The following is a 53197-nucleotide window of genomic DNA, read 5'->3' as shown; positions in this document are numbered from 1 at the left end:
TGCCATCTTTCATCGGCGCACCATCGATCAAGATCTGCAGATCTTTTAGTTTCTCAACATCTTCCGTGTGGCCTTCTACTCTCGAATCGATTTTTTCGTAGTAAGTATCTGGCGTTGGCATAAAGTCCATACCACGGTCGCGCAGCGTTTGTACGGTTTGATAAATATCATCCGTTGTCATTGCGATATGCTGGATGCCTTCGCCATTGTATTCACGGATAAACTCTTCAATTTGTGATTTGTCGTCTGAAGACTCATTGATTGGGATGCGGATTTTGCCACATGGTGCCGTCATCGCGCGGCTGACTAGGCCAGTCAGCTTACCTTCTATGTCGAAATAGCGGATTTCACGGAAATTACCAATACGCTCATAAAAACCAGCCCATGTATCCATGTTGCCCTGTTTAACGTTATGAGTCAGGTGGTCAATCTCATACATGCCTACGTCCGCTTTCTTCAAGCGAGCTTCAGCGTCTTCGTAAAAATTGAAATCAACATCATAGATGCTCTGTTTTCCGTAACGATCCACGAAATACAGTAAGCTTTCACCGATTCCGTATACCCCAGGAATACTCAATTCCATTGGGCCGACTTCAGTTTTATACTCTTCTGCCCCATTTTCTATCGCATGTGCCATTGCAACACCGGCATCTTTGACACGAAATGCCATGCCACAAACCGATGGTCCATGAATTTTGGCAAACTCTTCAGCCTGACTATGAGGCTGAGCATTGACGATGAAGCTGATATCTCCCTGGCGGTATAACCACGCTTCTTTTGAACGGTGCCTGGCTATCTCCGCGAACCCTAGAGAAACAAACAACGCCTTCAATTGCCCGATCCCTTCATCTGTCGCAGCGGTGTACTCGACAAATTCAAATCCATCAGTTCCAAGTGGGTTATATACTTGAGTCATTGTTCTTCCCTCAGTGATTGGTTACGTCCTTTCTTATTAACTTGAACCAACTTGATGACTAAGGGAATAAAGCTGCTCTAAATCGCTCTGGATGTACTTTCAAGTTATTTTGTAAATAAAACGTAACAGAACCAGGCCAAATCGTTAAGAGACTGAATAATATAAATTTATCGCAAAATTTAGTAACATTTATTTTACATTCAACATATCAATTAGCAACTTCGTTGCCCATGCGCACCATTTACCCAGCCAGCACTACTCCGATTTGATAGGTAAAATTAAACACATTGCCTAGCAATAAGTATCAGATTTATCTGAAGAATGAATAGATAAACCGAACACGTATAAATAGTAAAAATCTCACTTTTAGGCTCCCAAGATTTCAGCCATATAACCCCTCATTTATTGATTTAACTCAGAGATCGGAATCTACGGGCATGGATATGGTAACGACCTCTGTTCCCAAAAAGGTCAAATAACAATGAGTGAGATAAACCGTGAACGTCTGATAGAGCATTTCTTTCAGCTTATAAAGATCGACAGTGAATCACGCAATGAAAAGCAGATAGCTGAAACACTCGCAGAGCAGCTTGGTGCAATGGGACTCGCGGTGCACAAGTTACCCGTACCTCGTCAAGTTTCCAATGGCTTTAACGTATACGCGCGACTTGAAGGTAGCCTTGATGGCAGCATTGTTCTAAGTAGTCACATGGACACTGTCACACCGGGTATTGGCATTGAGCCTGTCATTGAAGACGGTATTATTCGTTCCAAGGGCGACACTATTCTTGGCGGTGACGACAAGTCAGGCATCGCTGCAATCATGGAAGCTATCCGCTGTATTCAGTCTGACGGATTGGCGCATAAAACCATTGAACTTGCCTTTACGGTTCATGAAGAAGGTGGCTTGTTTGGTTCTCAGCACTTTGACATGTCATACATCACGTCAGACAAAGCGATTGTTCTTGATACAGGTGGACCAATCGGCACTATCGTCAACGCAGCACCAGGCCAACAAAAGATAATTGCGAAAATTAAAGGTAAACCAGCCCACGCAGGTCTAGCACCTGAAGAAGGGATTAGTGCCATTCAAGTCGCAGCTGATGCCATAAGTAAAATGAAGTTGCTTCGTATCGACAGCGAAACCACTGCGAACATTGGTATTGTGGAAGGCGGAAACGCAACAAATATCGTTATGCCGGAACTTAAAGTCGTCGCAGAAGCCCGCTCTCTAAATGACGACAAACTGACTCAACAAGTGTCTCATATGATCGAGACATTTGAGCACACATGCCAGCAACATGGAGCTAGCGTAGAGATTGAATCTACCCGCGCATACAATGCATTTGTTATTGCAGATGATCACCCACACATTGAGTCCGTTAAAGCATCATTTGAAGCTATTGGCGCCAAACCTTACACCAAAGGCACAGGTGGTGGCAGCGATGCAAACAACTTTAACGCGAAGGGTCTAACAACAGTTAATGTCTCGACTGGTATGGCAAAAGTTCATACTACCGAAGAATTCATCGCCATCGATGATATGGTAAAAATTTCACAATTTGTGAAACATTACCTAACTCATTAATAATAACTAAATTAGAGCCGGCTTATATTATCTGGCTCTTCACTTCAATTAGCCATCTTGCTCAAATAACACTCAACTCAATATCGATTAATATCTAATTACTTATTTCTTCATTATTTCGCTAGTCATTTATAGTCAATAATATTGATAGCATAAATATAGATTGTTAAACTGCGCCGTCTCAATAACAATACATTGCATATTAATGTTTATAAGAACTGCATTACTCATCGTCACTTGTGCTTTTTCATCACTGTCACTCGCCGAAGCCTCAGAAAAAGGAACTACAGAACAAATTTATCATTCTGGAAGCAACTACTTAGCGGAAAGCTATGATGTATTTTCACCGGATAACAAAACATTTGAATTGGTTTTGAAAGATCTCGATTCGGACAAATGTTTGGTGTTCCAAAAAAGTGAGAAGTCAGATCTCGTCCGTGTCTATGCGACTAACCTGAATAAGAGTCACTACGTTACGCGGCCAATATCAGGCAAGATTCAAATTCGCTTCAGCGAAGACCCGAATCTCTATGATCTTACGACAAACAGGCATTACATCAGACCAACGCTTACGCGGTTGAGTAAAGAAAGAGACGCTGAGTTGTTTAAAAGTTTGAGCGTACAGGAGATTATGTTTGTAAAGCTCGATGTACTAGGTAAAGAACACGTATTAAAAATCAATATCGAGGATTTGGAAGAACTATTGAAGATGGGGACCTTTATTTAAGAGTTCATATTTTCATCATTTGAGTGAGCTTATATAAAAATACCCTTTTAAATATAAGCTCTTTATATGAATAACTATCCTCAGTGCAATCGTTTCACTTATTAATTCACCCCAATCTTTAATTGATATAATTATATATAGCCCTTCAGATAAACTTGAAAAATTAAACGAATGCTTGCCTATAAGTAAAACTCTCCGCACTCGCAGTGTACGTTTACCTGCTCTTCTAGTTCTAGGGCCATGATTTTGATACCAAGGAAAGTAAATAACCCTCCAGTCATACAACCCATCACCACTAATATCTTCTGATAGGCGGATTTCGTAGAACGAAGAGATGTTAAGTCTTAACCATGGATTTGTTGGGAGAGTAGAGGTTTAGCAAATTCCCGCTCAACATCAATAGAGCACCTAGTATCAGAGAAGTTTCAAACGATTCCGAGTAAAGCACAATACCGACTACTGCGATGACTGGTAACCTCAAGAAGTCCATCGTTACGACCACGCTGGCCTCAGCATGTTGCATCGCTTTCGTAATACAAAAATGGGCAGTTAGCGCGGTGATGCCTACAACCGCAATCCATACCCATTGCCAACCTGACGGAAGCTGCCACTCCGAAAGAGACATACCTAGGCCAATAGGAAGCTGAATCATACACATAAGAAACAGTATCGTTAGCGGATGCTCAGTTGATGATAAGGACTTCGTTGTCGCATGGGCAATGGAGTAACCAATCGCCGCCCCCAAAACGATAATGGCAGCAAGATTAACTATCTCGGTTCCGGGCTGAACGATCATCCATACGCCAGCGAAGCCAAACGTTATTGCACTCACTTTCCGGACATTGAGCTTTTCACCCAGAAATAAACAAGCGATCAATAAGGTCCATAAAGGAACGGTAAATTCCATTGCAAATACTTCGGCTAAAGGTAGCAAGCCGATACCAACAAACCAGCCATACTGACCGCCAAAATGGAAGACATTCCTCAGCGTATGTAGGCCCATACGCTGCGTTCGAAACAACCTAAACTGCCCAGATTTAACGATCAATAGAGAGACAATAATCAAACCAATCAGGCTGCGAAAAAACAGGACTAGAAAAGTGTCAACGTGGCCACTTAATTCTCTGGCCCCAACCGCCATCAAGCTAAAAGAGACCAGAGCACCTGTCATCCAAATTGCAGCCATCATCATTTGACTGATTCCTTAATCACTCAAGCATATTGCCCAACGATAGCTATATCATACTTTCAGGAAGCTAAACAAAAGGAAAAATCTGACCGTATTAGCAACTCTAGAACATTTGGACCGTCAACTAAGCCCTACATTTCTTGATAAGACTGAATGGTTTTTAGCGCTTTTGAAAGGTTGTTTTTACCATTGAAGTCATGTGCAATCGCGATAACATCACAGCCTGATGCTGTTCCTGCCTCAACGCCTGCATAAGAATCTTCAAATACTAACGTTCGCTCTGGAGAAACACTGAGCTTATTCAAAGCAAGTTGATAGGCTTCGGGGTCCGGCTTGTGCTTTGTTACGTGTTCTTGTGTTATCACCACATCAAACATCCCGCTGAGCTGTAGGGACTGTAAAATATTATCCACCATCCAAGTGGCCGCAGAACTGACTACCGCGCACTGCTTGCCAGCTGATTTTAGATTTTCCAAATACGCTTTTGCTCCCGGGTTAAGGGTCAGATTCTCATCCAGCAATCTCTCATAATGAGCTCTAAAGTGCTGGTTGAACTCCTTCAACTCCGGCGCAATGTCCGCATGCGAGAAAAAATGCCCGGTCACTACTGGCCAACTTTCTCCCATCACATCTTTGTAGATATTAAAATCAACTTCGGCGCCGTAATCCTTGCACGCTAGCGCTAAAGCTTGGCCTTTAAGTGGTTCTGAGTTGACTAAGGTACCGTCCATGTCGAACAGGTAAACATCGTAATTTTTCAAACGCTACTCCATGTTTGATTTTATGGTAAATCTCGTAATTTCCTCGCCGGGTTTCCTGCGTAAATCCCCTTTTCTGTGATGTCTTTAGTCACGACACTACGCGCACCGATCACGGCTCCGTCACATATGTTGACAGCAAGAATGGTCGCGTTTGACCCTACTGTCACCTGGTTGCCGATGTTTGTTCGCCCCCAACTATTAGGATCGGGATCAGGCTGACCTTCTTTGAACAAGTCATTTGCGAACATCACACCATGCCCAATGAAGCAATCCTCACCAATCTTCACGTACTCGCAAATAAAACTGTGAGATTGAATCTTAGTGCGTGCCCCAATAACAGTATTCTTCTGTATTTCAACAAATGGCCCGACAAACACACCGTTTTTCAATGTGCATCCATATAAATTGGAGGGTTCAACAATGGTGACATCGTCCCCAAACGTCACATCCACAACCTTGGCTTGTAATACTCTCGGCACGCTCAAGTTCCTTACTGAAATATCGCATCTTCAATAGGACACCAAAGTGATAGAAAAGGTTCGAACTGTTTGAAAGGAATAAACTTTTTAGCTGAAAGATTATGCTTGAAGTAAACCTCTTCAAGCGCCCAGATATGATGATCAGCGTATATACCCCATGCGAATGCGCCGTCGCGAATTTCTTCTAGACTCAAATTCTTCTTACTTAGGTAACCCTCTATAAAAGCTTTGGACTTGTTTACATCCAACTGAAACATATATTGACAAGCACGCGCAATTTCATAAGCAGGAGGCATGTACTGCAATAGATCCCAGTCAATAATACCCGAAACCTGTTTGTTCTTATCAAAGAAGAGATTGTAATGATGATAATCTCCATGAATCAAAATTCGCTTAGTCTTCGGCTGAAACTCGTGCCGACTTTGAGAAGAAGCAATGTAAGCCATCTGAGCTTGAGCGCGTTTCATCGCCCAAACGTCGACCTCTTCAGGCTCTTTTATACTATTAATCGCTCTATTGATTCGTTCCAGTCTTTCGAGCCAGTTTTGCTGGCTCCAACTCAGCTCAATAGTAGGGAAGCTTCTCTGTGTCTTTGTCTCCATGACTAGGTGTAAATTAGCGAGTGCGGCCCCCGAATTAAATGCATAAGTACAGTCAAATTCGCTTGAGGACACTTGCCTGCCTGTGGCTTCCGGATAGAGGACAAAGCATTCTCCTTTCCATAGAGTGATAGGTGAATTTTCGGCATTCAAGCAAGGCTCTACAATAAAATGCAATGAAGAGGAAAGTTCTGCCAGTAAACGAAGCTCATCTTTGATTCGATGATTGTTCGTATGTTTAAAGTGGCGTAGATAGTATGTTTCGTCTGATCGAATTCTATAAGTAGAATTTACAGCGCCAGAGATCACTTCTTGAATCTCTGCTCGCTCAGATGTTTGCACCCAGCAATTTAAAACTTGTTTATCTAACATCCTCCCTCCTCAGCTCTAATCTCGTAATCTAGGTTACAAAGCCTCCACCCATTGAGAGCGCCACTCTGGTGCTGGATAATTGTCAGGCCAAAACTCGAGTTGTTTTGCAATGAGCCCGTTTACCACAGTATGAAATGTGATGGCTCTGGCGCTCTGAGTACCATCTGTTATCGACACGTCAGTAACGACCGTCTCACCTTCGCAAACTATCGAGTGAATATCAAAAGTCCAGATACCGTGACCTGGATAATTCGTGTTGAGCGCGGCGAAGTTATCTCGTCCAATAATCTTTTCTTTCGATTGGGGCCATACGCCTTCAAAATCTTCGCTTAACCATTCGCTGGCCTTGTAAAAATCATTACTTTGCATCGCTTGCCAAAAAGCGTTCACGACTTCTTTTGCATTCATTTTTTTACTCCATTAAAACAAAGTGCGTTGGTGATATCAGAAGATTAGAGTTCGAGATAGAGCCTCAACATATCCTTATGTTGGATACCATCTTCAAAAATCGGCTCTGGGTAGTGGATGAGAAAATGATCTTTCAATACCGAATCCACGCGGAAACCGAGGCGTTGATAAAACTTGAGTTGATAGCCAAAACATCCTGTTCCTAACTCAACACGTTTTACACCTGAAGACTTAAGTTCTCTGAGAACAAACTCGAGCAAGTGGCTGCCTATTCCTCTCCCGTGGAAAGTTGGCAAAACAGAAGCATTCATTAACTCCACCAGCGATTGGCTGCGTGGCAGCATAACCATGACACCAATAAACTTTCCCTCATCATCCTCGGCAACAAAACATTGAGATTTGCTTAGATACGACTGAATGTTCTCTTCGCTTGGGTCCGCTTCGAGTAATAGCGGTAATGGCACTTGCTCAGGCGCTATCTGTTTGTATTCCATGACTGGTTTTTCACTCTCTATAGCTGTATCCAATATCTTGCCAAAAGGTTGGGAAACACTTTACCCATAACAATGTTTTCTAATTGACCACCATTCGCTTCAATCACTTTTCGGGATGGCCAATTATCATCATCTGCAGTCACAAGTGCTTTGAATATCCCTAGTTTACGAGCTTCCGCCAATGCTAACTTCAGCATCATCTTACCGTTACCTTGGCCTCGGAAGTTGGGGGCGATGTCATACCCGATATGGCCAGCTTCAGAAGAAAGAAATTCATTTTCAATATGATGACGAATACGAATGACTCCGCGAATATTCTGATTTTCATCAATCAACCAGAAATGGCTACAAGGGACGTAACCCGGTTTTAAATCGATACCCAAAGATTCGTTGGAAAGCTGACTGACATAGCGTTCAATATCATTCTCACCTTCCTCATAGTAATCTGCGTTCTCAGGATCATTTTGTTTGAAATCTTGGTAGAATCGAGAAAATGCCTCTTTGAACTGCAATGAAGGGGGGATTAATCTCATCAATTCTGTCCCTCACTCTCAGAATTATTTTTTAGACCATATTGATAGAAAACAACTCGTTGTTCATTCATGGACTGTTTTACAAAGCCAAGCTTTTCTAAAAGTTTCAACGATGCAATGTTTGACTCATCAACACCAGCGACGAGCTCTCTCCAGCCACTTTTGCTCGCAATAGAGTCGATAAACCCAGCAAGCAGCTCACTAGCCAACCCTTGCCCCCAGTACTCTTCTGCCAGCAAATAGCCGATATGCGCACTACCGCTGTCTTGATAGACGAATACAAACCCAGCTAATGAGCCATCGTTAGCTCTCACTACATAAAGTACGCTCTCGTCATTCATTTTGCTTAACCAGATCTCTGCTGATTCATTAGACCTGACTTGGTGAAAGTACGGAGGTAAATTCTCAACAACCTTTTCTGTCAGTGTTGCTTGAATTTCAGATAGAAAATGAGCATCGCGATCGTCATCTTTAAACTGCTTTATGGTTAATCTGTTTGTGTGATATGTTTCCACCGGAACCTCACTTACTATTAAACTCATCTGTGTTTATGGTGCTTTTTAGCTAGCCTTTCGTTGCCCCGTTTGTAATTGCCAGTGACTCTCGCCATCAGTTGCTGTTGGTCATGATTTGAGAGAGTACTGACCTTCGAAACGAATTCAGATGCCTGCTTTCCACGCAATATGGTAACAATCTTACCATTACGTAAAATCCTCAGTTCAGCCCGATTCTCTTCAAAGGAAAAACCTAGGTCAGACCCCATATTAATACTCCTCAACTTCAAACTGGTAAGCGACTCGTCTACCCCACCCGTTTGCCAATTGCTGAATATCCTCAATACCATAGGGTTGACCTTCAATCATGCGTAGCGCAAGTTCAACACTCTGTGATTCCTTTGGAGAATGGTGTAATACGGCTTTTGCACACCACTTTATCTCCACGTGCCAACTGTTGTCCTTTTCTGCGATCAAGGTGTAAGCGCTACGAAGGATCTTCTTAGCCAACATTTTACCCATATACTTATGGTTAGACTCATTAAGCTCATCACATGCTTGGGTTATAAATGACGAGAGATCACCGTTGAGAGCAAAACCGATTTTCCGGTTTGGTTGTAACCGATTGAATTTCTGGGACAAGTCGTCACCTGACACACAACAGCAGCAATGCTTTAACCAAAACTGCCAGTGATAAATTTCATTTGGAGAAAGGATTGCTTCTAGGTGGCCAGGATCGAAGTCTATCTTGCTGAAAATAGTTAACTCTTGCTCTAATTCTGATTTGGTGACCTCAAGTTTTCGTTCGGTTTCAAGATCTAAAGGCTTAGTGAAAACAATAGATAAGTCTAAATCTGACTCAAACTCAACCGCAGTTCCCCTAGCAACACTCCCATATAGATAAAGGCTATGAATTCTGCCTGAAAAAGTGTCACGTAAACAGCTAACCACACGGTCAACTGACTGCCTAAACGCGGGCTGAATATAGGCGACTGAACAATGATTAAGAATGTAACCTTGCTCGTCCAACCCGTTATTCATTGGTTTCATCAAGTTTGTCACGCCACTCTTGTTGTAATATTGCCATAACTACCGTGTCCCACCAGCGCCCTTTAAAATATCTGTTCTCTTTGAACACCGCTTCTCTGCGCATACCCAAGTCAGAGCAAAGCTTAAGAGCCGCGCGGTTCTCCTTAATCGTTTCGGCGTATATCCGATGCATATTAAGCTCACGAAACCCATAATTTGCCAAAGCCGTCGCAGCTTCATAAATCAAACCGCTTCCCTGAAATGAACGTGCTATTCCACATCCCATCGACGCATTATGTTCATCTTCCAATCTCAAGCATACCGTACCAATAAAGATGCCTTGCTGTTTATGCTCTATTGCAAGCTGGTAACTCCTTCTTGGTATTTCGGCAGCCTGTTGAATAAACAATTTTGTCAATTGACGGTATTTTTCTGCTTTGCTGTCCGCTTCGTCATAGAAACGTTGATACTTTACGTCTTGAGATATCGCCACAAACGCGGCTTCATCTTCTAGCGACATGTCTCTAATAACAAGTCTTGGTGTTTCTAGCCTAAACAATTGCTTTCCCTAAAGGTGCTTTTCCATAACAAAATTTGTCAGTACCTGACCACGCATCTCAACCTGTTGTTCTTTCACTACTTTAAACCCCATCCGCTCATAGAAAGGACGAGCAGTAATGCTCACCTCCGAGTAGAGGCGGCTGATACCCTTGTCGTTCGCAACCTTTAGCACATGCTCCATAAGCGCCCGACCAACGCCCTTCCCCTGGAAAGCGTGATGACAAAAGAAATGATCAACTAATCCGGAATCTTGCAAATCGGTATACCCCGCGACTTGACCGTTCATTTCAGCGATGTAAGGGTTAATTTGGCACATTTTGTTTTTCCACCTTTCTATGTCCCATCCTTCTGGCGCCCACGCTTCAACCTGATCCTGACTGTAATGCTGGCGATTTACATTTCGGACTGTATGGAAAAACACTTCCCAAAGCGCATTAGCATCTTCTGGCTGATATTGACGAATAGTGATCATAACACTCCCCTTAGATTGCAGGTCTTTGTTATAACATAAAAAAAGCTCGCTAATCATTAGCGAGCTTTACCTTTAAATAGCAGCCTGTAGCTTTTCTTCAACCTGTTTTAAAATTTGGTATTCTTCTTTATCACAGCCACGAACAATCGACACCCAGTGATCACCCGTTTCATCAGTTCCTTTAAACTCCGCACGCAATTCATACTTGCGCCACGTAACAAAGGCCATAACGAGGGTTAACGCTAAAGTATACAGTCCAAACTGAGGAACAAATGCCCATGTAGCTGCAGACAACACCAATGCCAAAGATAACACTCGAACAATGTTTTCTTTGATACCTAATCGACGAACTTCAAAACGTTTGATTTTGCTCAACTTATAAGCGTCAGACTTTACCACTAACTCGTTAGAAGTAAGCATGAAGTCTTGCTCGCTTACCGTTCTGCGAAAACGAAACAAATCCACTAGCTTGTTACTATGAGTGATTTTACTCATCACTTTTCTCCATGTTATGAAAAATGTACAAAAACTACGATATACATGGAGTTACTTATGGATACAGTGGGATTTATAAATCAAGAAAATACAAAAGGCAAGAACAATTGTGCGAGCCTGCTAAAAATAAGCCCTATGTTACAAAGAGTTAGCTATATCAAACCTTAGAGGGCTCTCGACAAATACTCTCACTAAACCATTCAGCAATGGCACGAGCTCGCCCAAGATCTTCTTCTTCGCTAACAGGAAGATAAGCAAAGCCTCTAAACTCAAGCTGCATGTAGCGAGCAGTAAGCTTAAAAGGTTCAATAAAACAATCTGGTAATTCATGATTGTAGCCAGTCGAGATAACAGATATTTCCTTACCTTTCAGCTGGCGTCCAAGTTGCTTTTCTATGGTCAACAGATCTGACAAGCGATCGAAGAACACTTTCAGTTGTGCCGACATGGAATACCAATAGACAGGCGAAGCGAACACAATGTGATCATAGGTGGTAAGCATGCGAATCAAAGGAATAAAATCATCGCTGCGATTTTCGTGTAGATAGTCATAATAAGAGAGTTGGTAATCCGCTAAATCAAACACCGTAGCATTTGTCATCTCAACAAATTTATTCACTAAGTGACGCGTATTACCATCTGTTTTTGACGTACCCAAGACCACTGCTACCTTCATTAGAATTCCCTCTAGTTTAGTAAGCTAGGCCGTTTTTTCGGTGAAATGTCCACAATCGCTACATTTATAACCGTGTTTATAGAAAAACAGCGGAAAGCCTAAAAGAATAAAGACTAAAAAAGCGGGTCGCTTACCTTTGGTAAACGGCTCTAGTTTTAGGCTACCACATTGAGGGCAATGATCTTGTGAAGTGGAACTTTCTTCAGAACATAAAGCATCAGAATAGTCGGTATTAAGGATAATGGTCGCTTGCTCGGCATCTTCTTCCTGAACCATTAAACGAACTCCGCCAATAGCATTTGAATAGAGCCACTGGGTGTTAACGGTATGTTCGTCAGCAATATTGCTTTCAATTCCAGCGGCTTCCAAGCTCGCTTTCGCAATATGAGCCTCATGAGGGAAAGAAAAACGAGCTACAACTACCATACAACCTCTCTTGTGCTAAACCATCACTCTTCGCATGCCATTTTTTCGGACGTATCACAGTCAGCTAACGCCAACTCGTACTCTGCTCTGGCACTTTCACTCAAATAGACCGCCATACCTTCAAATAGGTTCCATAGCTCTTGGCCATATTTCAACTTAAACTCTTCGCTTGCTAACACCAACTCAAGTTCATTGGCAACGGTCAACTCACAAAACTGGTGTAACTGCTCTTCCGTCATCTCGAATACCGAGCCCGTAAATCGGTCACGAAACTGGATGAACGGTTTAGAATCAAACTGAGGAAACACATAGTCTCTGTCGCAAGAGCAATAGAGATAAACCAGATCTTCTGCTTCTCGACCAATAACCGCTGCGATTTCACTTCGCATTTCCAGTGAGACCATGCTCTCATCAAATCCAGCGGTTCCGTATGCTGCATGGAAGAGGCCAGCGCTCCTGACCGTATCACTCGCATGCCATTTTGCCAGCAAGGACTCTGTTCCAACCAAGTGGGATTCAAGCGAACCGTTTAAGTGCTGAAAGTCACCCGCTCCTAGAGATTCCAAGCGTTCAAAGTGTGTATTCATAATTGATTTCTTTTTGGTTTAACCAGTAATGACCTTAGACATGTTGTAACCAGTGACCACAAATCCCAACTCTTCATATAGCTTCCGAGCCCGCTCATTGTTGAAGGCAACGCGCAATTTAATCTGTTTAATATCGACATCTTTCATTTTCGCTTCCAAAAGCTCGATAGCCTTACTACCCAAACCTTGCCCTCGAAAGGCTTCCATAACGTAAAAGTCGTAGATAAATGTCGACCCTTCTTTTTGATTAACGCAATGCCACAAGTAACCTGCTAATATTGATTCACCATCTTCTTCAGCATCGATACACATCAGTGACTGCCCCTTCGACTCAACACCATCGGGAAAACAACGCTTCAAAGCCTGATGAGCGAGTTCAAGAGATTTCTCAGCAGCGTGGCCTTGATTCTCGGCAATGTCCTTTGCATAGGCCTCGGCAGAATAGTGATAAAAATCCGCAAACTCTTCCGTTCGCATTTCTCTTAGCTTAACCATACTTATCTTTTAACCTCGACCACAAACTGATGTCATCATGATATGTTGAGGGCCAACAGGACCACCTAAATACAACTCATCCGTATCAGTGAAACCACTACTTAAATAACATCGATAGGCGGGCTCGTTTCGACAGTTTACTGTGAGATAAAGCGAATTGACTTGTGGATAAACTTCACCAACATACTGGGGAAGCAATTTAAGTGCATCACGTGCAATACCTTGCCCCTGTAGATTACGATCGATCAACAATGCTCTGATTCCAATACCGTCTTCTGGGCAGAAACTGAATTTCTCAGCGTACCCTATATCAAGAAGAAAAAAGCCCACGGGTTGATCGCCTTTCATAATCACGTAGGGATGTTCACTTTCTTTCAGTTCGGGGATCATTTCGCCAATGTTATCAACGGTAAACTGAGCTTGTTCAGGAGTAACGCTTAACGCATGTATAAGGTGTGCTTTTTCAGCACTGTACTTTTCTATAGAAATCATAATTATCCGAATAATTTTTCCAACCAAACGGAGCTGATATAGCTTCCGTTTTTCTTTGCATAGGAATCAAAAACACCCACTTCTCGGAACCCAAACTTCTTATGCAAAGCAATTGAGGCCTCGTTTGGTAAAGCAATACCAGATAGCGCACGATGAACACCCTGCAGCTTTAACTCCTCCATAAGTGCTTGATATAAAGCAGAGCCGGTACCTTTTCCTTTTACGTCAGATGAAAGATATATCGTCACTTCTACCGTATCTGCAAACGCCTCAGATGGTCGGTATGGTTGCGAACAGGCAAATCCAACAATGTTTCCCTGATGCTCGGCTACCAATAACTGGTGCCTAGTGTTTTGGGAAAATTGTTCAAACCAATTTAAACGGTTTTCCAATGTAAAAGGTCTTTCTTCGAAGCGAGCATTGGTATTGGCAATGTAATAGTTGAAGATATCCGTGATTGACCGAATATCACTGTGAAGTGCAGTTCTAATCTTCATTACTGAATCTCCATAGACTTTGCATCAATCGAGAAAGTCACCAAACCATCGCATTCTCCATACAGGTTGATACCATCCTCTCGCTGCATTCCAAGTTTGTTCAAAATGGTGACCGAAGGTTTGTTCGCTTCCAAAGATACACCATATATTTTCTCATGCTTACCGAGTTTAAAGGTTTCTCGTATCAACGCCTCGGATGCTTCCATTACATAACCTTTCCCCTGATACTCTGGCAGTAGCGCGTATCGGATATCACTGAATTCTGGGTTTTCACACACTTCAACGCCTGCGTACCCCATCTTTCGAGTTGGGTTTTCTATGCAACAAATAACGTAGGAACCAAAACCATACTGCCTCCAGTGCTCTACTCTGTTGGCGTGATGCTGCAGAATTTCTGGTTCTGAATAAGCCGCTCCCTTTGGCAGGAACTTTGTTAAACTATCTGAACTTAGTACTTGCCTGTAGACATCAACATCTGCCTCTTCAACATGCTTCAATATCAAGCGTTCCGTATACAACATATTCCCTTTACCCTGACATATTTGATTCGAGCACTCGGCTCAATCAAAGATCAAATTCAGCATTGTGTAGTTTGAGCACATTCACGAGAGGTTCTTCCCACCCCAGGCAAAGCTTAAGCTGTTCGACAATAGGCTTCACCTGAGCTTTATCAACATTGATCTCTATCTTAAGCAAGTCATAATTCTCTACTAAACCTTTATCGCCGAACACAGGTTTAGCACCCTCCAGTGCACGATGAGAGCCCGTCATGGCTCCAAAGGCCCAACAGTGGTCGTAATCACCAATCTTATCGACACCAGATTCATGCAATGTGCTAAGAACTTGTGCCTTTTGGGCAGGTTGGCAAAAGATTTCTAATTTATACATCTTGTCATTCTTTTAAATCATGGATTCCACTTCAATCCTAAACGGCTCACAAGGCGTGCCTTGATGGTACTTCAACTGCCATTTTTCACCCGTAAACACCCAAATTGACGAACGTTTGGTATACAAGCTTGCGCTTCCCTTAGAATCAACCCAAGCCGATTTATACAGCAGCAATTGAACAGAAGGTTCAAGCGCAATACATTCAAATGATTGTGAATGTATCTTGCCTGTTGAAGGCTCCTCGTTCTCCATCAGCTCTAATATAGACTGCAGATCAAAGCTTCTGCCTGAGCGACCCACTTCACGAAATCAGGGTGAAGTAAACGCATAACCTCATGTTCGTTCTGACGGGTTTCATATTGTTGAAGCAAGACTTCTTGTTCAATGAGGAATTTCATCCGTGTAGTACCTGTCATTGCATGCCTTTCAATAGCCTGAAGATATCACTCCCGACTGCCATATGAAACACGTCAATTGATAAAGAAAACTTAACGCACATTCTTCACATACCTTTATTTACAGGCCCCGTCCCTATAAAATACGCAAAACATTTATCAACACGGATACCCCATGGCAAAACTTACTCTGCAAGAACAAATGCTGAAAGCTGGTTTAGTGAATGAAAAGAAGCTAAAGAAGGCCAAAAAAGGTTCAAAAAAATCACGCGTACAAGCTCGTGAAGTAAAAGCCGCGGTCGAAGAACAAAAACGTCAACAGCAAGAGCGTGATAAAGAGCTAAGCAACCAACAAAATGAGCAGCGTCTGAACAAAGAAATTCATTCGCAAATCAAACAGTTGATCGAGATGAACAAAATCGATCAGAAAGATGGTGATATTAAATATAACTTCACCGATGGAACGCTCGTCAAATCCCTTTACGTTGAATCGATTATCCGCGAACAACTTATCAAAGGTATTCTTGCTATCGCCCGTCATGAAGATGGCTATGCGGTGATCCCCGGGGTTGTCGCAAACAAAATTGCACAGCGTGATGACCAAGTCATCATTGAGCTCAAAGAGCCAGAATCAGACGTGCCAGCCGAAGACGACCCATATGCAGACTATGTAGTCCCAGACGATCTGATGTGGTAAAGAAAAAAGCCACTCGGTAACCGAGTGGCTTTTTACTAGTGTTATTCGAGCTATCTATCGCAGGGTTTGTATTACTTTCCCTTTGCCATCCTTAAAATGAACTTCTGCATGCGCGCCGTTAAAGAGTGCCAAGTTAGGCGGTAGATGGCCTATATCCACGTCATATAGAACAGGCACCTTTAAGTCATTGGCCACAGAAAGGAAAGCTTCACTAGACGTTATTGCTTTTCCACAATTATCTAAAACCGCATTTCTTCCAAATAACAGTCCACTAATCTGTTCAAAGACACCTTGGTATTTTAACCCTTGCAAAGCGCGCTTTAACACTGTCGGTGGCATCTCTGCATTCTCTAAATACAGAATCAAACCGTCATTTGGATAGCATTGTTTAAAGCGCTCAAGATCGAGATACTCTGTCCCAATCAGGTGGGCCATAGTATCAAAGCAGCCTCCTATCAGACGTCCACTAAAGCTCAACTCTTCAACATCACCCACCGCTTTCCACTGAGTTCTCTCTGTTTTAACTAAGCAACAGTTCGGATGAGTTTCGAAAGACTCACCAGAAACCTGATAAAGATCAGAAGAGAACTGCGTTATTTCAGCCCCAGCTTTGGCTGTCATAACATTTAAGGTGTTTGCGGTGAGCTCGTCCTTCTCAAGTGGGTTTAACTCCATCAAATTGGAGCTATGTAAAGTCGACCAACCTAATTGCGTGGTAAGCACTGAGCTGATAGTACTCACGTCAGAAAAGCCAAATACCCACTTTGGCTTAACCTGCTTCAATTTTTCAAAATCGAGTAAAGGCAGAAGGTCCATCGCAAATTCACCACCCCAAGGTGGAGCAACCGCCGAAATGGAGTCATCGCACAAGAACTTCATCAACTCTTCTGCTCTCATTGATGGAGTCGCACTCACATGCTTTTCGTTTTCTCTTAGGCAGTGGCCTTCGATTACATTAAATCCAAGGCTTCGAAGGTGTTCCAAGACGAGGTCTAAACGTTGGTGACACCCTGAAGGAACGCCCGAAGAAAAAGCGGTAACGGCGATCTTATCCCCTTTCTGTAGAGGCTCTGGGTATTTCATAGTATTCCTATTTTTATTATTCGTTTGTCTTGCCATTAGATATAAGAAAATTGATTAAACTAAAAAGAATCATCAGAGACTTCACTCAAACCTGAGCGACTTGCAATCTCCGATTCAAAACCGTCGATGCTCTTTTGGTTTTTCTTCAGCCAATACTTTTCAATCCCCTCAGTCCCCTGCTTTTCGGACCATTTTGCCAAATCTTTTCTGTCCCCTTCGTAACTAAAATATGGTACAGACATACCGCACGAAGATTGAACCATGTTGATATCAAGGATAAATATCTGACGGGCAGCCACGCTTTCGGGGAACAAGCTGACGTACTTTTTCCATTCCGCATCTTTGTTATGCAGCACACTCGCCTGTCCGTAGGCTCTTAAAATTAATGGGGCGCCTTCAAATGCACAGAACATGAGGGTCATGCGTGGGTTATTCAACACATGTGCGGCCGACTCATTACCGCTACCAGTGAGGTTGAGCCAAGCGATTTGAGTTGGGCTGATGACTCTAAGTGAATCCCCACCTTTTGGCGACAAGTTCACACTACCGCTATCCGCTGCAGTACCGACAAAATAGAGTTTTTGTTGCTCAATAAACGCGATGTGTTTATCCGATAACTCTGAAAACTGTTTTCCCATCTTGCTCAACTCTCATTCCATATGCTACACGTAAAATACATTAATGCGGTTAAATATAAGAAACAAGTAGTTATGTGTTGAGGCGCGTCAAAGCGACTCAATTTAAACAGTGTGTACCTACTTTTCTTTGATTCACGAGATTGGCGACAATTTGCCACGAAGGCCAATTAGATAACCAAAAGGGGCTCCTAATTGGCAGATGGAAAGCCCTTTATTTCATTGTCCAACCATGTCTAATGCTCAACAAAAATAAGACGGTTCGTATCAAACCCTCTCGCTTTAGACATCGAAATAAATTTATCGATAACCTCTTGCTCTACAGAGCTTGAACGCGCTAATAGCCACAAGTAATCATTATCAGGACCAGAAACGAACGCATAATCGTAGTTTTCTTTTTCAAGTTCGAAAACCACATATGAACCATAAAATGGACCGAAGAATGATACTTTCAAGTAGCCTTGATCTGAGCTTCGAACGAAATATGCATTACCTTCCGCCTCTTTCCACTCATTGAGTTCTTCGGAAAAGCCTTGGTTAATGACTTTGACACCGCCGTCGTCCTTAAGACTGTATTCTGCGGTTACCTTACTCAGGCCTCTTTCAAATGAGTGGTCGAGCCTTGCAATTTCGTACCATTTACCCGTATACCTGTCGATGTCAAAATCCTGCACGGGTTTAACCTCACTCGGCATTCCTAAGCAACCGCTGATAAAAAGTACCGTAAACAAAAAAAGAATTCTTTTCATGATGTCTCCATACTACCCGAAACGTTTGATTCAACTATTTGTTAACTCTAGTAATATACCGAGTTTAACAGCAAGAAGTTCAATCAAAATAAAATTATCCTTTTCCAATTTTTTATCCAACAACCTCTGCAGCGGTTCGAATCGACTTAGATATTTGCTGAACAAAAAAGCCTTACCATGCAGCGAAACATGCACTTAAAGAGGTGGCCAATCTTTCAGCCATGTAAACTGCCTTATGTTATTGACAATCCACTCAAGCGACACCTATTTTAGTGCCAGGATTTGGCCCCACATTTCTCACACTGAAACTGATCTTCTTGATCGATAAAAAAACTGTTGGTGTGCTCACCATCTTTAACAACAAAGGCTATCAGGAATTCGATACAACTTCCGAACAACGATTGCTTTTGCTCAAATTTGGAATCAGATTTATTCGTTTTTCTACTTGGATATGAGGAGTAAGTGATTGACATTTTTGGCAGAAGTGAGGGTGTTTGATGTATTGGCTACTTTCCACTGATACGACTCATTCAGTTTTAAAAGACACTAAAATATAACATTTCCCATAGCTATATTAAACACGTCCGAATATGATTAGTTTCGGTCATATAACTGCTTTTAACTGACCTTAAACTAAATCAAGTGTTCTATAACTTCAGGTTTTATTTGATTCAAAATAGCCATTCCTCCTTCGGATTCTGTATTTATCTCAACCCAGCCGTCAGTACCCATAAATTCAGCTTCAGCAAAGCTTATTTCTTGGTCACTATGGGTATCAATAAGCTTACCTTTCAATCGAAAAGTCCCTAGGGATGTTTTAAGCCGTTTAATTGAAAATTCCATCTCACTTCCTTTTTACATGACTTTAATAAGAAGAGCCGTCTATTTTTCTTATAGGAATGTCCTTGAGTATAACACTTTCCGCCATACGCATATTGATAGCAGTAACCTGCTCATCACACTTTGGCGTTGTCACATAGTGGGTCATACATCCGCAAAGGTTACAACGATGAAACTCCACACATTTATCTCCCCAAATATAGTAAAGAGAAGGATCTTCAGACCATGTAACGGTTACCTCAGAAGGCGAATAGTAAGCCCACAGTGCAGCATAGCGACGGCAGATTGAGCAATTACACTCTCCCACTTCCAATGGGGTGCTCTTAGCGACTAACTTCAGATTCCCACAATGACAACTTACTTCCATGGTACAGGCCCTTTCCTATCCATTACGTTTATAACCGTTGATAAATGACGGTATGCGACAAAAATAACATTGAGTAACGTTCATTGACTCTAAAACGGTATTCAAATTCTTGATCATCGAGCTTTTGCCACGTTCGGTCGAAGTACTCATTAATGTCATTAATGCGTCCCGAAGGCACTTTTAGATGTTTATCACTCCATTGATAAGTACATGACAGAGCCAGCACACCGCCAATAGAGACTCGCGACATCAAATAGTCCACCACTTGTTTGGGGGATTCACATTGGTCAAGCACATTTAGGCAGACCACTAAATCACATTGAGGGATAGTTAACTCATCAGAAGCTGGGGTGTTAAAGGTTTCAACAACCAGTGGTAAATACTTATTGGATAAAGAGTTTGTATCAAGCTCCAAGTCAACATCTTCACCCTCAAACGCCCTAAATCGACTAACCCCTGGCGTGAGCAGGATCTCCGTAAAAGCATCAAGTAAACGACGAGAAGGCTCTACAACATAGACTCGCTTTAACTCTTCACATGATGAAACAAGCTCGTAATTTGCTCTTCCGCACGCAGGCCCAACTTCCAGTAGGCTTTCTGGCTTTATATGATGCTCCGATAATTGTTTGGCGATGGCTTGTGCAGCCTGAACACTGTAATTCGAATGAATGAATTGTGTAGGTACATTTTGACTTTTAGGCCTGTTAACTTTTGTGTCTAAACACTTGTCTATCCATGAGGCTTCAATATAGGAAGCTAGCCATTTTTCTGTAAGATAAAAATCGTCCATTTTTTCACTTAATATCCATCGATTTTATATGTTAAACATCTGACCGTATCATGAGGTTTAAAAACTCAGATCTTTTTTAGCATTCCGCGTGTATGCCCTTACTAAATACTCACATGCAACTAAACACTTATCTACAAATAGTTATATTGAATTGTTGGCTTGAGTCTCAAGTTATCTATTTGAGCAAATAGGTAAATTCGTATTTTCGAAAAGGCTTAACTTAATAAGAAATCATAGAGTTGTCCCGCAATTACTACAAAGTAAGTAGGTAGTATTCCCCAAGAGAATCTTCGGCTTTTGAATGACGGGTAAACCCTTGAGACTGATAAAATTGCAGCGCAGGCTCATTGTGTGACATGCATTTTAGGCTGAGTGTAGAGTAACGGGCTTTAGCCAGTTGTAGTAGATGGTAGCCGACACCTTTTCGGATATGCTCTGGTGAAACGTAGAGGTGGTGAATAAAGTTTTCTGGTTCCCAGATTGAAATAAAACCTGCGATGTCTTCTCCAATGATTGCGACCCAGATTTGCTCTCCTTCAACATCGCTGTCAAAGTCTGACAAATCATAGCCAGCTGTATCTAACCAAATAAAACTGGCTTTTCGTGATTTAAGATAAAGGTTTCGAAGTGCCGGAAGAAACGCGTCTTGATACGGTTCAATTAAGATAGGGTCTACCAAACATTCTCTCCAATCCCCATGGCATATATACAAAGAGTAGGCACAGTTTCCTAACCGCGCCTACTCAGTTTATTTGTTACATCACACATTGTTGAGCTGTTTTCGCTTGCTCTATGCCTTTTTCAATCAAGGATACAGCATCTTCGCTATTGACTGACGACAGCAATTTATCCATCAGCTCGGAGGCTGTAGACTCCGATGATGCTTCAACTAAACAGCTGTATGCATTCGCAATATGTTCTTTCGCTTCAACCAACGCTTCTGGGTTGCTGAAGTCGACCGTCAATGCTTCTTCGACAGACGCCGCCATTGCCTTTGCTGACTCTGTTGCGTCACCAAATTGATCCAGATTGAACTGCTCTAAGTCGAAAGACTCGACTTGCTGCTGAATGTTGTCCACTGCTTTATTCGCAGCCTCTTGCGCCTGATCGATAGCTTTAGTTGCATCATCACATCCGGCTAAAGCACCCAGCATCATTATTACTATCAGCGTTTTCTTCATGTCTTACCTTCAAAAATCTTCAGTTACAGGGGGATCTTAAAACAGTGATACTCGACTGCAAACAACAATAAAGTAACGGATTGTTGATGAACCTAATCTGAATTAAAAACGGGTGAGTTCCACTTCGGCGAAATTTTCTCTACAGATGCTCGGTCATATCCACGCATTGTTATTTTGGAGTCCTATCATGCATGTAGAAAATAAAGAATTAAAACAAAGTCATATTGGTTACAATCTTGGCGTTATTGGCGTCGCATTAGTGTTGGCTTGGATTGGTATTTACAAGTTTACCCCGACAGAAGCTAAGTTGATTGAGCCTTTGGTGGTCAACCATCCAGCGATGAGTTGGCTTTATGACATCATCTCTGTACAAGCGGTTTCGAATCTTATCGGTGCCACCGAGATCATCGTGGCTATTGGCCTGATTGCTGGCTTCAAAAATGCAAAAATCGCGTATGTTTCCGGAATAGCAGCCGCTGTCATTTTTGTGGCGACACTCAGCTTTCTTCTAACGACGCCAAATACTTGGAAAGTATCCGATGGCATTCTCGTGACCAATTTCTTTTTAGTGAAAGATATCCTGTTTTTGGCAATTTCAATTAGCGTCATCGAACGTAACAAACCTTTAGTTCAAGCATAAACGAGCAAGGGCTCGCATATACAGAGAGCCCTTGTAGTAAGAACACTCAAGTTAATTGGCACCATTAAGCTTTCTTAACAAATTGTGCCGTTACCATCATTTCACCTGCACCATCAACTTTACAATCCAACTGATGGTCTTTGCCGTCAACAATTCTTCTGATCACAGCTTTCGTGCCTATTTTTAAGATCAAGGAGCTACCTTTAACCTTAAGATCTTTTGCCAAAGTCACTTTATCCCCTTCTGCTAGCAGCGTTCCGTTAGCGTCTTTAACGTTGGGGGTTTCGGCTTCAAGTGCTTCATCGGGATTCCACTCATACGCACACTCTGGGCAAACCAGATGACTCTGGTCTTGGTATACATATTCAGACTGACAGTTTGGACACGGTGGGAAAGACATATATTCACTACTTGTTTAGATTGATTACCATATGATACTGCGCTTAAAAGCCCTGTGCGAGCCATTAGATATAAAAACTAGAACGCGATTTGGGGAATCATTTATGCGCCCAGCAAAGGTAGATGTTTTATCTTGTGGTACGTCATGCTCATAATGAGACAATGCCTGATAGCGTTTTTAGGTAACGGCTTTGATAACTCAAGGACAATCGCCCTGTTACCTTGAAAATCCAATACATCACCATAGAGTTCTCGAAAAGTGTCCACCAGCTTAGTCTGACAATGAAAGAACAAATAATACTGATCCGGAGTGTTTGATTTCCAATCGATTCGGACAGGGCTTCCCGACTTAACACTGAAGCTCGGTTCACCCCATTTTAATGATTCACTCACCACACCTAAGCTCAATTCTTCAGCTAACTGAAAAATCATCGTTCTCAGATTCAAAAGCTTAGTTCGCGCCTCATTTGGGTATTGGTTGAAATGCACTTGCATTGACGGTTCCATCACACACCTTTTAAGACTATTAGTGGCTAGCTTAGATATCACTTATTCCTCAGAGTAAGCATCTGCGCGCTTAACTCTGAGACAAGCCACCATCGACCACTAAAGTATGACCGACGACATAACTTGCTTGATCTGAGCACAACCACTCAATCGCGTTCACAATTTCCGCAGGCTCAGCGAAGCGGCCAATAGGCACTACAGACTCAACTTCAGAGCGAATATTAGGGTTAACAGACGCTTGACGCTCTTCCCATCTTGGTGTCCAAGTGACGCCAGGTGCAACAGAATTAACCCTTATTCCATCTTTAATCGCCTCCAGAGCAACCGAACGAGTCAAACCTTCCAAACCATGTTTTGTCGCACTGTACATTGAAGCATTAGGCGTCGGGCGAATACCATTGATGGAACTGATATTAACAATCGATGCGCCTTCAGACATGAGCAATAACTCGTGCTTCAGACACAAAGTATGCGACCATAAATCATTAACTAGGGTTTTATAGAGTTCATCAGAGTCAACCTCAGAAAACTGGCCATTTGATTCTAGTTTTGGAGACGCATTATTGATCGCGATATCAAGCTTTCCATACTCTGAAGTCAGGTAATCAAACAGTGCCTCAACCTGATCACGATCAGATATATCTACCACTTGAAAATCCACACTAGATAACTCTGGATTCGTCGCAATGACGTCGTCCCAAGTTTCCATAGTCCGAGCACACGTGATCACCTGCTCTCCTTTTGAAGCGTACAATTTAACCGCTTCCAAACCGATACCCTTGCTACCACCTGTGATCAAGACTGTTTTCATTGCTGATTCCTTTCATATCACCCCGACCCTTTCGCCTGACGCTAAAGCATGTTCCACTCACTTATGCCGTGCATGGCTGTAACCATTAACCCTTTCACTTTAATACGAAATTAAATGGAGGGCTTAAATTTTTTCGTCATACCTTGACTGGCTGGAGCAACCAAACGATAGCCCAGCTTTTCATAAAAAACAGGCTCATCCGCAATCATTGATACATATGAGCCAGCCAATGCTACGGAAGATAGGTAGCCATCTATGTGTTCCATAACCTTTCTCCCAAGTCCTTTGCCTTGGTAATCAGGGTCAACTGCAATATCAACAATTTCAAAATTACACCCTCCATCACCCACGACGCGCCCCATCGCAATTAACTTATCTCCATCCATAACTGAAACGCCATAAAGTGAGTTTGGTAACCCTATTTTGGCGGCTTCAAGAGACTTAGGCGACAACCCCGCGGTGACACGCAAAGCACAATAGGCTTCAGGGCTAGGCACACTTTGTACAACGACATATTCCATTCAATTCTGCTCCTATCATCATCTATCTGACGGAGCATACACCAAATCACTGTATAAAAAAACAGTACCCATACCAATCTATTGTGCTGGCTTAATTGATCACCATATTGGCAGCCATGACCAGTAAGAGTGCTGCAAAGATCTTCTTAATCGTAGGGACTGGTAAAGAGTGTGTCGCCTTAGCACCTAGAGGCGCTGTAAACCAAGACGTACTCACAATGCCTAGTAAAGCAGGTAAATAAACAAATCCGGCAAAGCCATCGGATAACGCATAGTGACCGCTACCTGAACTGATATAGCCAATGGAGCCAAACAATGCGATCACAATGCCACAAGCAGAGGCACATCCAATTGCTTTTTTCATATCAACGGAGAAAAACGTTAGTAAAGGAACCAAAAGTGCGCCGCCACCAATGCCTATCATTGCCGACAACCCACCAGTAATCGTTGTCAGCACAGTGAGGAAAGGTTTGCTTGGCATTTTTCGATCGTTCTCTGAATCATTTTTGCTACTGAAGATCATTTTCAGTGCGATAAGAATAACGCTGACTGCAAACACAGCCCGAACCACTTGCTCGGGCAGCAACGCCGCCATGAAACCGCTAATCAATGCACCTAGCGCAACGCCTGTCATTATCCATGGTGCGAGATTCCACGGCACATTACCGTTTTTATGATGAGCAATGGCTGAAGAAGTTGAAGTAAACAAAATAGACGCCAATGAGGTAGCAATCGCTGCAATCACTACTTGCTCACTCGGTAACACACCAAAGTGGAGCAAAATAATGCTGAGTATCGGAACAATGACTAGCCCACCGCCAATGCCCAACAACCCAGCTAAGAAACCAACACCACTGCCTAATAGTGCGCAATATATGATCAACAACACCAGCTCACTCACTCATTTCTCCTTTTCATTTTGTTGGAAATATTGTGTTATAAAAATTCTTCATGTTCCCATGAAGCACACTAATATATCTCTTTCATAAATAATGAAACATGAAATCTCTTCATGTTGAAAGTGAAGTAAATCCATTGTTATTTATGTGTCGATCAACGCTATAAATAAATCTCTGCTCTTAACTACAGCTCATTTTATTCAGATCTCTGAGGTTAAATGGAAAAAGCAGTGGTGGCTCAGGTCTGGGATTATCAAAAACAAAAAGAAATCCAGAAGAGCAAGGAATGATTCAGCTTTCATCTTAGGAAATAGGATAACAGATCACCATGAATACAGACTTCACATTTACTATCAAGAGCCTTAGCCTCGATGAGAACTATCGCCCTGCTGACAGCACGCGTATTACGACCAATTTTGCCAACCTAGCCAGAGGCGAAAGTCGACAACAAAACCTACGCAATGCACTACAGATGATTGATAACAATTTCAATGCATTAGCACATTGGGACAACCCGAACGGCGATCGTTATTCTGTAGAACTGGAAATCGTATCCGTTGATATGGATATTGATGCTGGCGGTGAGAGCTTCCCTTCGATTGAAGTACTAAAAACCTACATCGTCGACCGTAAAACCAATGAACGCATTGAAGGTATTGTAGGAAATAATTTTTCGTCTTATGTACGAGATTATGATTTCAGTGTACTTCTACTTGATCATAATAAAGACAAACCTCAATTTAGTATTCCGGACAATTTCGGTGAACTGCACGGCAAACTATTTAAGCACTTCGTCAGCTCAGAAACATATAAGCAAAACTTTAAAAAGCCACCAGTTATTTGTTTGAGTGTTTCGGATAACAAAACGTATCACCGAACTGAAAATCAACACCCGGTATTAGGTTTTGAGTACCAGCCGAATGAGTCATCTCTCACCGAGCAGTATTTCCAGAAAATGGGGCTACAAGTTCGTTACTTTATGCCGCCAAACAGTGTTGCACCTTTCGCATTTTATTTCTTTGGCGATTTACTCAACGATTACACCAACTTGGAGCTGATTAGTACGATCAGCACGATGGAAACGTTCCAAAAAATCTATCGCCCGGAAATCTATAACGCGAACGCTGCAGCAGGTACCTCTTATCAGCCAAGTTTGAAAAATAGTGATCATTCATTAACGCAAATTGTTTATGACCGCGAAGAGCGTAGCCGCCTAGCTATTGAGCAAGGGAAGTTTGCTGAAGAGCACTTCATCAAACCATACCAGACCGTTCTTGAACAGTGGTCCGCAAATTACGCTTAACAACTAACGAAAACAAAAAGCACTTATTATGAAAACACTATTACCAACTTCAACGGCGGGGAGCCTGCCAAAACCTTCTTGGCTAGCACAGCCCGAAACACTTTGGTCATCTTGGAAGCTACAAGGTGATGAGCTGACGGATGGTAAACACGATGCCCTACGCCTGTCATTGCAAGAACAACAGCATGCCGGTGTGGATATCGTCAGCGATGGTGAGCAAACACGTCAGCACTTCGTTACTACTTTTATTGAACACCTGAGCGGCGTGGATTTTGAAAACCGCCAAACGGTTAAGATACGAGATCGATACGACGCAAGCGTGCCAACTGTTGTTGGCCCCGTCAGTCGCCAAAAGCCTGTATTTGTTGAAGATGCGAAATTCTTACGCCAGCAAACTGATCAACCGATAAAATGGGCGCTACCTGGCCCAATGACGATGATTGACACGCTTTACGATGATCACTACAAAAGCCGCGAAAAGCTCGCATGGGAATTTGCCAAAATACTGAACCAAGAAGCCAAGGAGCTCGAAGCTGCTGGAGTGGATATTATCCAATTTGATGAGCCTGCCTTTAACGTTTTTTTCGATGATGTTAACGACTGGGGCATCGCATGCCTAGAAAGAGCCATCGAAGGTCTAAAGTGTGAGACGGCGGTCCATATCTGTTACGGCTACGGTATTAAGGCCAATACAGACTGGAAGAAAACGCTGGGCTCAGAGTGGAGACAATATGAAGAGGTCTTCCCTAAACTACAGCAATCCAACATCGACATTATCTCGCTGGAATGTCATAACTCTCGCGTACCAATTGAGCTACTGGAACTCATCCGAGGCAAAAAGGTCATGGTGGGCGCTATAGATGTTGCGACCAATGCTATCGAGACACCGGAAGAAGTCGCAGATACGTTACGAAAGGCGTTACAGTACGTCGACCCCGACAAACTTTACCCTTGTACCAACTGTGGTATGGCCCCTCTGCCCCGTGATGTATCACGCGGCAAGCTCAATGCCTTAGCAGCTGGCGCAGAGATAATCCGGAAAGAACTCGCTGGCGCGAGCTAGAAGCGGTAAGGACCGTTCTCAAATCACAAAATAAGGTGGCAATTGATGCCACCTTACGTCGTTGCTAAGCCGCTATTTTAGAGTGTTGGGGTCAATCCCAAGATCAATTATTGCCGAGAATTCTGAAAATACATTCTTAAAGTTGCTTTTCCATTGGAATACAATCCAAGCTAATACCTCTTGGAGAATGATAAGTTGAGAGACTATCTCCAACAAACCCACACGAGCGATAAAAAGGCGCGGCATTTAAAGTTGAATCCAACTTTAACGTTTGTAAACCATGTTGCTTAGCTAGCTCTTCCAGAAAAGCCAGCATTTGTTTCGCAGCCCCTCGCCCAAAGAAATCTGGTTCGACAAAAATAGCGTCAACCATACCTGTTTCGGTATTAAGTTTACCGCTTCCGATGACTTGACCATCTATTTCTGAAACATAAAAGGTACTGACAACATCTTGGGTAAATCCTTCGGATACCTTCCCTTGAGTCCATAGAGAGAGCTGCTCTTCAGAATAAGAGCCAGAACATTTTTCAACAATAGCTCGCTTACGGAGGTCAAAGATCACCTGTGTATCAGACTCAATCGCTTTTCTAATGGTTAACATCCACTCCTCCCTGCTGCCTTTCGTGTAATGCTGATTTAAGAGTTAAACAGAGCAACATTGCCCATACTCAAAAGCGTCAAGAGCTCTTCATACAACCCTCGTTAACTGTTCGAAACACCGACGATTGAAAAGTGATGACTTGCGATATTAAACCCTTCACGCAGATAAAACTTATGTGCAGGGAAACGTTGAACACCCGAATCTAGATGAATTTGCTCACAACCGTGTTCAATTGCGTACGACTTAAACCAATTGATTAGGAGTTTACCAACTCCACGTGAGCGAAATTGAGAGTTTGTTACTAAGTCTTCAATGTAGATATGCTTACCCCATGCAAGCTTTTCTCCCACACTAAATCCCGCGACAGCAAGTACCCCTTCAGGTGACTTCACATATACAACCTGATAGCCATTCAGTTGCTGTTTATCGATTTGTGCCGATAAGGAATCTAATTGGTAATTGGGGCGAAGTTGCATCAGCACCTCAAGCACTGATGTGTAATCGGCGTTTTTCTCTAGAAACTGGACTTCCATATTTTCTCCATCAAATCGGCTAGACATGTTAATAGCTAAGCAATATTCGTTATCTACACCCAACCATTGCACTACACCACTTTCAGTAGCTGTTTTTGCGAGCGATTAAGCCGCTACGATACCAAGGCTACTTAAGGCGTTCTTGCCATTTACCATTGTTTTCATGCTTGCACTTTTCTTCGGTGTCAAAACGAACATGTCGTCGTATATCTTTGAGGTTGATATCGATTGATGCCAGCTTCTTCTTGATAAGAAAGCACATGTCGTCGAGGTCGGCTTTGGCTAGGTTTGCATCAGTATCGTAAACACAAATCACCGACAGAGATCCGGGGAAAGCATCATAGTTCACTAGGTGTGTTAACCACATGAATCCTTCGGATTCCTCTTGTGCCACATCACATGCCTCGGTTAGGGCGATTCTAATGGCGTTATCTCGCTTCTTATCTGTCTTTCTCATTCTTACTTCTCATAAAATGCTTGCCGCTTTATTGAGCCGTGCTCAAAGCTGGTCCCATAACTAAACCGTAGCCTCAGGAAGACATCGAAACAGCTAACAGCAAGAACCACTCTGAAAGGCTTTGTTATTCTAGCTACTTGCAGAAAGTCTCAATATACAACGCTTCGACCTTATCTCTCGCCCACTGAGTGCGGCGCAAAAACTTTAAAGACGATTTAATGGAAGGATTGTTGTAGAAACAATTGATTTGGATTTCTGCATCTAACCCTTCCCATCCGTAGTGTTCTTGTAAACGTACAAGGATTTTTTCAAGGGTCAAACCGTGCAAGGGGTTATTGGGTTGTTCTTGGCTCATTTGTGGAAATTCCTGACTGCAAGTATCTAGGGCAGAGTCTACCAGATTAAGGCTAACTGTTTTTCAGTTTCCTACAATATAGGCTTCTGCCAGCTGCAATTCACTCTAAATGCTTATTCGCTGCACAATGTGCGTTAAATTCTCTCTTTGTTCAAAGAGGTGTGTTCGAATTCCCTTAACGATGCCAACCAATTCAGACATGCAGCGTATTTTAAGTACCCCATCCAAACACCCCATTGTTCCGCTTGGATCGTAGAAAATAGGTAACATACCAGCACTAATCGCGGCTTCTATTCCGACCAAGCTATCCTCGACCACAGCACAATTAGTTGGCTCAAAGCCCATGCTATTGGCAGCGTGCAGGAATAAGTCTGGCTCGGGCTTCCATTTACCAATGTCGTAGGCGCTAAAAATATTACGCTCAAAGTACTTGGCTAGTTGAGTGATCGACAGTGCAGTCTCAATTTTTTGGGTCGGCCCTGAGGATGCCACACACATTGGCAAGTCAATTTCGCCGAGAGTAGTATGGACACCGCAGCAAGGCTGTAACTCACTTAGAAAAAGGTCATTCACTCGTTGTCTGTACTTATAGACGAAGTCAGGCGGAAGCGTAACCAAATATTCCTGCTCTATCATTGATAAAATAGTGTCGAGTTTCATTCCTCGGAACCGAGACACCAAATACTCGGCGCTTAGCGATAGTCCGATAGCTTTTAGCTCACCCTCCATCGCTAAGTTGCACAGATACTCGCTATCAACCAACGTACCGTCACAATCGAAAATGATGCACTTAATCATATATCACTCTTAGTTACCTAATGCAGCGTAACGGTGTTAACCACGCGTCCACTTAACCAAGTTCATTGTGTCACAATCACAAAACTCAACCTAGGACTCAGAGTGCCGAATGTGGAATCACGCTAAAAGCGCTCGTTATATGAACTATCGCGTTGGTACTCTAACCAAGACTTAATGAGTAATGCCCTGTATTTAACGATTGAACGGCTTTGTTTCCTAATTCTTCCGAGCGATTGCAGAGCTACCCGTGGGTAGTAACGTTATTTTATTAAAATTGTTTTAGGCATACCAAGCTCGGTCATCTTGTTCAACGTTTTGACCATTGCGTATGCTTCACCTACTTGAGCGTTGTAACACCTTAAACTCAAAGAGTTACCCAATAGTTTTTTAAATCGATGCATCGCTGTCTCTGACAGCGAACGCTTGTGGTAGCCATACTTCTTTTTCCAATATTTGTTGGAGCCATATAGCTCCTGACACGCAACGGCAAGATTACGTGGGTGATACCTTTCCCAGTAAGCGGCATTAGTTCTGGGGGGGGGATAAGGGGTACCGCTTGTTTTACACGAATTGCGTTGTAACAATCTCGTGTGTCATAAGCACCGCCTGCCGATATTTCGATTATCTTTCGGTAGGTTTGCTTGAGTAATGTAGGAAGAACTTCAGCATCAGTGACATTGGATAGGCTCAACTCAGCCGCAACAATGTCATGGGTATCTGCATCAACTGCTAAGTGGAGTTTGCGCCACGTCCTGCGTTTGCCGTCAGTACCGTGTTTCTTAACTTTCCATTCTTTTAGCCCAGTAGCATCAATGGCCAAATGTTTGATGATGCCTCTCGTTTTAGCTCTAAAAGAGACATCAACGGACTTTGCTCGTTTGCTGATGCAAGTGTAGTGAGGGCAAACAAGTGGTACTTTAGCCAGCTGAAATACTGAGTTGATGAAACCTTGCAATGCCCTCAAGGGCATTGAGAATACGCGCTTCATCATCAATGCCGTCGTAATGGCGATATCACTAAATAACCGAGGTCTTCCTCGCTTAGGTTGCTTAGTTTGGTGATTCCATTGCTTGATTGCAGTCTCATCAATCCAGAATGTAAGAGAACCTCTATTGATAAGTGATTGATTGTATTGTGGCCAGTTTTTCGCTCTATACTTGGGCTTAGACATATTGTGAGCTAGGTAGTGGACTTCCCAGATCAGATCCCAGAGTTAACGTTTAGTTCCATTGAATTAGGAAACAAAGCCACCAAGGAGGTCTAAGTCACCGTGTGAATAGGGCTCGAGATCTCCCACAAATCCAGCATCAAGTTCTTCGAGTGTCAGACAATAGTTTTTGTGCTCTTCTCTAGCGATAATTAAATTAGCTTTTAAGTTTCCACCTGAGAAACCTTTACTACACCCGAGAAGTGCTCCATTGCTTTGGTTTATCAACCTAGAATTTTTCATATATTCATCGATTAAAATATCGACGCTGATACATTTCTCTTTCATACAACTACTTAGTAATGGGTGACTCATTCACCATTTGTACATAACGCCGCACTAAGGTGTGAGCGACACTTGGCTATACTTGAGCAAAGCGAAAACGCCAAGCGTTGCGAATCACTCTTAAATGCTTTGTTAGGCTAATTTTTCACGAGCATCATTAAACTTTTTAAAAGCCGTGCCGTCCGAGTAACCAGTGTCTAAGAAACCTTGATTGTTTAGTTGAAACCATAAAGATAATGCAGCATCTAGACCAAACTTGTTTTCTTCTGGATCAAGATTTTTCAAATACACTTCTGGAACTTCAGCTAGGTCTTCCGCATACCATCGAACACCATTAGGAAAATGGATTCCGTCTTGACCAAAGTTTAATAAAGATTCCCCACTAGCATAACGGTTGACCGTTGATGCATCTAGATATAACCCACGAACATAAACCTGATTTTTCCAACAGATCGCAACACTTGCAGCTATATAACCACGCGACTTCCAATAGGAGAATACCCAACCACTACAAAGGTAGTAACGAAAGTAAGGCTTATTATTAATATGGCCTAGAGTCTCTTGCAGAATGAGGACAGACTCTGTTCCTCGGTCGATTTTATCGACAGTGAGTAACACTCCATCAAGGTTATCACTTCCAGATTTTGCTATTAGTCCAGAGAGAAAATCACTAAATTTCTGCGGGTACTTATAAAAGTTGTAGGTTGAGTAAACCTCTTCTGATGAACCATCTAACCAACCTCGGTTTATACCGAAGAGATTACTTGTAGAAACGAGAATTTCGTTGTTTAGCTTTTCAAGAAGACGTTCGTCACTACTAACATCATGGAGTGTTAAACCATGCCCGATGACATTAGGAATTTGATTTCTATGGACTCCATGAGCTTCAAAAACGCTAACTAGACGAGTAGATAAAAGCTTCTGAGGTGTTTTGTCACTCTTTTTGAAAGGCTTAATAACCCTTTCCATTAAAGATACAAATGACTCAATTTCTCCGAATATCAACTGATCTTCTCCTTATTAGCCTAACGCTGCGTTAAGTGGTGAACAACGCGACCACCCAACCTAACCCATTGTGCCGTAAACACTAAAGTCGATTAAAAACAAAACTGCCAAGCGTTGTGAATCCGTCTTGAACGCTTTGTTAGCTTTATCTCACTATGCGTTCAAGAGATAAAGCCTCAAACCAAGAGCAATCATTCTCATAGTCTGGAACATTAGATAGTTCATCGTACGGGTCTAAAGACAAAAGAGCGTTGTGAATCCCTCTTAAATTGCTTGTTATGTTTGGGGCTTAAGAGTTCTGCTTAACTCTATTTCCCTCCCTGCGACTAAGTTTCCAGTAGGTATAAAACCACAATTCAAGTAGAAATCTTTTGGACTACCTGTGCTATCTACAACACTTGTATAAAGATCCGATGCTCCAAACTCGTTAAGCAACTCTGAACTTAACAACTCGATGGCTCTACGACCATAACCTTTTGATTGTTGTGTCTGATCTAGCATGAATCGCCAAAGGAAAAATTTATCTGCGTAAATGTCTGCGTTTACCAAGATAAAACCTACTGGCTTATCTTCGGCATAGATGCCACGAAACCAAGGAAAATCCATAAAGTTCGCTTCAGCCAATGAAATAGCATTGCTATCAACATGATTTAATTGATTTTTAGCGACTTGTAACTGGCAGATTTCATAGAAGTTATCATGGTCAATTCTTCTTAGCTCTATGCTCATAGTGACAATTTCCCTCCGAAAACATAACGCCTTGCTAAGGTGTGAGTAACACAATACAAAAGCTACTGCACGGCGCCTTAACCACCATAACCCACTGCATAGTAAAAGTGCCACGCGTTACGAATCACTCTTAAGCAATTTGTTAGGCCTCGCTTTCCAATGATGCTTCTTGCTCCGTGCGATCTTCTGTATACAACCTAAAGTAAACAACAGACATGAATATCATTAAGCTAGTCGAAATAAGCCCATACAAAATTTCGGATACTATGTATAGTAACGTCGTAGAATCACCAACAAGACCAAATGCGAAACCTAAGAATATTTGTGAGCCGCCAATCAATGCAGTAACCATCATTAACCTACCAGCTATACCTTTCGTATCTTTCCAACTTTCGCCCAATGCCGAAAATGTAGGTTTGTCGTTTAAAATCGCCTCAAAGTCTGCAAACCCATATTTAGCTGCAAAATATAAACCCGGTACGATAAGCGCTATAAACCCAACTAAAACAGCTACACCATAGAAGAAGTATACAACTAATAACCGCCACCACTCATTCAAAGAAACCGTTTGCTCTTTAGGATAACCGGAAGTAGCAAAAGCCATAAACTTGATGAAACGAACCATTAAATAAGTGTGAATAAAACTTATTACCACAAGGAAAAAAAGGTTGCCCCAACCATAAAACAACTCTACAAAAGGGCTAAGCAATGACGTGACAATCACATAAGGCCCGAAAAGTTTAAAAATAGAGCCGACATTAGATTTGGAGAAATAAAAGCACTCTGTTAATAGTTTATTCATAGTGTTCATTCATTTAGATACAATAGCCAGTAGCATATCAAATATTTATCATTTCCCAAATTGGGAGAGGCTCGGAGGCCTAACGCCTTGTTAAGGGGTGAGCAACGCAATACAGAAGCAACCGCAAACCACCTTAAACACTAAAACCAAGGCATAGTGAAAATGCCACGCGTTGCGAATCCCTCTTTAACAATTTGTTAACTGCAATCTCAAAAAATACTTCACACTTCTAATGCTTCCTTGAACTTTCAAAAAATGCAATCCGATTCCTACCAAAACAACTACAATTAATAAGATAAATACAATTACCATTAAGGTTGGGATGTTTTCCAAGAGCGTTCCCTTCAAACCAAGAGCCATATTGTAAGCAACTACGGAAAGACCAAATGAAATCATCATTGAAACGAAATAATAGATAAATTCTCGAACAGAAACCCAATAACCTAATTTATAGCCACAGATTTTGATAACACCGTATTTCTTCTTTAACCTAAATGACTTTTTATTGTTAGTCATTTTTACATAGTTTTTAACTCTTTTGTAAATTTCAAAGCTATCGATTGGAGAGCGACTAGATAGCAATGCTTGAATCGTAGGAAAAGAAAGCTGCCTTTTGTATATACCTGAAATAATATGTTCAATAACGAACTCGTCACATTTAGTCATTGACTCTGTCTTATATGCAGATAAGAGTAACTCTAAATTCTTTTGCTTAATAGTATGCTTCTGGGTGAGATGACTTATAACGAATCTAAGGATAGGTAAAACCACAATCGTCAAACCAAACAACCACATAAACGCAGGATCAATCTCTTTAAAATATTTGACTACATCACTCAAATGTACACTCCTTGCAGTTAACGCCCTGTTAAGGTGTGAGCAACGCAATACCGATGCTGCTGCATACTACCTTAACCACTAAAACCAACGCATAGTAAAAATGCCGCGCGTTGCGAATCACTCTTAAACAGATTGTTAACTGCACTCTCTCGATGCCTCAACAAAGTTACTTTCTCCCACAGTCCAAGACTTTAAAACCTTATATCCATTGCATTCAAGCAATTTAGTCATTACATCAGGGGTTATAATTCCGTAGTACGAGTAACCTCGCTTACCTTTATATATATGCCCAAAAAGCCTTTTTTGACCACTTAGGAACCGTTTAAAGTAACTATTTCTGTGCTGGTTAACAAACACAGCACAACCATCACTATCTAGTAGGTCATTGATCTTTGCTAACACCTTCTTCAAAGTTTCCTCACACGGAATGGCAGAAATGACATTAGTACACGTAATAAGTTGGTATTTTTCTTTGTGGTTATCTATCTCTTCGAAAGGTACTACTAGCGCTCCTTGATAATTGTCAGCCACGTACTTTACTACATTTGTTTTAGTACCTTTGATTGTTTGTAACCGAGTTAACTGAACTCGCGAATCAACATATGTGACAGAAACTCCTATTTTGTTTAGCGTTTCAGAATACCTCAACTTTCCGCACCCAAAGTCCAAGATGCGTTCTATGCCTTTTTTATCTAGCAAATAGTTGACCACAGCTTTGGATGCCTGAGTTTCTGGTTTTGCAGCATTCTCAGACTTAATTGTTATACCATTTAAAATATAGTGCATATCTAATTAGAAAATTCCGTTCTAAAATATCGAGAAATTGTTCCTTGAGGAATCTGTTTAACTTGGTCTGTAGATTTTGGTGCAGTTACAAATAAGAACTGGACAAGAGTTGCTGTAAGCACAATGAGGAAGTAGTAGACCAGCCATTTCAAAGACTGCTCACTACCCCATAGAAGCATTATGATCATGAATGAAATTACGACAAGTAGATGCTCAAACATCACCCAGAAGGTTTGCGCATATCGCCAAAAAAGATATACATAATGCGAGTCTATCTTCTTTACTTCTGGATAGTAGAGCTCGTGCATTACTTTGTTCACAGACTCTTTATTCAATCCGATAGGCGAGCCAGCTATTTCAGCCATGGGCTTGACTATATAAAATCGCTCCCATGCATAACGAATTTGAAGTAATTTAGCTGCTTTGTTGTGTATTTCAAAACTATGGCTCAATAAGTAAGCAAACCACGCCGACAAAAGTGGAATTACACCAAATGATATAGCCCAAGAAATAATATCTTTTGCTCCAGCTATTGGGGGGACTAACTCTTTGGGGACAAGAACCAGAGGAACGTAGTCAAAAATACGCATAGCTACCATAAAGAACAAAGTGGTAAAGAACGTTGACTTATTTAGTTTGGCTAACATTTCATTGTAATTACTAGGCGATTTAATCGCGAACATTTTATTCCTCCATACTCAAGTTGTTCCGTGCAGTTAACGCCCTGTTAAGGTGTGAGCAACGCAATACAAAAGCCGCCGCATACCGCCTTAAGCACTAAAACCAACGCATAGTAAAAATGCCACGCGTTGCGAATCACTCTTAAACAGTTTGTTATGCGTTTTTTCCACATGCTTCAGCCCAACTAGACCATACAGTGCTATTTAGTTCGATACCTCTGATTTGATCGAGAAAACTGTTAATCAACGTCCGCGGTATAGTTTTGTTAATAAAGGCGTCTTGGTCTTCGGACACAGCAGTCTCTATTATACTGTCAAATTTCGCGATAACCCTAGACAGTGATTGAACGTCAGAGTTTAAAAATAACAATTCACAACCTTTGTTATCAAAGATAAATACTCTAGGGTTGTTCGGGAGAAGAATTATCGGTTCGTTACCCATAGCTGACCCTAAAACGCGTGCCTTAGGGTATTTAGATACCGCTGAGTCGTAACCTTCAGGCCAATCACAAGCCCAACACCAACTCTTAAGCTGAGGCAAATATTCCTCGTCAAAATCACCGAAATACAAATGAGGTGCACACCAGTTAGGCAAACCGACTTCCACTAAATATTTAGAAGTCTTAGTCGGTACATCCTGCAATTTTAGGATGCTATTTGAAAAACGAGATACTTCCATTTGACCTAATCCACTCTTGAAACGCATAACGCCGCATTAAGGTGTGAGCGGCGCTTGGCTATACTTGAGCGAAGCGAAACTGCCAAGCGTTGCGAATCACTCTTAAATGCTTTGTTATATGTTTTTTTTCTTAAGTTTCTCTACTATACGGACAACTTTTTCTGCTCTGTAGACGTAAGGGATTTCCACACTGCCCCCTGGAGAGTAGAGCCTAACCGTCGCGTAGCCACACAACCAACCTAATATTGGTGTGATTATTTCTATGTTTTCAACACTTTGATATTCAAGAGTGTCATTAACTCGTGGCGAGACACCACGGATTACTGATATTTTGTCGGAAAACAAGGTTACCCTAACGGTAAAAGGGTCAACTATATGGTCTGCATCTCTCAAAACATAAAGAGCAGGAAGAAGCAGCAAACTCAATAAAGTATCTTCCGCTAAGTTTTTCCCCAATAAAGTTCCGACCAACCAATTAAAAACGAGGTACACCAAATAGATTGCTAACAACTTCGAAATTGTCTCAATTGAAGCCTCTAATGCCCTTAGTTTATGAGACGTTTTTAGTTTGCGCATAGTCCTCCAACACATATAACGCCGCATTAAGGTGTGAGCAGCGCTTGGCTATACTTGAGCGAAGCGAAACTGCCAAGCGTTGCGAATCACTCTTAAATGCTTTGTTAGGGCTAATCTCGACTGGGGCCATCAACATTAATTGAGGGCATCAATGGCTTTAACTGCGTTTTTAACTGCCCAGACAGCATGACCTGACCGTAGCCCACACTATAAAAACTGTGTTCTGGAGCGAGTAAACTCTCTGTGTCAGTCATTCTGTATGTAGCTGTATAATTATTGATAGCCCAAAAAGGTTTCCCAAGAGCTTTCTCTATGTGCGCAATTTCGGAGTCTTTACTATCAACTAGATCAACTATGTCATAAAAAGACAATTGAATATAACGATCTAGTTCATTCGGGTTATGAACCACGTTATTCACCCTTATAGTGCTGACTAGCTTTAGGTTACTAGCTTCAACTTTTCCGTAAAAGTGACTAATTTCACTCAAAGCGTGAGCTTGAAAATCATCAATTTCATTGCAAACAGATGCAAATGAAACAACTGAAGACACCAACACTAAAAATTTCACCATAATTCTCGCCATTTTTCCCTCAATAGCCCTAACGCCGCATTAAGGGGTGAACAACGCAGCCACCCGACTTAACATATTGTGCCATAAACACTTAAATTGAAGTAGAAGCTGAAATGCCAAGCGTTGAGAATCCCTCTTAAATGCTTGGTTAGGTGTGGAGCCTTTATTTACGCTGGCAAAGCTTGTACTCGTTAGGCATTGTGCGTTCTAGTAAAAGTTTATTAGGATGACCTTTGGGTGCTTTGTGAAGACCATGATATACGATCCACTTGCCTATCTCTCGATGCCTAATTTCATGGCACTTTCTCCAAAAGCTAGGAGTAAGCTCTATCTCAACTAATTCATCATCTATTAGCAACCTTATGTTTGGCTGCGATTGAGAAAAGTTGGAATCTCGATCCACCCGAGCAATACGAACTCCTAAACCTGCACCTGTCTCATAATTGGGCTTACCACTCGTCCAAACTTTGACTTCCATTGTATTGGCCCCTTATGTAAAAACACCTAACGCCGCGTTAAGTGGTGAGCAACGCTACCACCTGACCTAAACCATTGTGCCGTAAACACTAAAGCTGAATCAAACCGAAAATACCAAGCGTTGGGAATCCGTCTTAAACGCTTTGTTAAATTCGTTCTGATGGAGTCCCACAGACTTCAACATGCTTTGGTACCCACCATTCTTTACAAAGACGCGGTTTCAATGAAAAAAAGTAGTCACCATCGACTGGTATTACTTGTTTTTCGCAGTATGTTTTATTTTTCAGAGTTTTATGAAGTTCTTTCCAACACTTTGAGCCTTTCATATTGGTCTGCATCCATTTATCCGAACGAGGCGATATAACTGGAACTTGTATATCTAACGCGCATAGAGAGTATAAAAACTGATCATTTGGTAACTTTATAATTTCTTGCGAATTACTTCTGGGGTTAACAAAATTCCACCCTAGCAGCCAATAAGGAAACGGTTTATCTTTTTTCGACCAAACTTCAGATAAGAAACTAGCCGTCACTTCAATGATCTTTGAGCCAGTTAATGCTTCAAGTGTTTCATATTCATCTGTTTGAGTTAACTTAGGATGTATTAAGCCACAGCGAACATCATAAAAGAGGTTGATGTGCTTCATGACTCCCGGCGAATACTTCAAACTACTATCACTTCCTAAAGAATCTTTAGGCCAATTTTGTAGCTTTTGGCTAAATTTCGTACTCTTTATCAAGCGTAATATTTCGCTATCCTCTGTATGTGACTCACGCAACTCTTCTGTTTTCAAGTGATTGAGGAAAGCTTCAATACACGCAATTGAAAAATACACAGCAGATGTCACATGGTGAAGCATACTTTCTTCATGAGGAGCCCTGTCACTCTCAGTAGCCTCTCTATACATCGAACAATAATTTTTAAATACAGGATCAAGATTCCAAGGATTCATTTAACTCTCCCCGTCCGTAAAAGAATTTAACGCCCAATTAAGGGGTGAACAACGCTACCACCCAACCTAAAAGATTGCGTCATAAACACTAAATTTGAAGTAAAAGCAAAAGTGCCAAGCGTTGTGAATCCCTCTTAAATTGCTTGTTATGACGATTTTCTCGCATTCATAATATTGCCGAGACCAATACTAACAATAGAAATAAATAAGCCACCGAGCATACTTACACCCCATGTTTTCATATCAGATAACTGGGACTCTAGAACTTTTATATGAAGCTCGTACTCTTTGACTTTCTCAACTTTCCCATCGAGCTCGCTGATACTTTGCTCTAGCTTGTTGACCTCTTTACTCAATACACCAAGATCCTTAGCAAGTAATGGCAACTTCAAGACCTTTTCTGGTGTTGCAACTAGTGCCGTTTCTATTAACTCTATACGGTTGTCCATTATATCTAGCTCAAGGTTTTCGGCTATGCTTTCTTCGACTCGCTCCTGTACAACTTCTATTAAATCTGTTTTTGATTCACTATTTAACTTCTGACTAGTGAACAATAAAAGTGTATTTTGCTGTTGCTCTGATAAACTGGCAAGCTGCTTTTCTGATTGATTAATTGTAGAGTCAACTTGCGCTTTAAAATCGACAAAGTCATCAGTTAATTTGCTTAAATCGCCCGCTAGTTCACTATATTGCTGACCATCATTAACTAGTTCAAATTTTACTCTATCTTCCTTAACTTGAGAATCCGTATATAATGTGGCGGAAAACGCTATGATTGCAGTTACCACTGCCGTTGATAGCCCTACGCCAGTAAATAAATTGTCGCTGATTTTAATACTCATATATTAGTTAAATTCCTAAGAAACCTATCGTGCTGATCGTCATAACGCCGCGTTAATGGGCAAGCAACGCTTCCACCAACTTAAGCCATTGTGCCATAAACACAAAAACTAAACTGTGAGCCAAAACTGCCAAGCGTTGGTTGTCCGATTAAACGCTTGGTTATGGAAACCTAAGACAACCAACACACTCACAGCAAAGCATCGGCTCATTGGGACCAATAAACACAACAAACCAGAATACAGCAACCCAATGAAGTCCAAAGAAAAAAACCAACAACAACGATACAGCCAGCTAGAACAAAGAAGGGCCGCCCCACTGAAGCCAAGTAACAGCTAATTGCCGCTTTACCAGTTTCACTTGGGAACCAGATGCAAACGGCAGATTAGCCATCTTGAGAAACTCAAAGCGGCTTTTCATCAGAGATAAAGGTTTGGAACCTAGCAGGGATTTGAGAATGACCATGAAACTCGTAACGAACGCTGAACCAACAAGCCAAATAAGAACTAAATCTTGCTGCACCATAACGCAGCGTTAATGGGCAGGCAACGCCGCCAAAAACTTAGACCATTGTGGCATAAACACAAAAACCAAACTGTGAGTCTAAGCCGCCAAGCGTTGGCTGTCCTGTTGAACGCCTGGTTAGGTGAGTTCTACACCTCATTAATGTGCCTACCTTGTTTTTACATGGTTCTTAATGTAACAATCAACTTCCTCATGATTGCCTGTGATAACTAGCTCCTCTGTATATCTATTAACAATTAGAGGAGTATTTCCACTAAGTGCTTCTCTAAAGTCGCCAGCTTTTATGAATTCTTCGGTGTTGTAATAGAATACCCAACCAAAATCATACTCTTCGGTCTCATTGTCTTGAATTTTTAACCTAATATTAGGATTTACATAGTTGGGTAAAGCTGAACCAAAACTGTTCATTTTAGTCTCTTCACACTTCAGATAACTTTCTACTTTCTTGACTGCTTCTGTATATTCCATAATCACCTAACGCCTTGTTAAGGGGTGAGCAACGCAATACCGATGCTACCGCATGCCACCCTAATCACTAAAGCCAACGCATAGTAAAAATGCCACGCGTTGCGAATCCCTCTTGAACAATTTGTTATGTTTATTTTTTAAAGAGCTTACCAAATGTCTTTTTTAAATGGTCATCTAAGTGTGCTTGAACTATTGTCAGTCCCTCTTCTGCCGCTACGTCTAACAACGCATCGTAATCATTTAATTCGTTACAGTTTTGACATTTTATTAAGTCCCCTGAAGAAAATTCCTGATCGGGTTCCCCCTCTAATGGGCAGTCACAAAACAGACATTTAAGTTCAACAGTAAAGTTGCTGTCATCCATTATTAAAACTCCATCACTTTAAGACCAAGCGTCGCTAGCGCTAGAAGAAAGCCTAGAACAACAAAAAGCCCCTTGTGTTCCTCTATGTAATCTGAGGTTTTCTTCAAAAACGACCTGTTTGCCTTAAGTTCATCCGAACGCTTTTTAGAACGAGCAACACCAATTCCTTTAGGTGTTATTTGTAATCCGTTGTACTTACCACCACCTAAAAACGCATGCTTAAGCCATTCATGCGCTAAGCACTTGTCCGCCGCTTTTTCTAGTTGTTCAAGAGTGAACTTACCTTTGTTAACCGCGTTAATCTCTTGAACCAATTTTTCGTCTATATCGAGATGAACGGTTTTATATGTATGACCATGCTCTTCCATATAGTCGACAACATTATTTAATAAAGCATATTCAGGCATCGTTCCTCCGCTAAACATAACGCCCAATTAAGGGGTGAACAACGCCTCCACCCAAACCTAAATTATTTTGCCATAAACACTAAAGCTGAAGTAGAAGCAAAAGTGCCAAGCGTTGTGAATCCCTCTTAAATTGCTTGTTATGTTTTTACGACCTCGATGCTATTTCCATAAACAGTACGACTAAAAAGCCTAAAACGAATCCTAGAAAGGCAAGCATTGTCATTATTGTATCTGGTTCTGAATGAGCTCTGTCGATATCTGGATGCTTTATGTAGATTCCCTTTATGGGAAAGCGCCTGTAGTACAATCGTGGATAAAAGCCATGTGTAGCTTTGATTTGATGGCTATAGCGTAGTTGAGCTAAAAAACTCAACTGCGCAGCTGAAAACATAGCGAAAGACGTAATGTCACCACGGGTATAACCATAATTGAAATTGTAGACGCCTAAACCGAAGTACAGAAATAGTAAGCCTGCAACCACTTGAAGCGCTTTTTTATGATGATAAATTGGCTGCAAAACAATGAACATAATGACACATGTACTTGTAGTGCTAATGATAAGATTCCAGTCCATATGACTCCTAAACATAACGCCCAATTAAGGGGTGAACAACGCCTCCACCCAAACCTAAGGCATTGTGCCATAAACACTAAATTTGAAGTAGAAGCCAAAATGCCGAGCGTTGTGAATCCCTCTTAAATTGCTTGTTAGGCATTTATTCACAATAGTAAACTTTTATTTTATCTGGAGTTTTTCCATCACCTTTATATGCAGTCCAACCACCATTTGAACTACATGAACTTCCATTGTGTCTCGCTTCTAAGCAATAGCATAGCTTGCGATTATCTACATTTTCTATCTTTGTAGATAAATTACCAACATTGACCTTGAGACTTGACACATCTTCTTCCAAAGTGCCCTTAGACTTTTCTATCTCTGCCATGGCTTGAGTCTTAGCTAGTTCTATTAGTTGGATAGCATCTTTCTTATCTTCTTTCAAAGATGCATAATCCTTGTCATCTTCAATTGCTGATAGCCTACCGTCTAACTGTCCTAGAAATAATGCACCTGAGACAACAGATATAATCAATGTAATTACCACTCCGATTTCAATTTTAGACATATATACTCTCCCTGTTGATGCCTAACGCCGGGCATAAGGTGCGCCACGACTAACTCACCAAGCCCACTGAACTCCACACCAAAACCGCCGAGTGTAACGCGTCACCCTTGATGCCTTTGTTAGGTGCGTGTTACTCAAAGTGCTTTGTATACAACACCTGATTCCACGCATTTGTTAAAGCATTATCAATCGATACCGCCTTAGAAAATCCGGTAGGTTCACTAGCTACAACAAAAGCAATTGGCTCATTTTTATAACTCAAAGCCACTGCATTACCATCAGATGACCATTTGAAGGAAAAATCCGCTTCACTGGTACCTGTTATTACTGCTTTTTCAGAGGCCAACTTTGCAGGTAATAATGGTGGTTCTCCCTTAGAAGCATCCGCTTTCCAGTCAAAGTTAACCGGTGGTTTTACTCGCATATATGCGATCGCATCTTTTGATGGTGACTGCTCTCCTGGCTTTGTGAGGTAGAGAAATGCTACTTTGTCAGTTTCGTCTAATATCGCGAACCGATTAGAAGCAGCACTGTGTGAATGTATAAAAATGCCTTCAGCCATACATGTTCCTGTAATTAAGACACCAATTACTAAGGTTATTATTCTTCTCATAAGCACCTAACGCCGTGTTAAGTGGTGAACAACGCCAACCACCAAACCTAAACCATTGTACCTTAAACACTTAACCTGACTGGAACTGAAATCGCCAAACGTTGTGAATCCGTCTTGAACGCCTTGTTAGGTATTTGTTTTTCTCAAACACTTTTGAACCACGATCGACGTACAAATCATATTGCATTCGAAGGATTCAACATTCGTCGAAGAGCTCATTACAACAGACAACAACCCTGACATTTCATCCTTTTTAACATTTAGATAATACAAGCAATTGTCATAGGTAAAACCGCTAATATCTACGGATGAAACTCCCAAAAACTCGATTGTAACCTCTGAGTAATGGGATATTTGATATTCTTGTTCCGAGCCTGTGTAACAAGGGAAGTCAAAAACAACAGTGACACTGGGAGCATTTTTGCCACCAGAGTTTAAGTTCCCTGAATTCAAGTTCAGCATATTTATATAAGCATCATGAAATGAAGGTGGTTCATCAAACTCTTCAAGCAATAATGCAGAATTCTCAATAAAGTCCCATGCCATGTTATACTCCAAAAATACCTAACGCCGCGTTAAGTGGTGAACAACGCCAACCACCAAACCTAACCCATTGTACCTTAAACACTTAAGCTAACTTGAACTTAAAGTGCCAAGCGTTGTGAATCCGTCTTAAACGCTTTGTTAGGGCTAATCTCGACTGGGGCCATCAACATTAATTGAGGGCATCAATGGCTTTAACTGCGTTTTTAACTGCCCAGACAGCATGACCTGACCGTAGCCCACACTATAAAAACTGTGTTCTGGAGCGAGTAAACTCTCTGTGTCAGTCATTCTGTATGTAGCTGTATAATTATTGATAGCCCAAAAAGGTTTCCCAAGAGCTTTCTCTATATGCGCAATTTCGGAGTCTTTACTATCAACTAGATCAACTATGTCGTAAAAAGACAACTGAATGTAACGATCTAATTCATTCGGGTTATGAACCACGTTATTCACCCTTATAGTGCTGACTAGCTTTAGGTTACTAGCTTCAACTTTTCCGTAAAAATGACTAATTTCACTCAAAGCGTGAGCTTGGAAATCATCAATTTCATTGCAAACAGATGCAAATGAAACAACTGAAGACACCAACACTAAAAATTTCACCATAATTCTCGCCATTTTTCCCTCAATAGCCCTAACGCCCTGTTAAGGTGTGAGCAACGCAATACCGATGCTTCCGCATACCACCTTAAACACTAAAACCAACGCATAGTAAAAATGCCACGCGTTGCGAATCACTCTTAAACAGTTTGTTAGGGCTCAGTTACCCAGCGATACTAGTTCGTCTAGCTCACTCTGCAAGCGAGCAGTTCGTTCAAAAACTAAAGTTTCGAGTTCCGAGTAATATATCAATGGGTATATGGAGCCCCCTTTGTACATATCAGCTACTGATCTCGCATGGGCTTCGATATACTCGTTCCACTTTACCTGTGCAGACCCGTACGCTTCGGTGCGGTCACTATCTAGCTTACTCATTAATTGAGCGTAAACTTCGTTCATTTTAACTAATGAACGATTATAACTATCCGAAGCCATTTGGTTCATTTCAGTTTGAGTAATATGCTCAGTGCTACTCGTCTGCATATGAGAAACCGATTTAGTGTTTAAATCTAAAACATGACTCTGCACCGCACTACTTTTTTCTGTGAGCATAGAAGCAAACTGGTTTAAGCCTGAGATATCTAAACCTTGCTCACTCATTTTTTTATGTATATCTAGAACTTTTTGATGCTTATCCAAAATTTCTAATTCAGGCTTTGATTCGATTCTTCGCTTTATAAGATAACCAATGCCCGTCATGAGAGCTCCTAGTAAAACGAAGCCCAACTTTTCTATCATTTCATTCATTTACACCGAATCATCCTATGAGCCCTAACGCCGCGTTAATGGGCAAGCAACGCTGCCACAAACTTAAACCATTGTGCCATAAACACAAAAACCAAACTGTGAGACAAAACCAGCAAGCGTTGGTTGTCCGATTAAACGCTTGGTTATGGAAACCTAAGACAACCCATACACTCACCACACTACATGAGCTCTTTGCAACCACGAAAACCCCACAAGCCAGCATGCAGCAACCCGATGAAGTCCAAAGAAGAAACCTAACAACAACGATATGGCCAATTGATACAAAGAAGGGCCGCCCCACTGGAGCCAAGATTCAGCTAATTGCCGCTGTACCATGTAACTTGGGATAAAACGCAAACGGCAGATTAGCCATAGAGAAATACCCAAAGCGGCTTTTCACCAGAGATAAAAATTTGGTACCAAGTGAGGAAATAAGAGCTCACAGGAAACTCGCTACAAAAGGAGAACCAATAACCAAATAAGAACTAAATTTTGCTGCACCATAACGCCCAATTAAGGGGTGAACAACGCCTCCACCCAAACCTAAAGCATTGTGCCATAAGCACTTAATTGACTTGAAGTGAGGGCGCCAAGCGTTGTGAATCCCTCTTAAATTGCTTGTTAGGTTTAGACAACTAGCAAGTCACCATAACCCCAGATAGCCGTACCTAAAACAACAAACACATGAGCAAAAAGCTTTAAAACCTTTCTGTCTTTTGGCGTTTCAGGTTTACTCGCTATATTGGACTTTACTAACCCGTTGACCAGATCGTTGTCTGATATGTTAGGCATAACCGCTCTTTTCTTAGCTGTAACCTTTATAGCATCGAAAACTTCGTCATGTGAGTAACTCGCAAGGCGATATTCGACAATTGCTGCAAACAATACCAAAACTGCTCCTGACCTCTGGAACCAAATAGTATCGTCTACCGTTTGAATATCAAAAAACATCGAAGCCATTGAAAATACAATGCTTATAACGAGCAATAACCACTCTTTCTTATGCTTGCCGAACTTCACTATCTCTCCTTTAAACCTAACGCCTTGTTAAGGGGTGAGCAACGCAATACCAAAGCCGCCGCATGCCACCTTAATCACCAAAACCAACGCATAGTAAAAATGTCACGCGTTGCGAATCCCTCTTGAACAATTTGTTAGGTGAATTATCGCGCACCCAACTCCTTTAGTTCCCTTGCACTTTTTAGAACAGGTTGAAGATAGTTCTCTAACGCTAAAAACCATTGCGGCTCAGACAACTTACCATCAGAGCCAACTTCTAAGGGAGGTACCCAATCTTTGTGCCGATTAAAAAGATCTGGGATTGAACCACTAACATTCGACAATTGATTTTGGTTAAAACCATTGAAAATCAGCTCATCTAGGTCAAACAAAGCACGCTCGTATATTGAAATTATCTTGGCATCGTTATGGTTTAGTTGAAGATGAGCAATTAAAAGCGTCAAACGTCCTTTTAAGTCATTTAGCTGCATCAATCTATCATTCTTTGTGTAGTGATATTCCATTAATTCACCTAACGCCCTGTTAAGGTGTGAGCAACGCAATACAAAAGCTCCTGCATACCACCTTAAACACTAACCCCAACGATAGAATGAAAAATGCCAAGCGTTGGGAATCACTCTTAAATGCTTTGTTATGCACGTACTGCACCAAAGCTTTCTGCTATAACGTAAGAATTACCTAACTCAAAGACAGACAAGCTTGGGTAACTTATGAATTCTGAACCTGTCCAATGTTTTGGAGCGCCTACCTCAATGGGCTTGATATTTATTGGCAGTGCACTTAGCTCTTGAGTAATTTTGTCAGCCAATGGTTTGGGGAAGCGACCTAAAGTACCAAATTTAGCTTTCACGATCCCATTTACTGTTGGCTTTTGATTCAAGAACCGGACTAAGTATTCCGCTTTTCCCATTATCTCCACACAGGCGCTGAAAAGAACACCAAGAAGTGACTCTGGGCTGCATGAGTTCCCCGAAAAAAACAGGTCAATTTCTACTTCTTGGTACGGAATTAAAAGAGGAGAGTTCTTAGATATAGAGAGTAACTCTTCTTCAACAGAGCATATAGACTCTTCAACGACACCAATACACTGCACTTCCCAAAGTTCAGGAGCAGCCTCATTATGCATCAAGACTGAAAGGCTAATCCTAAGATCGTCCGCATACCAATCAGCATCAACGATGCGAATATTACCTTCTGCTTCATCAAACTCTGTTTGAATTCTTTCCAATAGTTCTTTCATATAACCCTAAGTGCATAACGCCGCGTTAATGGGCAGACAACGCTACCGCAAACCTAAGCCATTGTGGCATAAACACTAATACCAAACTGTGAGACAAAACTGCCAAGCGTTGACTGTCCAATTGAACGCTTGGTTATGTGGAGACTAGCCCCACTTTTGCAACGCACAATCTAATGCCTTTAAAACTCGTTTACGATTGGATGCTTTGTTTAAGCTTTTTGGCAATTTACAATACCAAGGATGCCAATAGTGTTCAGATGGAGGGTGAGAGTCACGCGTTGAGGGGTGAACTTTCTGCACAAAATACGCTTTGCATTCAATAATCTGCTCAATACTGACAAATTGAAATGTAAAACCACATACGTTGACAAAGTACACCCATTGCTTCAAAAGGTTATCCCTACTTTTCTTTACAGGTACACCACCTTCATTATATGAGCTCATGAAATCAGAGTGCACTTTGGGGTCTGCTAACTCACGCCATATTTTACTCATATTTTCTCCACATAACGCCCAATTAAGGGGTGAACAACGCCTCCCCCGAACCTAAAGCATTGTGCCATAAACACTAAATTTGAAGTAGAAGCAAAAATGCCAAGCGTTGTGAATCCCTCTTAAATTGCTTGTTATGTGTTTACTCAAAGTAACCCTTGGAAGCAATTGCAACCGATTGAAAGTACAACCCTTCACCTTCTTCTAGGTCAGGAAGAGTTGGACGCCAGAAAGATAACTGAAGCTCTTTAAACACGTAGCTATAGCCTAACTCTGGATCAGCATGATCATAGTTACCTTCTAGCTGAACTCGTTCGAGCACATTAGCCGCTAAAGTCCTATGTACGTCAAAGCCAAACAATGTCGTTGAAAACAACTCAGACGCAGCAGCTTCAATGAACTCAACTCTTCCTTCATTATTAAAATCTACCATGAGACCATCTAAAAAATGATGGCGATGACCATAGATGTAATCAGAAGCTCCGATAACATTGCTCACTTCAGTTTCTGTCATACCAAGCTTGACTGGACCGATTGAGTTTCCTAGTTGAATTTCGAAAATTTCCATTTTTGTCCTAAAAACACATAACGCCCTGTTAAGGGGTGAGCAACGCAATACCGAAGCCGCCGCAAACCACCTTAAACACTTAAACCAACGCATAGTGAAAATGCCACGCGTTGCGAATCCCTCTTAAACAGTTTGTTATATTTCTATTTCGCCATTGTCAGAAAACCATTAACGATAAAAACACATACAACACCAAACGAAATAAAAAGCAACTGGGTCATAAATACTACTCGACGGTCATATTGAAACGGCTTCATTTCACCAACCTTATAACCTGCTGCAAATGTAGGAAATGTACCTAAGTAAAGGTTTTTATGTACCATTGGCGATCTGTAATATTGCATAGCAACTCTAGGCCAGAGTCCAAAGTCCATTAATTGTTGCAAATATCTTGGCGAGTTTTGATACATAGCTGAAAGCCCTGTACTCATGGAAATACCCCCACCAATTGACTTACGATGAACCAAAGCTTCAAAGGCCGTTTTAATTGTGGCATTTGAGTCATTGTTATAAATTTGCTCTCCTTTCCTTGCTCTCATAAAGCAGCCGCCCAGTAACAAATAAAAGAAAATGACATCTTTTACCGAAGATGGAACTGTAATACCAAGCAATGAAAAGAACCAATCCATGGGTTGATGTACGAATGCTTTATACATGTCGAGAAGAACTTGGAACATGTACGCAAAATCGAACGATACAAAAGCAGATATAAAGTTTACAACTGCGATTGTTGCTGCTAATACTCCGCCCATAGCAAAAACGGACTTAAATGACTCTATAGCTTTCGCTATAGATTTTTTATTGTTCTCAGAAAACACAAAACACCACTTTCGTTGTAAATTTGACTAGAAATATAACGCCCAATTAAGGGGTGAACAACGCCTTCGCCCAAACCTAAAGCATTGTGCCATAAACACTAAATTTGATGTAAAAGCAAAAATGCCAAGCGTTGTGAATCCCTCTTAAATTGCTTGTTATGTTTATTTTGCTATATCTATCCACTGTCCCTGTGTTAGTTCACCTAATTTCTGCGGATTCAGCTTAAACACTGAATTAGGTGTTCCCGCTGCTGCCCAAATTTCAGAATACTGATTTAGATCTTTGTCCAAAATGGTGTGGACTGATGAATTGTGAGCAACTGGTGGTACACCGCCTATAGCGTAACCAACTTTGTCACGAACAAAAGAAGCGTCTGCTTTGGTGAGAACAATTCCTGTAGCTTCTCTGACTTTGTTAGCACACACCATGTTAGAGCCAGAGACAACAACTAGCACCGGCTCACCGGTTTCTCCATGCTTAAAGATTAACGACTTCGCTATTTGGGAAACGGTACATCCGATAGATTCAGCGGCATCGAGCGCTGTACGAGTAGAACTTGGCATTTCCTGAACGACAAAATCTTGGCCGTTTCGAGACAAAAACTCCTGTACTTTCAATGACGAAGACTTCAATTCCTTTGACATATATCCTCCTTAATCTTGCTTATTCGACGATAAACATAACGCCGCATTAAGGTGTGAGCAACGCAATACCGAAGCTTCCGCATACCACCTTAAACACTAAACGCAACGCATAGCAAAAATGCTACGCGTTGCGAATCACTCTTAAATGCTTTGTTATGTGTTTATCAACCGACTCACTAAGATTTTACCATTACGAGAGCTTGGTAACGTTGTAGAACGAACAATAATTTGGTCTTTATCTATTTTATCGGCTTCAACGCCTAATGTACGCACAAAAGAAAAACAACGACTTAACAAGGTAAGCATGCCTTCGTAGCTTATTTCATTCACAAATGTCCTTTTACCCATGTAAGACTTTAAATCGTTATGGGCATATAGTTTATTTCGAATTTTCTTAAGGCCTGTCGTTTTAAAATCAAGCTTAATACTTTCTAGAGTCAGGTGAAGATCTTTCGAATAACTCCCCCCACTTAACGTAACCAGATAATCAAGGGTTAGATTGTTATCACTTCTTGTTGCTGCCGGGTCAAATAATGCACTTGTTCTACAGACAATCTCGAAGAACAACGATTCTTGAATATTCGAAAAACACTCAGGAAAGCTGTGATTCAATGCTTTGACCGATTCCTCAGAGCCAAACAATTCTTGATACAACTCTACTTTTGTCTGTATCTCTGCGATCATTTTTTCTAATCGATAAAACTCGTTCATATGTCTCCAAACACATAACGCCGCATTAAGGTGTGAGCGACGCTTGGCTATACTTGAGCGAAGCGAAACTGCCAAGCGTTGCGAATCACTCTTAAATGCTTTGTTAGTTGGTGGACTCCAACGCATGCTGAAGACATTCAGCGCCTTTGCACCCTAGGTAAATATTTTTGCCATTAGACATCTTTAATTTCAAAGCCTTACCTATTGAGACATTGTATAACCAACCATCTTTTAGCAAACGAACTCCAATGCCTTGATACCATTTCGTTTCATAAGACGAAATATCTACAATACTTGAAACTTCGACTTCCTTTCGAAGAAAGCCAAAACCAAAATACCAGCACACTTTATTACCACTTACCTCAACAGACATCGAGTAAAACAATGCACCGATTACAAGATTAACTGTCAACGCTATGAGCATACTGCCAATGTGATTCGATGTTAAAACTATAATTGCACTGAGAATAGAAAGGATGACTATCAGTATCTTGTTAACTTCCGTTTGTTTATACATTACTTTTTCGTTCCCTGTACTGAACCAACTAACGCCGCGTTAATGGGCAGACAACGCTACCACAAACTTAAACCATTGTGACATAAACACTAATGCCAAACTGTGAACCAAAACTGCCAAGCGTTGGTTGTCCGATTAAACGCTTGGTTATGGAAACCTAAGACAATCAATGTACTCACCGCAAAGCGTAAGCTCATTGCGGCCACGAAACCCCATAAACCACTATGCAGCAACCACATGAAGCCCAAAGAAGAAACCTAACAGCAACGATACGGCCAATTGATACAAAGAAGGGCCGCCCCACTGGAGCCAAGATTCAGCTAATTGCCGCTGTACTAATTTCACTTGGTAAATAGATGCAAACGGCAGATTAGCATTCATGGAACACTCAAAGCGGCTTTTCACCAGAGATATAACTTTGAACCTAGTGGACATGTAAGGGTGGCAATGAAACTCGCAGCGAATGCTGAACCAACAAACCAAACAAGAACTAAATCTTGCTGCACCATAACGCCGCGTTAATGGGCAAACAACGCTGCCACCAACTTAAGCCATTGTG

General features: G+C 41.6%; 78 protein-coding genes and 3 pseudogenes (1 of these 81 only partly in view). 6 read left to right on the top strand and 75 right to left on the bottom strand.

Annotated elements, in window-relative coordinates; all coding sequences use genetic code 11:
* Window positions 1–916, bottom strand: the 5' portion of a protein-coding gene (hppD, locus tag FIU99_RS07245; protein WP_152472155.1) for a 4-hydroxyphenylpyruvate dioxygenase. Its footprint begins 158 nt before the window's first position; the window shows 916 of its 1074 coding nt (coding positions 1–916); it begins with the start codon at window positions 914–916; its stop codon lies beyond the left edge, outside the window.
* Window positions 917–1397: 481 nt separating this feature from the next.
* Here hppD and FIU99_RS07240 point away from each other — a divergent pair, with 481 nt between their 5' ends.
* Window positions 1398–2504, top strand: coding sequence for a M20/M25/M40 family metallo-hydrolase (locus FIU99_RS07240; RefSeq protein WP_006962002.1), 1107 nt, complete (start codon window positions 1398–1400; stop codon window positions 2502–2504).
* 205 nt (window positions 2505–2709) lie between these two features.
* Window positions 2710–3231, top strand: coding sequence for a hypothetical protein (locus FIU99_RS07235; RefSeq protein WP_019275651.1), 522 nt, complete (start codon window positions 2710–2712; stop codon window positions 3229–3231).
* Between the two features lie 337 nt (window positions 3232–3568).
* Here FIU99_RS07235 and FIU99_RS07230 read toward each other — a convergent pair whose 3' ends face one another.
* The 22 genes and pseudogenes from FIU99_RS07230 to FIU99_RS07125 all read right to left on the bottom strand — a co-directional run bounded on the left by FIU99_RS07230 (window position 3569) and on the right by FIU99_RS07125 (window position 15576).
* On the bottom strand, window positions 3569–4423 hold the full coding sequence (locus tag FIU99_RS07230; protein WP_006962000.1) for a DMT family transporter: 855 nt from the start codon (window positions 4421–4423) through the stop codon (window positions 3569–3571).
* Between the two features lie 128 nt (window positions 4424–4551).
* Window positions 4552–5151 carry an HAD family phosphatase gene (locus tag FIU99_RS07225; protein WP_236612207.1) on the bottom strand — a complete coding sequence of 200 codons (600 nt, stop codon included), beginning with the start codon at window positions 5149–5151 and terminating at the stop codon, window positions 4552–4554.
* A 50-nt stretch (window positions 5152–5201) separates the two neighbouring features.
* The gene (locus FIU99_RS07220; RefSeq protein ID WP_172857534.1) at window positions 5202–5666 is read right to left on the bottom strand and encodes an acyltransferase; all 465 of its coding nucleotides are present in this window, start codon (window positions 5664–5666) and stop codon (window positions 5202–5204) included.
* 5 nt (window positions 5667–5671) lie between these two features.
* On the bottom strand, window positions 5672–6631 hold the full coding sequence (locus FIU99_RS07215; protein WP_006961997.1) for an aminoglycoside phosphotransferase family protein: 960 nt from the start codon (window positions 6629–6631) through the stop codon (window positions 5672–5674).
* A 33-nt stretch (window positions 6632–6664) separates the two neighbouring features.
* Window positions 6665–7039, bottom strand: coding sequence for a nuclear transport factor 2 family protein (locus FIU99_RS07210; RefSeq protein WP_006961996.1), 375 nt, complete (start codon window positions 7037–7039; stop codon window positions 6665–6667).
* A gap of 44 nt (window positions 7040–7083) precedes the next feature.
* Window positions 7084–7533 carry a GNAT family N-acetyltransferase gene (locus FIU99_RS07205; RefSeq protein ID WP_006961995.1) on the bottom strand — a complete coding sequence of 150 codons (450 nt, stop codon included), beginning with the start codon at window positions 7531–7533 and terminating at the stop codon, window positions 7084–7086.
* Window positions 7534–7550: 17 nt separating this feature from the next.
* A complete protein-coding gene (locus tag FIU99_RS07200; protein ID WP_039952342.1) occupies window positions 7551–8066 on the bottom strand; it encodes a GNAT family N-acetyltransferase in 516 nt (171 codons plus the stop codon).
* Window positions 8066–8581, bottom strand: coding sequence for a GNAT family N-acetyltransferase (locus FIU99_RS07195; RefSeq protein ID WP_080555956.1), 516 nt, complete (start codon window positions 8579–8581; stop codon window positions 8066–8068). Before FIU99_RS07195 ends, FIU99_RS07200 begins: the two co-directional genes overlap by 1 nt.
* A gap of 23 nt (window positions 8582–8604) precedes the next feature.
* Window positions 8605–8829, bottom strand: coding sequence for a hypothetical protein (locus FIU99_RS07190; RefSeq protein WP_039952340.1), 225 nt, complete (start codon window positions 8827–8829; stop codon window positions 8605–8607).
* Window position 8830: 1 nt separating this feature from the next.
* The gene (locus tag FIU99_RS07185) at window positions 8831–9601 is read right to left on the bottom strand and encodes a nucleotidyltransferase domain-containing protein (protein WP_006961992.1); all 771 of its coding nucleotides are present in this window, start codon (window positions 9599–9601) and stop codon (window positions 8831–8833) included.
* Window positions 9594–10148, bottom strand: a complete 555-nt coding sequence (locus FIU99_RS07180; protein ID WP_039952337.1) for a GNAT family N-acetyltransferase — start codon at window positions 10146–10148, stop codon at window positions 9594–9596. Before FIU99_RS07180 ends, FIU99_RS07185 begins: the two co-directional genes overlap by 8 nt.
* 9 nt (window positions 10149–10157) lie before the next feature.
* Window positions 10158–10622 carry a GNAT family N-acetyltransferase gene (locus FIU99_RS07175; protein WP_152472154.1) on the bottom strand — a complete coding sequence of 155 codons (465 nt, stop codon included), beginning with the start codon at window positions 10620–10622 and terminating at the stop codon, window positions 10158–10160.
* Between the two features lie 72 nt (window positions 10623–10694).
* On the bottom strand, window positions 10695–11117 hold the full coding sequence (locus FIU99_RS07170) for a DUF6232 family protein (RefSeq protein ID WP_006961989.1): 423 nt from the start codon (window positions 11115–11117) through the stop codon (window positions 10695–10697).
* Window positions 11118–11274: 157 nt separating this feature from the next.
* Entirely contained in the window at window positions 11275–11793 is a 519-nt protein-coding gene (locus tag FIU99_RS07165; protein ID WP_006961988.1) for a flavodoxin family protein, read from the bottom strand.
* A 24-nt stretch (window positions 11794–11817) separates the two neighbouring features.
* Entirely contained in the window at window positions 11818–12219 is a 402-nt protein-coding gene (locus FIU99_RS07160) for a DUF2007 domain-containing protein (protein ID WP_006961987.1), read from the bottom strand.
* A 23-nt stretch (window positions 12220–12242) separates the two neighbouring features.
* Window positions 12243–12806, bottom strand: coding sequence for a DUF6817 domain-containing protein (locus tag FIU99_RS07155; protein ID WP_006961986.1), 564 nt, complete (start codon window positions 12804–12806; stop codon window positions 12243–12245).
* 18 nt (window positions 12807–12824) lie between these two features.
* Window positions 12825–13301 carry a GNAT family N-acetyltransferase gene (locus tag FIU99_RS07150; RefSeq protein WP_006961985.1) on the bottom strand — a complete coding sequence of 159 codons (477 nt, stop codon included), beginning with the start codon at window positions 13299–13301 and terminating at the stop codon, window positions 12825–12827.
* Window positions 13302–13310: 9 nt separating this feature from the next.
* Window positions 13311–13793 (bottom strand): GNAT family N-acetyltransferase, encoded by a 483-nt coding sequence (locus FIU99_RS07145; protein WP_006961984.1) that lies wholly within the window; start codon window positions 13791–13793, stop codon window positions 13311–13313.
* A gap of 2 nt (window positions 13794–13795) precedes the next feature.
* On the bottom strand, window positions 13796–14290 hold the full coding sequence (locus FIU99_RS07140) for a GNAT family N-acetyltransferase (protein ID WP_039952335.1): 495 nt from the start codon (window positions 14288–14290) through the stop codon (window positions 13796–13798).
* Window positions 14290–14811 (bottom strand): GNAT family N-acetyltransferase, encoded by a 522-nt coding sequence (locus FIU99_RS07135; RefSeq protein WP_039952332.1) that lies wholly within the window; start codon window positions 14809–14811, stop codon window positions 14290–14292. Before FIU99_RS07135 ends, FIU99_RS07140 begins: the two co-directional genes overlap by 1 nt.
* Before the next feature lie 43 nt (window positions 14812–14854).
* Window positions 14855–15178, bottom strand: coding sequence for a hypothetical protein (locus tag FIU99_RS07130; RefSeq protein WP_006961980.1), 324 nt, complete (start codon window positions 15176–15178; stop codon window positions 14855–14857).
* A gap of 12 nt (window positions 15179–15190) precedes the next feature.
* Window positions 15191–15576 (bottom strand): annotated as a pseudogene (locus tag FIU99_RS07125) (DUF4440 domain-containing protein).
* A 172-nt stretch (window positions 15577–15748) separates the two neighbouring features.
* Between FIU99_RS07125 and FIU99_RS07120 the strand changes: the two are divergent.
* Window positions 15749–16270 carry a DUF2058 domain-containing protein gene (locus tag FIU99_RS07120; RefSeq protein WP_152472153.1) on the top strand — a complete coding sequence of 174 codons (522 nt, stop codon included), beginning with the start codon at window positions 15749–15751 and terminating at the stop codon, window positions 16268–16270.
* A 54-nt stretch (window positions 16271–16324) separates the two neighbouring features.
* On the opposite strand, the gene FIU99_RS07115 is transcribed toward FIU99_RS07120, so the two are convergent.
* The 8 genes from FIU99_RS07115 to FIU99_RS07075 all read right to left on the bottom strand — a co-directional run bounded on the left by FIU99_RS07115 (window position 16325) and on the right by FIU99_RS07075 (window position 21915).
* On the bottom strand, window positions 16325–17353 hold the full coding sequence (locus tag FIU99_RS07115) for a S66 peptidase family protein (RefSeq protein WP_006961976.1): 1029 nt from the start codon (window positions 17351–17353) through the stop codon (window positions 16325–16327).
* 59 nt (window positions 17354–17412) lie between these two features.
* The gene (locus FIU99_RS07110; protein ID WP_006961975.1) at window positions 17413–17991 is read right to left on the bottom strand and encodes a pyridoxamine 5'-phosphate oxidase family protein; all 579 of its coding nucleotides are present in this window, start codon (window positions 17989–17991) and stop codon (window positions 17413–17415) included.
* 233 nt (window positions 17992–18224) lie between these two features.
* Complete coding sequence (locus tag FIU99_RS07105) at window positions 18225–18737, bottom strand: lipocalin family protein (RefSeq protein ID WP_038512043.1); 513 nt, start codon at window positions 18735–18737, stop codon at window positions 18225–18227.
* A 633-nt stretch (window positions 18738–19370) separates the two neighbouring features.
* Complete coding sequence (locus FIU99_RS07095) at window positions 19371–19580, bottom strand: hypothetical protein (RefSeq protein ID WP_021456455.1); 210 nt, start codon at window positions 19578–19580, stop codon at window positions 19371–19373.
* Window positions 19581–19602: 22 nt separating this feature from the next.
* On the bottom strand, window positions 19603–19944 hold the full coding sequence (locus tag FIU99_RS07090; RefSeq protein ID WP_080555955.1) for a GFA family protein: 342 nt from the start codon (window positions 19942–19944) through the stop codon (window positions 19603–19605).
* A 28-nt stretch (window positions 19945–19972) separates the two neighbouring features.
* The gene (locus FIU99_RS07085; protein ID WP_006961971.1) at window positions 19973–20734 is read right to left on the bottom strand and encodes a hypothetical protein; all 762 of its coding nucleotides are present in this window, start codon (window positions 20732–20734) and stop codon (window positions 19973–19975) included.
* Window positions 20735–20987: 253 nt separating this feature from the next.
* Entirely contained in the window at window positions 20988–21413 is a 426-nt protein-coding gene (locus FIU99_RS07080) for a GNAT family N-acetyltransferase (RefSeq protein ID WP_006961970.1), read from the bottom strand.
* 76 nt (window positions 21414–21489) lie between these two features.
* Window positions 21490–21915 carry a hypothetical protein gene (locus FIU99_RS07075; protein ID WP_006961969.1) on the bottom strand — a complete coding sequence of 142 codons (426 nt, stop codon included), beginning with the start codon at window positions 21913–21915 and terminating at the stop codon, window positions 21490–21492.
* Between the two features lie 187 nt (window positions 21916–22102).
* Here FIU99_RS07075 and FIU99_RS07070 point away from each other — a divergent pair, with 187 nt between their 5' ends.
* Window positions 22103–22555 (top strand): YkgB family protein, encoded by a 453-nt coding sequence (locus FIU99_RS07070; RefSeq protein ID WP_006961968.1) that lies wholly within the window; start codon window positions 22103–22105, stop codon window positions 22553–22555.
* Between the two features lie 64 nt (window positions 22556–22619).
* On the opposite strand, the gene FIU99_RS07065 is transcribed toward FIU99_RS07070, so the two are convergent.
* The 5 genes from FIU99_RS07065 to FIU99_RS07045 form a co-directional block, all read right to left on the bottom strand.
* The gene (locus FIU99_RS07065; RefSeq protein WP_006961967.1) at window positions 22620–22955 is read right to left on the bottom strand and encodes a zinc ribbon domain-containing protein YjdM; all 336 of its coding nucleotides are present in this window, start codon (window positions 22953–22955) and stop codon (window positions 22620–22622) included.
* 101 nt (window positions 22956–23056) lie between these two features.
* Window positions 23057–23461, bottom strand: a complete 405-nt coding sequence (locus FIU99_RS07060; protein ID WP_029236151.1) for a DUF1801 domain-containing protein — start codon at window positions 23459–23461, stop codon at window positions 23057–23059.
* A 70-nt stretch (window positions 23462–23531) separates the two neighbouring features.
* Complete coding sequence (locus tag FIU99_RS07055) at window positions 23532–24272, bottom strand: SDR family NAD(P)-dependent oxidoreductase (protein WP_006961966.1); 741 nt, start codon at window positions 24270–24272, stop codon at window positions 23532–23534.
* 110 nt (window positions 24273–24382) lie between these two features.
* On the bottom strand, window positions 24383–24793 hold the full coding sequence (locus tag FIU99_RS07050; RefSeq protein ID WP_006961965.1) for a GNAT family N-acetyltransferase: 411 nt from the start codon (window positions 24791–24793) through the stop codon (window positions 24383–24385).
* Window positions 24794–24884: 91 nt separating this feature from the next.
* Window positions 24885–25694 (bottom strand): sulfite exporter TauE/SafE family protein, encoded by an 810-nt coding sequence (locus tag FIU99_RS07045; protein WP_006961964.1) that lies wholly within the window; start codon window positions 25692–25694, stop codon window positions 24885–24887.
* 326 nt (window positions 25695–26020) lie between these two features.
* On the opposite strand from FIU99_RS07045, the gene FIU99_RS07040 reads away from it, so the two are divergent.
* Window positions 26021–26995 (top strand): DUF1852 domain-containing protein, encoded by a 975-nt coding sequence (locus FIU99_RS07040; protein ID WP_006961963.1) that lies wholly within the window; start codon window positions 26021–26023, stop codon window positions 26993–26995.
* Between the two features lie 28 nt (window positions 26996–27023).
* Complete coding sequence (locus tag FIU99_RS07035) at window positions 27024–28058, top strand: methionine synthase (protein ID WP_006961962.1); 1035 nt, start codon at window positions 27024–27026, stop codon at window positions 28056–28058.
* 136 nt (window positions 28059–28194) lie between these two features.
* Here FIU99_RS07035 and FIU99_RS07030 read toward each other — a convergent pair whose 3' ends face one another.
* The 39 genes and pseudogenes from FIU99_RS07030 to FIU99_RS27315 all read right to left on the bottom strand — a co-directional run bounded on the left by FIU99_RS07030 (window position 28195) and on the right by FIU99_RS27315 (window position 53019).
* Window positions 28195–28659 (bottom strand): GNAT family N-acetyltransferase, encoded by a 465-nt coding sequence (locus tag FIU99_RS07030; RefSeq protein WP_006961961.1) that lies wholly within the window; start codon window positions 28657–28659, stop codon window positions 28195–28197.
* Window positions 28660–28760: 101 nt separating this feature from the next.
* Entirely contained in the window at window positions 28761–29192 is a 432-nt protein-coding gene (locus FIU99_RS07025) for a GNAT family N-acetyltransferase (protein ID WP_006961959.1), read from the bottom strand.
* A gap of 127 nt (window positions 29193–29319) precedes the next feature.
* The gene (locus FIU99_RS07020) at window positions 29320–29649 is read right to left on the bottom strand and encodes a hypothetical protein (protein ID WP_039952329.1); all 330 of its coding nucleotides are present in this window, start codon (window positions 29647–29649) and stop codon (window positions 29320–29322) included.
* A 133-nt stretch (window positions 29650–29782) separates the two neighbouring features.
* The gene (locus tag FIU99_RS07015) at window positions 29783–30004 is read right to left on the bottom strand and encodes a VF530 family DNA-binding protein (protein ID WP_004400149.1); all 222 of its coding nucleotides are present in this window, start codon (window positions 30002–30004) and stop codon (window positions 29783–29785) included.
* A gap of 105 nt (window positions 30005–30109) precedes the next feature.
* The gene (locus tag FIU99_RS07010; RefSeq protein WP_006961952.1) at window positions 30110–30802 is read right to left on the bottom strand and encodes an HAD-IA family hydrolase; all 693 of its coding nucleotides are present in this window, start codon (window positions 30800–30802) and stop codon (window positions 30110–30112) included.
* A 260-nt stretch (window positions 30803–31062) separates the two neighbouring features.
* Window positions 31063–31973, bottom strand: a pseudogene (locus FIU99_RS07005) (IS5 family transposase).
* 63 nt (window positions 31974–32036) lie between these two features.
* Window positions 32037–32297, bottom strand: coding sequence for a hypothetical protein (locus FIU99_RS07000; RefSeq protein WP_006961946.1), 261 nt, complete (start codon window positions 32295–32297; stop codon window positions 32037–32039).
* Between the two features lie 129 nt (window positions 32298–32426).
* Window positions 32427–33299, bottom strand: coding sequence for a hypothetical protein (locus tag FIU99_RS06995; RefSeq protein WP_006961945.1), 873 nt, complete (start codon window positions 33297–33299; stop codon window positions 32427–32429).
* Between the two features lie 276 nt (window positions 33300–33575).
* Window positions 33576–34028, bottom strand: a complete 453-nt coding sequence (locus FIU99_RS06990; protein WP_043007706.1) for a GNAT family N-acetyltransferase — start codon at window positions 34026–34028, stop codon at window positions 33576–33578.
* Window positions 34029–34170: 142 nt separating this feature from the next.
* Window positions 34171–34830, bottom strand: a complete 660-nt coding sequence (locus FIU99_RS06980; protein WP_152472152.1) for a hypothetical protein — start codon at window positions 34828–34830, stop codon at window positions 34171–34173.
* Between the two features lie 186 nt (window positions 34831–35016).
* Window positions 35017–35670: a hypothetical protein gene (locus FIU99_RS27490; protein ID WP_216651101.1), complete on the bottom strand. Its 654-nt coding sequence runs from the start codon at window positions 35668–35670 to the stop codon at window positions 35017–35019.
* 135 nt (window positions 35671–35805) lie between these two features.
* Window positions 35806–36456, bottom strand: a complete 651-nt coding sequence (locus tag FIU99_RS06965) for a bifunctional 2-polyprenyl-6-hydroxyphenol methylase/3-demethylubiquinol 3-O-methyltransferase UbiG (RefSeq protein WP_134648432.1) — start codon at window positions 36454–36456, stop codon at window positions 35806–35808.
* A gap of 2 nt (window positions 36457–36458) precedes the next feature.
* Complete coding sequence (locus tag FIU99_RS06960; RefSeq protein ID WP_152472151.1) at window positions 36459–37139, bottom strand: hypothetical protein; 681 nt, start codon at window positions 37137–37139, stop codon at window positions 36459–36461.
* Between the two features lie 151 nt (window positions 37140–37290).
* Window positions 37291–37815: an SUKH-4 family immunity protein gene (locus tag FIU99_RS06950; protein ID WP_045620441.1), complete on the bottom strand. Its 525-nt coding sequence runs from the start codon at window positions 37813–37815 to the stop codon at window positions 37291–37293.
* 114 nt (window positions 37816–37929) lie between these two features.
* Window positions 37930–38391 carry a PH domain-containing protein gene (locus tag FIU99_RS06945; protein WP_172974059.1) on the bottom strand — a complete coding sequence of 154 codons (462 nt, stop codon included), beginning with the start codon at window positions 38389–38391 and terminating at the stop codon, window positions 37930–37932.
* A gap of 110 nt (window positions 38392–38501) precedes the next feature.
* The gene (locus FIU99_RS06940; protein WP_157622134.1) at window positions 38502–38963 is read right to left on the bottom strand and encodes a hypothetical protein; all 462 of its coding nucleotides are present in this window, start codon (window positions 38961–38963) and stop codon (window positions 38502–38504) included.
* 163 nt (window positions 38964–39126) lie between these two features.
* Window positions 39127–39441: a hypothetical protein gene (locus FIU99_RS06935; RefSeq protein WP_039951583.1), complete on the bottom strand. Its 315-nt coding sequence runs from the start codon at window positions 39439–39441 to the stop codon at window positions 39127–39129.
* Window positions 39442–39586: 145 nt separating this feature from the next.
* A complete protein-coding gene (locus tag FIU99_RS06930; protein ID WP_006958825.1) occupies window positions 39587–40393 on the bottom strand; it encodes a hypothetical protein in 807 nt (268 codons plus the stop codon).
* Window positions 40394–40539: 146 nt separating this feature from the next.
* Window positions 40540–41235, bottom strand: coding sequence for a hypothetical protein (locus FIU99_RS06925; protein ID WP_006958826.1), 696 nt, complete (start codon window positions 41233–41235; stop codon window positions 40540–40542).
* Window positions 41236–41905: 670 nt separating this feature from the next.
* Window positions 41906–42226: a YrhB domain-containing protein gene (locus FIU99_RS06920; RefSeq protein WP_039951587.1), complete on the bottom strand. Its 321-nt coding sequence runs from the start codon at window positions 42224–42226 to the stop codon at window positions 41906–41908.
* Between the two features lie 130 nt (window positions 42227–42356).
* Window positions 42357–42590: a hypothetical protein gene (locus FIU99_RS06910; protein ID WP_006958828.1), complete on the bottom strand. Its 234-nt coding sequence runs from the start codon at window positions 42588–42590 to the stop codon at window positions 42357–42359.
* 2 nt (window positions 42591–42592) lie between these two features.
* The gene (locus tag FIU99_RS06905) at window positions 42593–42997 is read right to left on the bottom strand and encodes a hypothetical protein (protein ID WP_006958829.1); all 405 of its coding nucleotides are present in this window, start codon (window positions 42995–42997) and stop codon (window positions 42593–42595) included.
* A 145-nt stretch (window positions 42998–43142) separates the two neighbouring features.
* Entirely contained in the window at window positions 43143–43571 is a 429-nt protein-coding gene (locus FIU99_RS27320; RefSeq protein WP_039951589.1) for a hypothetical protein, read from the bottom strand.
* Window positions 43572–43713: 142 nt separating this feature from the next.
* Window positions 43714–44121 (bottom strand): hypothetical protein, encoded by a 408-nt coding sequence (locus FIU99_RS06895; protein ID WP_039951591.1) that lies wholly within the window; start codon window positions 44119–44121, stop codon window positions 43714–43716.
* Window positions 44122–44251: 130 nt separating this feature from the next.
* The gene (locus FIU99_RS06890) at window positions 44252–44683 is read right to left on the bottom strand and encodes a hypothetical protein (RefSeq protein ID WP_039951593.1); all 432 of its coding nucleotides are present in this window, start codon (window positions 44681–44683) and stop codon (window positions 44252–44254) included.
* Between the two features lie 177 nt (window positions 44684–44860).
* Entirely contained in the window at window positions 44861–45280 is a 420-nt protein-coding gene (locus FIU99_RS06885; protein ID WP_039951594.1) for an Imm50 family immunity protein, read from the bottom strand.
* Between the two features lie 144 nt (window positions 45281–45424).
* On the bottom strand, window positions 45425–45886 hold the full coding sequence (locus FIU99_RS06880) for a hypothetical protein (protein ID WP_157622134.1): 462 nt from the start codon (window positions 45884–45886) through the stop codon (window positions 45425–45427).
* A 153-nt stretch (window positions 45887–46039) separates the two neighbouring features.
* A complete protein-coding gene (locus FIU99_RS06870) occupies window positions 46040–46627 on the bottom strand; it encodes a lysozyme inhibitor LprI family protein (protein WP_039951596.1) in 588 nt (195 codons plus the stop codon).
* Window positions 46628–47254: 627 nt separating this feature from the next.
* Window positions 47255–47647: a hypothetical protein gene (locus FIU99_RS06865; RefSeq protein ID WP_039951599.1), complete on the bottom strand. Its 393-nt coding sequence runs from the start codon at window positions 47645–47647 to the stop codon at window positions 47255–47257.
* 143 nt (window positions 47648–47790) lie between these two features.
* Window positions 47791–48150, bottom strand: coding sequence for a hypothetical protein (locus FIU99_RS06855; RefSeq protein WP_039951600.1), 360 nt, complete (start codon window positions 48148–48150; stop codon window positions 47791–47793).
* A 128-nt stretch (window positions 48151–48278) separates the two neighbouring features.
* Window positions 48279–48887, bottom strand: coding sequence for a hypothetical protein (locus FIU99_RS06845; RefSeq protein WP_006958834.1), 609 nt, complete (start codon window positions 48885–48887; stop codon window positions 48279–48281).
* Between the two features lie 144 nt (window positions 48888–49031).
* Entirely contained in the window at window positions 49032–49382 is a 351-nt protein-coding gene (locus FIU99_RS06840) for a hypothetical protein (protein WP_039951601.1), read from the bottom strand.
* A gap of 139 nt (window positions 49383–49521) precedes the next feature.
* The gene (locus FIU99_RS06835; protein WP_006958835.1) at window positions 49522–49947 is read right to left on the bottom strand and encodes a hypothetical protein; all 426 of its coding nucleotides are present in this window, start codon (window positions 49945–49947) and stop codon (window positions 49522–49524) included.
* A 28-nt stretch (window positions 49948–49975) separates the two neighbouring features.
* Window positions 49976–50078, bottom strand: a pseudogene (locus FIU99_RS27740) (DUF3265 domain-containing protein).
* A gap of 12 nt (window positions 50079–50090) precedes the next feature.
* Window positions 50091–50765: a hypothetical protein gene (locus tag FIU99_RS06830; protein ID WP_006958836.1), complete on the bottom strand. Its 675-nt coding sequence runs from the start codon at window positions 50763–50765 to the stop codon at window positions 50091–50093.
* 162 nt (window positions 50766–50927) lie between these two features.
* Complete coding sequence (locus FIU99_RS06825; RefSeq protein WP_006958837.1) at window positions 50928–51410, bottom strand: YbaK/EbsC family protein; 483 nt, start codon at window positions 51408–51410, stop codon at window positions 50928–50930.
* Between the two features lie 153 nt (window positions 51411–51563).
* Window positions 51564–52121, bottom strand: a complete 558-nt coding sequence (locus FIU99_RS06815) for a hypothetical protein (protein WP_039951602.1) — start codon at window positions 52119–52121, stop codon at window positions 51564–51566.
* Between the two features lie 103 nt (window positions 52122–52224).
* A complete protein-coding gene (locus FIU99_RS06810) occupies window positions 52225–52638 on the bottom strand; it encodes a hypothetical protein (RefSeq protein ID WP_039951603.1) in 414 nt (137 codons plus the stop codon).
* A 222-nt stretch (window positions 52639–52860) separates the two neighbouring features.
* Entirely contained in the window at window positions 52861–53019 is a 159-nt protein-coding gene (locus FIU99_RS27315; RefSeq protein WP_006958839.1) for a hypothetical protein, read from the bottom strand.
* Window positions 53020–53197 lie beyond the last annotated feature (178 nt).

This window comes from Vibrio sp. THAF64 (genome assembly GCF_009363455.1).
Classification (GTDB): Bacteria; Pseudomonadota; Gammaproteobacteria; order Enterobacterales; family Vibrionaceae; genus Vibrio; species Vibrio coralliilyticus.
The sequence above is the reverse complement of the archived record's forward strand: the minus strand, read 5'-3'. Positions and strand labels throughout refer to the sequence as shown.

What these genes read in the sequence shown, in the direction of transcription:
- FIU99_RS07240 (WP_006962002.1), top strand. Translation starts at nt 1,398, where the DNA reads ATGAGTGAGATAAACCGTGAACGTCTGATAGAGCATTTCTTTCAGCTT.
- FIU99_RS07235 (WP_019275651.1), top strand. Translation starts at nt 2,710, where the DNA reads ATGTTTATAAGAACTGCATTACTCATCGTCACTTGTGCTTTTTCATCA.
- FIU99_RS07230 (WP_006962000.1), bottom strand. Translation starts at nt 4,423, where the DNA reads ATGATGATGGCTGCAATTTGGATGACAGGTGCTCTGGTCTCTTTTAGC.
- FIU99_RS07225 (WP_236612207.1), bottom strand. Translation starts at nt 5,151, where the DNA reads ATGGACGGTACCTTAGTCAACTCAGAACCACTTAAAGGCCAAGCTTTA.
- FIU99_RS07215 (WP_006961997.1), bottom strand. Translation starts at nt 6,631, where the DNA reads ATGTTAGATAAACAAGTTTTAAATTGCTGGGTGCAAACATCTGAGCGA.
- FIU99_RS07210 (WP_006961996.1), bottom strand. Translation starts at nt 7,039, where the DNA reads ATGAATGCAAAAGAAGTCGTGAACGCTTTTTGGCAAGCGATGCAAAGT.
- FIU99_RS07205 (WP_006961995.1), bottom strand. Translation starts at nt 7,533, where the DNA reads ATGGAATACAAACAGATAGCGCCTGAGCAAGTGCCATTACCGCTATTA.
- FIU99_RS07200 (WP_039952342.1), bottom strand. Translation starts at nt 8,066, where the DNA reads ATGAGATTAATCCCCCCTTCATTGCAGTTCAAAGAGGCATTTTCTCGA.
- FIU99_RS07190 (WP_039952340.1), bottom strand. Translation starts at nt 8,829, where the DNA reads ATGGGGTCTGACCTAGGTTTTTCCTTTGAAGAGAATCGGGCTGAACTG.
- FIU99_RS07185 (WP_006961992.1), bottom strand. Translation starts at nt 9,601, where the DNA reads ATGAATAACGGGTTGGACGAGCAAGGTTACATTCTTAATCATTGTTCA.
- FIU99_RS07175 (WP_152472154.1), bottom strand. Translation starts at nt 10,622, where the DNA reads ATGATCACTATTCGTCAATATCAGCCAGAAGATGCTAATGCGCTTTGG.
- FIU99_RS07170 (WP_006961989.1), bottom strand. Translation starts at nt 11,117, where the DNA reads ATGAGTAAAATCACTCATAGTAACAAGCTAGTGGATTTGTTTCGTTTT.
- FIU99_RS07165 (WP_006961988.1), bottom strand. Translation starts at nt 11,793, where the DNA reads ATGAAGGTAGCAGTGGTCTTGGGTACGTCAAAAACAGATGGTAATACG.
- FIU99_RS07160 (WP_006961987.1), bottom strand. Translation starts at nt 12,219, where the DNA reads ATGGTAGTTGTAGCTCGTTTTTCTTTCCCTCATGAGGCTCATATTGCG.
- FIU99_RS07155 (WP_006961986.1), bottom strand. Translation starts at nt 12,806, where the DNA reads ATGAATACACACTTTGAACGCTTGGAATCTCTAGGAGCGGGTGACTTT.
- FIU99_RS07150 (WP_006961985.1), bottom strand. Translation starts at nt 13,301, where the DNA reads ATGGTTAAGCTAAGAGAAATGCGAACGGAAGAGTTTGCGGATTTTTAT.
- FIU99_RS07145 (WP_006961984.1), bottom strand. Translation starts at nt 13,793, where the DNA reads ATGATTTCTATAGAAAAGTACAGTGCTGAAAAAGCACACCTTATACAT.
- FIU99_RS07140 (WP_039952335.1), bottom strand. Translation starts at nt 14,290, where the DNA reads ATGAAGATTAGAACTGCACTTCACAGTGATATTCGGTCAATCACGGAT.
- FIU99_RS07135 (WP_039952332.1), bottom strand. Translation starts at nt 14,811, where the DNA reads ATGTTGTATACGGAACGCTTGATATTGAAGCATGTTGAAGAGGCAGAT.
- FIU99_RS07130 (WP_006961980.1), bottom strand. Translation starts at nt 15,178, where the DNA reads ATGTATAAATTAGAAATCTTTTGCCAACCTGCCCAAAAGGCACAAGTT.
- FIU99_RS07120 (WP_152472153.1), top strand. Translation starts at nt 15,749, where the DNA reads ATGGCAAAACTTACTCTGCAAGAACAAATGCTGAAAGCTGGTTTAGTG.
- FIU99_RS07115 (WP_006961976.1), bottom strand. Translation starts at nt 17,353, where the DNA reads ATGAAATACCCAGAGCCTCTACAGAAAGGGGATAAGATCGCCGTTACC.
- FIU99_RS07110 (WP_006961975.1), bottom strand. Translation starts at nt 17,991, where the DNA reads ATGGGAAAACAGTTTTCAGAGTTATCGGATAAACACATCGCGTTTATT.
- FIU99_RS07105 (WP_038512043.1), bottom strand. Translation starts at nt 18,737, where the DNA reads ATGAAAAGAATTCTTTTTTTGTTTACGGTACTTTTTATCAGCGGTTGC.
- FIU99_RS07095 (WP_021456455.1), bottom strand. Translation starts at nt 19,580, where the DNA reads ATGGAATTTTCAATTAAACGGCTTAAAACATCCCTAGGGACTTTTCGA.
- FIU99_RS07090 (WP_080555955.1), bottom strand. Translation starts at nt 19,944, where the DNA reads ATGGAAGTAAGTTGTCATTGTGGGAATCTGAAGTTAGTCGCTAAGAGC.
- FIU99_RS07085 (WP_006961971.1), bottom strand. Translation starts at nt 20,734, where the DNA reads ATGGACGATTTTTATCTTACAGAAAAATGGCTAGCTTCCTATATTGAA.
- FIU99_RS07075 (WP_006961969.1), bottom strand. Translation starts at nt 21,915, where the DNA reads ATGAAGAAAACGCTGATAGTAATAATGATGCTGGGTGCTTTAGCCGGA.
- FIU99_RS07070 (WP_006961968.1), top strand. Translation starts at nt 22,103, where the DNA reads ATGCATGTAGAAAATAAAGAATTAAAACAAAGTCATATTGGTTACAAT.
- FIU99_RS07065 (WP_006961967.1), bottom strand. Translation starts at nt 22,955, where the DNA reads ATGTCTTTCCCACCGTGTCCAAACTGTCAGTCTGAATATGTATACCAA.
- FIU99_RS07060 (WP_029236151.1), bottom strand. Translation starts at nt 23,461, where the DNA reads ATGGAACCGTCAATGCAAGTGCATTTCAACCAATACCCAAATGAGGCG.
- FIU99_RS07055 (WP_006961966.1), bottom strand. Translation starts at nt 24,272, where the DNA reads ATGAAAACAGTCTTGATCACAGGTGGTAGCAAGGGTATCGGTTTGGAA.
- FIU99_RS07050 (WP_006961965.1), bottom strand. Translation starts at nt 24,793, where the DNA reads ATGGAATATGTCGTTGTACAAAGTGTGCCTAGCCCTGAAGCCTATTGT.
- FIU99_RS07040 (WP_006961963.1), top strand. Translation starts at nt 26,021, where the DNA reads ATGAATACAGACTTCACATTTACTATCAAGAGCCTTAGCCTCGATGAG.
- FIU99_RS07035 (WP_006961962.1), top strand. Translation starts at nt 27,024, where the DNA reads ATGAAAACACTATTACCAACTTCAACGGCGGGGAGCCTGCCAAAACCT.
- FIU99_RS07030 (WP_006961961.1), bottom strand. Translation starts at nt 28,659, where the DNA reads ATGTTAACCATTAGAAAAGCGATTGAGTCTGATACACAGGTGATCTTT.
- FIU99_RS07025 (WP_006961959.1), bottom strand. Translation starts at nt 29,192, where the DNA reads ATGGAAGTCCAGTTTCTAGAGAAAAACGCCGATTACACATCAGTGCTT.
- FIU99_RS07020 (WP_039952329.1), bottom strand. Translation starts at nt 29,649, where the DNA reads ATGAGAAAGACAGATAAGAAGCGAGATAACGCCATTAGAATCGCCCTA.
- FIU99_RS07015 (WP_004400149.1), bottom strand. Translation starts at nt 30,004, where the DNA reads ATGAGCCAAGAACAACCCAATAACCCCTTGCACGGTTTGACCCTTGAA.
- FIU99_RS07010 (WP_006961952.1), bottom strand. Translation starts at nt 30,802, where the DNA reads ATGATTAAGTGCATCATTTTCGATTGTGACGGTACGTTGGTTGATAGC.
- FIU99_RS07000 (WP_006961946.1), bottom strand. Translation starts at nt 32,297, where the DNA reads ATGAAAGAGAAATGTATCAGCGTCGATATTTTAATCGATGAATATATG.
- FIU99_RS06990 (WP_043007706.1), bottom strand. Translation starts at nt 34,028, where the DNA reads ATGAGCATAGAGCTAAGAAGAATTGACCATGATAACTTCTATGAAATC.
- FIU99_RS06980 (WP_152472152.1), bottom strand. Translation starts at nt 34,830, where the DNA reads ATGAATAAACTATTAACAGAGTGCTTTTATTTCTCCAAATCTAATGTC.
- FIU99_RS06965 (WP_134648432.1), bottom strand. Translation starts at nt 36,456, where the DNA reads ATGCACTATATTTTAAATGGTATAACAATTAAGTCTGAGAATGCTGCA.
- FIU99_RS06960 (WP_152472151.1), bottom strand. Translation starts at nt 37,139, where the DNA reads ATGTTCGCGATTAAATCGCCTAGTAATTACAATGAAATGTTAGCCAAA.
- FIU99_RS06950 (WP_045620441.1), bottom strand. Translation starts at nt 37,815, where the DNA reads ATGGAAGTATCTCGTTTTTCAAATAGCATCCTAAAATTGCAGGATGTA.
- FIU99_RS06945 (WP_172974059.1), bottom strand. Translation starts at nt 38,391, where the DNA reads ATGCGCAAACTAAAAACGTCTCATAAACTAAGGGCATTAGAGGCTTCA.
- FIU99_RS06940 (WP_157622134.1), bottom strand. Translation starts at nt 38,963, where the DNA reads ATGGTGAAATTTTTAGTGTTGGTGTCTTCAGTTGTTTCATTTGCATCT.
- FIU99_RS06935 (WP_039951583.1), bottom strand. Translation starts at nt 39,441, where the DNA reads ATGGAAGTCAAAGTTTGGACGAGTGGTAAGCCCAATTATGAGACAGGT.
- FIU99_RS06930 (WP_006958825.1), bottom strand. Translation starts at nt 40,393, where the DNA reads ATGAATCCTTGGAATCTTGATCCTGTATTTAAAAATTATTGTTCGATG.
- FIU99_RS06925 (WP_006958826.1), bottom strand. Translation starts at nt 41,235, where the DNA reads ATGAGTATTAAAATCAGCGACAATTTATTTACTGGCGTAGGGCTATCA.
- FIU99_RS06920 (WP_039951587.1), bottom strand. Translation starts at nt 42,226, where the DNA reads ATGGAATATACAGAAGCAGTCAAGAAAGTAGAAAGTTATCTGAAGTGT.
- FIU99_RS06910 (WP_006958828.1), bottom strand. Translation starts at nt 42,590, where the DNA reads ATGGATGACAGCAACTTTACTGTTGAACTTAAATGTCTGTTTTGTGAC.
- FIU99_RS06905 (WP_006958829.1), bottom strand. Translation starts at nt 42,997, where the DNA reads ATGCCTGAATATGCTTTATTAAATAATGTTGTCGACTATATGGAAGAG.
- FIU99_RS27320 (WP_039951589.1), bottom strand. Translation starts at nt 43,571, where the DNA reads ATGGACTGGAATCTTATCATTAGCACTACAAGTACATGTGTCATTATG.
- FIU99_RS06895 (WP_039951591.1), bottom strand. Translation starts at nt 44,121, where the DNA reads ATGTCTAAAATTGAAATCGGAGTGGTAATTACATTGATTATATCTGTT.
- FIU99_RS06890 (WP_039951593.1), bottom strand. Translation starts at nt 44,683, where the DNA reads ATGGCTGAAGGCATTTTTATACATTCACACAGTGCTGCTTCTAATCGG.
- FIU99_RS06885 (WP_039951594.1), bottom strand. Translation starts at nt 45,280, where the DNA reads ATGGCATGGGACTTTATTGAGAATTCTGCATTATTGCTTGAAGAGTTT.
- FIU99_RS06880 (WP_157622134.1), bottom strand. Translation starts at nt 45,886, where the DNA reads ATGGTGAAATTTTTAGTGTTGGTGTCTTCAGTTGTTTCATTTGCATCT.
- FIU99_RS06870 (WP_039951596.1), bottom strand. Translation starts at nt 46,627, where the DNA reads ATGAATGAAATGATAGAAAAGTTGGGCTTCGTTTTACTAGGAGCTCTC.
- FIU99_RS06855 (WP_039951600.1), bottom strand. Translation starts at nt 48,150, where the DNA reads ATGGAATATCACTACACAAAGAATGATAGATTGATGCAGCTAAATGAC.
- FIU99_RS06845 (WP_006958834.1), bottom strand. Translation starts at nt 48,887, where the DNA reads ATGAAAGAACTATTGGAAAGAATTCAAACAGAGTTTGATGAAGCAGAA.
- FIU99_RS06840 (WP_039951601.1), bottom strand. Translation starts at nt 49,382, where the DNA reads ATGAGTAAAATATGGCGTGAGTTAGCAGACCCCAAAGTGCACTCTGAT.
- FIU99_RS06835 (WP_006958835.1), bottom strand. Translation starts at nt 49,947, where the DNA reads ATGGAAATTTTCGAAATTCAACTAGGAAACTCAATCGGTCCAGTCAAG.
- FIU99_RS06825 (WP_006958837.1), bottom strand. Translation starts at nt 51,410, where the DNA reads ATGTCAAAGGAATTGAAGTCTTCGTCATTGAAAGTACAGGAGTTTTTG.
- FIU99_RS06815 (WP_039951602.1), bottom strand. Translation starts at nt 52,121, where the DNA reads ATGAACGAGTTTTATCGATTAGAAAAAATGATCGCAGAGATACAGACA.
- FIU99_RS06810 (WP_039951603.1), bottom strand. Translation starts at nt 52,638, where the DNA reads ATGTATAAACAAACGGAAGTTAACAAGATACTGATAGTCATCCTTTCT.
- FIU99_RS27315 (WP_006958839.1), bottom strand. Translation starts at nt 53,019, where the DNA reads ATGAATGCTAATCTGCCGTTTGCATCTATTTACCAAGTGAAATTAGTA.